The organism is Mesorhizobium sp. M0663, assembly GCF_040320585.1.
Lineage (GTDB): Bacteria > Pseudomonadota > Alphaproteobacteria > Rhizobiales > Rhizobiaceae > Mesorhizobium.
This window is the reverse complement of the sequence record NZ_JAMYPX010000017.1, coordinates 57,190-114,860: the sequence shown is the minus strand read 5'-3', so window position 1 is coordinate 114,860 and position 57,671 is coordinate 57,190. Positions and strand designations below refer to the sequence as shown.

Annotated in this window: 48 protein-coding genes and 6 pseudogenes (2 of these 54 only partly in view); 24 read left to right on the top strand and 30 right to left on the bottom strand. The window is 59.9% G+C overall.

Going from position 1 to position 57,671, the window contains the following annotated elements; genetic code table 11:
* Positions 1-2, top strand: a 2-nt sliver of a protein-coding gene (locus NKI54_RS24700) for an IS91 family transposase (RefSeq protein ID WP_502897066.1). The gene continues 1,192 nt to the left of window position 1, outside the view; just 2 of its 1,194 coding nucleotides fall inside the window; its start codon lies off the left edge, out of view; only part of the stop codon is in view: it crosses the left edge, with 2 bases visible at positions 1-2.
* A 298-nt stretch (positions 3-300) separates the two neighbouring features.
* Here NKI54_RS24700 and NKI54_RS24695 read toward each other — a convergent pair.
* Positions 301-489 (bottom strand): annotated as a pseudogene (locus NKI54_RS24695) (twin-arginine translocation signal domain-containing protein); the annotation flags it as partial.
* 864 nt (positions 490-1,353) lie between these two features.
* Between NKI54_RS24695 and NKI54_RS24690 the strand changes: the two are divergent.
* Positions 1,354-1,638 (top strand): type II toxin-antitoxin system TacA family antitoxin, encoded by a 285-nt coding sequence (locus NKI54_RS24690; RefSeq protein WP_031255614.1) that lies wholly within the window; start codon positions 1,354-1,356, stop codon positions 1,636-1,638.
* Positions 1,639-2,148: a GNAT family N-acetyltransferase gene (locus tag NKI54_RS24685; RefSeq protein WP_352692593.1), complete on the top strand. Its 510-nt coding sequence runs from the start codon at positions 1,639-1,641 to the stop codon at positions 2,146-2,148.
* A 999-nt stretch (positions 2,149-3,147) separates the two neighbouring features.
* Here NKI54_RS24685 and NKI54_RS24680 read toward each other — a convergent pair.
* Complete coding sequence (locus tag NKI54_RS24680; RefSeq protein ID WP_352643346.1) at positions 3,148-3,786, bottom strand: FMN-binding negative transcriptional regulator; 639 nt, start codon at positions 3,784-3,786, stop codon at positions 3,148-3,150.
* A gap of 31 nt (positions 3,787-3,817) precedes the next feature.
* A complete protein-coding gene (locus tag NKI54_RS24675) occupies positions 3,818-4,480 on the bottom strand; it encodes a helix-turn-helix domain-containing protein (protein ID WP_352625521.1) in 663 nt (220 codons plus the stop codon).
* Between the two features lie 92 nt (positions 4,481-4,572).
* Here NKI54_RS24675 and NKI54_RS24670 point away from each other — a divergent pair, with 92 nt between their 5' ends.
* Positions 4,573-5,718 carry a trans-sulfuration enzyme family protein gene (locus NKI54_RS24670; protein WP_352692592.1) on the top strand — a complete coding sequence of 382 codons (1,146 nt, stop codon included), beginning with the start codon at positions 4,573-4,575 and terminating at the stop codon, positions 5,716-5,718.
* 99 nt (positions 5,719-5,817) lie between these two features.
* Complete coding sequence (locus NKI54_RS24665; protein ID WP_352692606.1) at positions 5,818-5,985, top strand: hypothetical protein; 168 nt, start codon at positions 5,818-5,820, stop codon at positions 5,983-5,985.
* Here the strand turns inward: NKI54_RS24665 and NKI54_RS24660 are convergent.
* Positions 5,908-6,933, bottom strand: a pseudogene (locus NKI54_RS24660) (class I tRNA ligase family protein); the annotation flags it as partial. The gene NKI54_RS24665 and the pseudogene NKI54_RS24660 overlap by 78 nt on opposite strands.
* Before the next feature lie 483 nt (positions 6,934-7,416).
* Here NKI54_RS24660 and NKI54_RS24655 point away from each other — a divergent pair.
* Positions 7,417-9,063: an MFS transporter gene (locus tag NKI54_RS24655; RefSeq protein ID WP_031194952.1), complete on the top strand. Its 1,647-nt coding sequence runs from the start codon at positions 7,417-7,419 to the stop codon at positions 9,061-9,063.
* Between the two features lie 703 nt (positions 9,064-9,766).
* A pseudogene (locus tag NKI54_RS24650) lies at positions 9,767-10,277 on the top strand (IS5 family transposase); the annotation flags it as partial.
* Here NKI54_RS24650 and NKI54_RS24645 read toward each other — a convergent pair.
* The 17 genes and pseudogenes from NKI54_RS24645 to NKI54_RS24565 all read right to left on the bottom strand — a co-directional run bounded on the left by NKI54_RS24645 (position 10,265) and on the right by NKI54_RS24565 (position 25,163).
* Positions 10,265-11,263: an NAD(P)H-dependent flavin oxidoreductase gene (locus NKI54_RS24645; RefSeq protein ID WP_352643492.1), complete on the bottom strand. Its 999-nt coding sequence runs from the start codon at positions 11,261-11,263 to the stop codon at positions 10,265-10,267. The pseudogene NKI54_RS24650 and the gene NKI54_RS24645 sit on opposite strands and share 13 nt — an antisense overlap.
* A 304-nt stretch (positions 11,264-11,567) precedes the next feature.
* Positions 11,568-12,467 (bottom strand): annotated as a pseudogene (locus tag NKI54_RS24640) (IS701 family transposase); the annotation flags it as partial.
* 236 nt (positions 12,468-12,703) lie between these two features.
* On the bottom strand, positions 12,704-13,252 hold the full coding sequence (locus NKI54_RS24635) for a ubiquitination-like system serine protease family protein (RefSeq protein WP_352692590.1): 549 nt from the start codon (positions 13,250-13,252) through the stop codon (positions 12,704-12,706).
* A gap of 17 nt (positions 13,253-13,269) precedes the next feature.
* Positions 13,270-13,731 (bottom strand): hypothetical protein, encoded by a 462-nt coding sequence (locus tag NKI54_RS24630; protein ID WP_352692589.1) that lies wholly within the window; start codon positions 13,729-13,731, stop codon positions 13,270-13,272.
* Positions 13,732-13,741: 10 nt separating this feature from the next.
* Positions 13,742-14,770, bottom strand: coding sequence for a hypothetical protein (locus NKI54_RS24625; protein WP_352692588.1), 1,029 nt, complete (start codon positions 14,768-14,770; stop codon positions 13,742-13,744).
* Positions 14,760-16,115: a HesA/MoeB/ThiF family protein gene (locus tag NKI54_RS24620; RefSeq protein WP_352692587.1), complete on the bottom strand. Its 1,356-nt coding sequence runs from the start codon at positions 16,113-16,115 to the stop codon at positions 14,760-14,762. Before NKI54_RS24620 ends, NKI54_RS24625 begins: the two co-directional genes overlap by 11 nt.
* Positions 16,112-16,489, bottom strand: coding sequence for an E2/UBC family protein (locus NKI54_RS24615; RefSeq protein ID WP_352692586.1), 378 nt, complete (start codon positions 16,487-16,489; stop codon positions 16,112-16,114). Before NKI54_RS24615 ends, NKI54_RS24620 begins: the two co-directional genes overlap by 4 nt.
* Positions 16,489-16,725, bottom strand: a complete 237-nt coding sequence (locus tag NKI54_RS24610) for a multiubiquitin domain-containing protein (RefSeq protein WP_023800975.1) — start codon at positions 16,723-16,725, stop codon at positions 16,489-16,491. Before NKI54_RS24610 ends, NKI54_RS24615 begins: the two co-directional genes overlap by 1 nt.
* Before the next feature lie 375 nt (positions 16,726-17,100).
* Positions 17,101-19,071: a relaxase/mobilization nuclease RlxS gene (gene rlxS, locus NKI54_RS24605; protein WP_352692585.1), complete on the bottom strand. Its 1,971-nt coding sequence runs from the start codon at positions 19,069-19,071 to the stop codon at positions 17,101-17,103.
* Positions 19,072-19,257: 186 nt separating this feature from the next.
* On the bottom strand, positions 19,258-19,914 hold the full coding sequence (locus NKI54_RS24600) for a lytic transglycosylase domain-containing protein (protein ID WP_502898246.1): 657 nt from the start codon (positions 19,912-19,914) through the stop codon (positions 19,258-19,260).
* Positions 19,915-19,931: 17 nt separating this feature from the next.
* Entirely contained in the window at positions 19,932-20,480 is a 549-nt protein-coding gene (lepB, locus tag NKI54_RS24595) for a signal peptidase I (RefSeq protein WP_352624432.1), read from the bottom strand.
* A complete protein-coding gene (locus NKI54_RS24590; RefSeq protein ID WP_023800971.1) occupies positions 20,477-20,746 on the bottom strand; it encodes a helix-turn-helix transcriptional regulator in 270 nt (89 codons plus the stop codon). The genes lepB and NKI54_RS24590 overlap by 4 nt, the downstream gene beginning before the upstream one ends.
* 150 nt (positions 20,747-20,896) lie before the next feature.
* Entirely contained in the window at positions 20,897-21,220 is a 324-nt protein-coding gene (locus tag NKI54_RS24585; RefSeq protein ID WP_023672372.1) for a DUF736 domain-containing protein, read from the bottom strand.
* A 545-nt stretch (positions 21,221-21,765) separates the two neighbouring features.
* Positions 21,766-23,487, bottom strand: a complete 1,722-nt coding sequence (locus NKI54_RS24580; RefSeq protein WP_352692584.1) for a ParB/RepB/Spo0J family partition protein — start codon at positions 23,485-23,487, stop codon at positions 21,766-21,768.
* 79 nt (positions 23,488-23,566) lie between these two features.
* Entirely contained in the window at positions 23,567-23,986 is a 420-nt protein-coding gene (locus NKI54_RS24575) for a DUF2958 domain-containing protein (RefSeq protein WP_352692583.1), read from the bottom strand.
* Positions 23,987-24,000: 14 nt separating this feature from the next.
* Positions 24,001-24,204, bottom strand: coding sequence for a hypothetical protein (locus tag NKI54_RS24570; protein ID WP_352549568.1), 204 nt, complete (start codon positions 24,202-24,204; stop codon positions 24,001-24,003).
* On the bottom strand, positions 24,201-25,163 hold the full coding sequence (locus NKI54_RS24565) for an ArdC family protein (protein ID WP_352692582.1): 963 nt from the start codon (positions 25,161-25,163) through the stop codon (positions 24,201-24,203). The genes NKI54_RS24570 and NKI54_RS24565 overlap by 4 nt, the downstream gene beginning before the upstream one ends.
* Positions 25,164-25,507: 344 nt before the next feature.
* Between NKI54_RS24565 and NKI54_RS24560 the strand changes: the two genes are divergently transcribed.
* Complete coding sequence (locus NKI54_RS24560; protein WP_352692580.1) at positions 25,508-25,690, top strand: hypothetical protein; 183 nt, start codon at positions 25,508-25,510, stop codon at positions 25,688-25,690.
* Between the two features lie 41 nt (positions 25,691-25,731).
* Here the strand turns inward: NKI54_RS24560 and NKI54_RS24555 are convergent, their stop codons facing one another.
* Together NKI54_RS24555 and NKI54_RS24550 are read right to left on the bottom strand one after the other, a co-directional pair.
* Positions 25,732-26,109: a hypothetical protein gene (locus NKI54_RS24555; protein ID WP_352692579.1), complete on the bottom strand. Its 378-nt coding sequence runs from the start codon at positions 26,107-26,109 to the stop codon at positions 25,732-25,734.
* A 154-nt stretch (positions 26,110-26,263) separates the two neighbouring features.
* The gene (locus tag NKI54_RS24550; RefSeq protein ID WP_023679646.1) at positions 26,264-26,497 is read right to left on the bottom strand and encodes a helix-turn-helix domain-containing protein; all 234 of its coding nucleotides are present in this window, start codon (positions 26,495-26,497) and stop codon (positions 26,264-26,266) included.
* A gap of 117 nt (positions 26,498-26,614) precedes the next feature.
* Here NKI54_RS24550 and NKI54_RS24545 point away from each other — a divergent pair, with 117 nt between their 5' ends.
* A complete protein-coding gene (locus tag NKI54_RS24545) occupies positions 26,615-26,884 on the top strand; it encodes a DNA -binding domain-containing protein (protein ID WP_352692578.1) in 270 nt (89 codons plus the stop codon).
* Between the two features lie 95 nt (positions 26,885-26,979).
* On the opposite strand, the gene NKI54_RS24540 is transcribed toward NKI54_RS24545, so the two are convergent.
* Together NKI54_RS24540 and ubiM are read right to left on the bottom strand one after the other, a co-directional pair.
* Positions 26,980-28,887 (bottom strand): putative bifunctional diguanylate cyclase/phosphodiesterase, encoded by a 1,908-nt coding sequence (locus NKI54_RS24540; protein ID WP_352692577.1) that lies wholly within the window; start codon positions 28,885-28,887, stop codon positions 26,980-26,982.
* A 302-nt stretch (positions 28,888-29,189) separates the two neighbouring features.
* Positions 29,190-30,371, bottom strand: coding sequence for a 5-demethoxyubiquinol-8 5-hydroxylase UbiM (gene ubiM, locus NKI54_RS24535; protein WP_352692604.1), 1,182 nt, complete (start codon positions 30,369-30,371; stop codon positions 29,190-29,192).
* Positions 30,372-30,785: 414 nt separating this feature from the next.
* On the opposite strand from ubiM, the gene NKI54_RS24530 reads away from it, so the two are divergent.
* The 9 genes from NKI54_RS24530 (at position 30,786) to NKI54_RS24490 (ending at position 39,306) form a co-directional block, all read left to right on the top strand.
* Positions 30,786-31,439 (top strand): site-specific integrase, encoded by a 654-nt coding sequence (locus NKI54_RS24530; protein ID WP_352692576.1) that lies wholly within the window; start codon positions 30,786-30,788, stop codon positions 31,437-31,439.
* A gap of 6 nt (positions 31,440-31,445) precedes the next feature.
* A complete protein-coding gene (locus tag NKI54_RS24525) occupies positions 31,446-31,847 on the top strand; it encodes a tyrosine-type recombinase/integrase (protein WP_352692575.1) in 402 nt (133 codons plus the stop codon).
* A 315-nt stretch (positions 31,848-32,162) separates the two neighbouring features.
* Complete coding sequence (locus NKI54_RS24520; protein WP_352692574.1) at positions 32,163-32,297, top strand: YHYH domain-containing protein; 135 nt, start codon at positions 32,163-32,165, stop codon at positions 32,295-32,297.
* 323 nt (positions 32,298-32,620) lie between these two features.
* Positions 32,621-33,343: a helix-turn-helix transcriptional regulator gene (locus NKI54_RS24515; RefSeq protein WP_352692573.1), complete on the top strand. Its 723-nt coding sequence runs from the start codon at positions 32,621-32,623 to the stop codon at positions 33,341-33,343.
* Between the two features lie 83 nt (positions 33,344-33,426).
* Positions 33,427-34,053 (top strand): hypothetical protein, encoded by a 627-nt coding sequence (locus tag NKI54_RS24510; protein WP_352692572.1) that lies wholly within the window; start codon positions 33,427-33,429, stop codon positions 34,051-34,053.
* 55 nt (positions 34,054-34,108) lie between these two features.
* Positions 34,109-35,578 carry a tyrosinase family protein gene (locus NKI54_RS24505; RefSeq protein WP_352692571.1) on the top strand — a complete coding sequence of 490 codons (1,470 nt, stop codon included), beginning with the start codon at positions 34,109-34,111 and terminating at the stop codon, positions 35,576-35,578.
* Positions 35,579-35,672: 94 nt separating this feature from the next.
* Entirely contained in the window at positions 35,673-36,170 is a 498-nt protein-coding gene (locus tag NKI54_RS24500) for a hypothetical protein (RefSeq protein ID WP_352692570.1), read from the top strand.
* 239 nt (positions 36,171-36,409) lie between these two features.
* Complete coding sequence (locus tag NKI54_RS24495) at positions 36,410-37,072, top strand: acyl-homoserine-lactone synthase (RefSeq protein WP_352692569.1); 663 nt, start codon at positions 36,410-36,412, stop codon at positions 37,070-37,072.
* A gap of 695 nt (positions 37,073-37,767) precedes the next feature.
* Positions 37,768-39,306 (top strand): WD40/YVTN/BNR-like repeat-containing protein, encoded by a 1,539-nt coding sequence (locus tag NKI54_RS24490; protein ID WP_352692568.1) that lies wholly within the window; start codon positions 37,768-37,770, stop codon positions 39,304-39,306.
* Positions 39,307-39,540: 234 nt separating this feature from the next.
* Here NKI54_RS24490 and NKI54_RS24485 read toward each other — a convergent pair whose 3' ends face one another.
* The 4 genes and pseudogenes from NKI54_RS24485 to NKI54_RS24470 all read right to left on the bottom strand — a co-directional run bounded on the left by NKI54_RS24485 (position 39,541) and on the right by NKI54_RS24470 (position 43,037).
* A complete protein-coding gene (locus NKI54_RS24485; RefSeq protein WP_352692567.1) occupies positions 39,541-41,268 on the bottom strand; it encodes a hypothetical protein in 1,728 nt (575 codons plus the stop codon).
* Positions 41,269-41,397: 129 nt separating this feature from the next.
* Positions 41,398-41,853, bottom strand: coding sequence for a hypothetical protein (locus NKI54_RS24480; protein ID WP_352692566.1), 456 nt, complete (start codon positions 41,851-41,853; stop codon positions 41,398-41,400).
* A 225-nt stretch (positions 41,854-42,078) separates the two neighbouring features.
* Positions 42,079-42,816, bottom strand: a pseudogene (locus NKI54_RS24475) (IS91 family transposase); the annotation flags it as partial.
* Positions 42,817-42,872: 56 nt separating this feature from the next.
* Positions 42,873-43,037, bottom strand: a complete 165-nt coding sequence (locus tag NKI54_RS24470) for a hypothetical protein (RefSeq protein ID WP_352692565.1) — start codon at positions 43,035-43,037, stop codon at positions 42,873-42,875.
* A gap of 351 nt (positions 43,038-43,388) precedes the next feature.
* Here NKI54_RS24470 and NKI54_RS24465 point away from each other — a divergent pair, with 351 nt between their 5' ends.
* Together NKI54_RS24465 and NKI54_RS24460 are read left to right on the top strand one after the other, a co-directional pair.
* Entirely contained in the window at positions 43,389-44,324 is a 936-nt protein-coding gene (locus NKI54_RS24465) for an ATP-binding protein (RefSeq protein ID WP_352692564.1), read from the top strand.
* Between the two features lie 38 nt (positions 44,325-44,362).
* The gene (locus NKI54_RS24460; RefSeq protein ID WP_352692563.1) at positions 44,363-45,085 is read left to right on the top strand and encodes a hypothetical protein; all 723 of its coding nucleotides are present in this window, start codon (positions 44,363-44,365) and stop codon (positions 45,083-45,085) included.
* A 1,726-nt stretch (positions 45,086-46,811) separates the two neighbouring features.
* On the opposite strand, the pseudogene NKI54_RS24455 reads toward NKI54_RS24460, so the two are convergent.
* A pseudogene (locus NKI54_RS24455) lies at positions 46,812-47,712 on the bottom strand (transposase).
* Between the two features lie 311 nt (positions 47,713-48,023).
* Here NKI54_RS24455 and NKI54_RS24450 point away from each other — a divergent pair.
* The 4 genes from NKI54_RS24450 to NKI54_RS24435 all read left to right on the top strand — a co-directional run.
* Positions 48,024-52,475: an NACHT domain-containing protein gene (locus NKI54_RS24450; RefSeq protein WP_352692562.1), complete on the top strand. Its 4,452-nt coding sequence runs from the start codon at positions 48,024-48,026 to the stop codon at positions 52,473-52,475.
* A 533-nt stretch (positions 52,476-53,008) separates the two neighbouring features.
* Complete coding sequence (locus NKI54_RS24445) at positions 53,009-54,136, top strand: ATP-binding protein (protein WP_352692561.1); 1,128 nt, start codon at positions 53,009-53,011, stop codon at positions 54,134-54,136.
* The gene (locus NKI54_RS24440) at positions 54,129-57,194 is read left to right on the top strand and encodes a hypothetical protein (protein WP_352692560.1); all 3,066 of its coding nucleotides are present in this window, start codon (positions 54,129-54,131) and stop codon (positions 57,192-57,194) included. The genes NKI54_RS24445 and NKI54_RS24440 overlap by 8 nt, the downstream gene beginning before the upstream one ends.
* Positions 57,182-57,671, top strand: the start of a protein-coding gene (locus tag NKI54_RS24435) for a hypothetical protein (RefSeq protein ID WP_352692559.1). Its footprint extends 980 nt past the window's final position; only the first 490 of its 1,470 coding nucleotides appear in the window; the start codon lies at positions 57,182-57,184; its stop codon lies off the right edge, out of view. Before NKI54_RS24440 ends, NKI54_RS24435 begins: the two co-directional genes overlap by 13 nt.

Sequence of the window (57,671 nt, the reverse complement as noted above, 5' to 3'; positions counted from 1 at the left end):
GACCCGGCATGACCAAGTTGCTCGTACGACCGCGCCACGCCGGCGCCGGTCAACAGGATCTTATGTGCACGTTGCCGTGGCGCTGGTCGTCACGCACACCAATCCCGTCGGAATCAACGCAACAGCCTCTGCGACCTGGCCCGGAAGCCGCTTCCACGACATGCCCGGCGCATCTTATGCAGAAGTTCGCGACAGCCGCTGGCGCACCCCGAGGCACAAATCCCCATAGGCAATCGCCTGCGGCCCGCGGGTTCCTGCATCAGAGACTTTCGTACGCCTGACGGCACCCGAAACCCTTCAGCAGCAAGTGCATTCAAGCCCGTGCAGCCACAGCACCGGAATGCGCGGCTTGGACTCCATCGCGTAAGCTATTTTCGGCGCAAAGGCCGGTCCAAGGCCGAGGGAAGCCGCCGTCAGGCTGCAGAATTTCAGGAAACTTCGGCGGGTGATCCCCTGTCGGCGCATGACCTCGTAGAATGTTTGTTGCATCAGGCCTTCCTCCACAGGCGGCGGCGTCTCCTGGTGCCGCGGACATGCGAAGGCGAAGCAAGTCCGATGCCAGAGTTAAAAAGCCGAATAAATTCAAAACTCAGATGCTCTTCGAGGCGTTGACTTGTTCCGGTCGCCGGCAAAGGAGTGGAAACCGGGCTGGCAGATTTCGAACAAAGTTTCCGCGATGCGGCGAGACGAGCGAAGAGGCCTGGCGACGGGTGCCGACGGGATTTCGGCGGGCCTCGACCGACCTCGCCCAGAGGCCACGCGCAGCTTGTCAGGACGGCCGAGCAGATCGCGCTTGGCCTGCGCGGCTACAGCAGACTGGGAATCGCGGGATTTGCACCATCTACTCGTCGCCGCTTGCGTTGAAACCGCTGTTGTCGGGTTTGTCGCATCCGCGACACGGTGATGTTCGGCCGCGCGCCGCCGCACTCGCAGCTAAGCCATTGAATAAAATGCAGACTGGTTTCTGAGGCTGCACGTGCCGCGGTCGTGACCGGTCTTTCATTGCGTGAGGCCGAACGTGCGATTGCAGCTCCTGCCGCCGCGCAAAGAGAGGTTCAAGATTTGTGCCAACTGCGCTTGGCCGGCAGGTGGCATAGAGCGGCGCCTGAGAATGAAAGTGCCGGCCGCCCAGCCTTCATAGCCGTTCCTCCTTTGTGGCGTGACGGCCCGAAAGTCGCCATCGCGTCAGATGTTCATCAGGGTTCGGCATAGCCGGGGCTCGTCCGGCGACAGTCATGGCAGCGACTTGGCTTCTGGAGCCGCTCATCCGGCCGATAAGAACATATGCGCGTCCTGAAGTATTGCGTTCCGCGTTACACTACCGTATATACGTCCGCAGCACAGGAGCGCGCCATGGCCACCACAGCCACCAGGAAGGAAACACCCGTCTCGATGCGGTTTCGCGACGATGATCTCACCATCATCGACCGCGGCGCGGAGCTGCTCGGCCTGTCGCGCACGGAGTTCATGCGGCGCGCCGCGCTGCACGAGGCGCAGGCGGCCATCCTCAACGAAACCGTCATCCGCGTGTCCCCGGAAGCTTATGACGCCTTCATGCAGGCGATCTCAGCCCCCGCCGCTGCGCCCCCGCCGAAGGCGGCCGAGCGGCTGCGTCGGTCCCCGCCCTGGGACCGTTAGGTGGCGCTTTCAGGCATCGAACTCCTCGACGACGCGCACCGCCTCGACAGCTTCGATTGCGGCAAGCCGGCGCTCAATGCTTGGCTGGCCGGCTTCGCGCGAACGAACCAGGTCCGCGGCTTTACCCGCGTCCTGGTCGTTCACGATGAGGGAACAGTCGTCGGCTATTACGGCCTCGCGCCGGGCGTGATCCAGCCAAACAGCGCACGGCGCGCCATCCGCACCGGACGGCCGCCCGATCCGATCCCCTGCCTGTTGATTGCACAACTCGCCGTCGACCATCGCTATGCCGGACAAGGCATCGGCAGCGGCCTGGTCAAGGACGCGCTGCATCGCTGCGTCGCCGGCGCCGACATCGTCGGCGGCCGCGCAGTGGTGGTGCGGGCGATCGACGCCGAGGCCGAGCGCTACTGGCAGAGCTGGGGCTTCATTCCCGCGCGGGACAATCCGTCGGTGCTCATGCGCTCGATCCAGGACGTGGGCCTCTGGCTGGCCGACAAAGGCCACTAGCTCCACGCGCGTAGCGCCTCCGTAGCGGCAGCGTCCGGGCGCGCCGGCCTGCAGCCGGATGACGATCCCTCACGCAGGGCCAGAGGGAGACGGCGGTCAGAGCGAGGAAGCTAGCAATAATCTGGGCGACTGGGCTGCCTACCAGGTCCCGTCTCGTGAAGGCGCTAGAGGATACTGGATCCAGCCGCCAAAGACCGGGAGATGGCGCGGCGCGCGGACTTTGGGATGATAGTCTGGGACGGCGCATCGCCCGGCACGGCCGTCAACGTGCTTCAGCTCGCCAATCGCGAACAAGCCGTGCGTCATTTGCGATCTGGCCAGGGGCAGCATGGCGACTACGTACAATGTGGGAGACTGGTGCGCCATGCTCCGCGATGCCGGTCCAGACATTCGGCGGGCCAAGCGAAGCCCGCATGGCGCCGGACGAGCGCCTGGCGTTGCTGGGATGATGTACGCGCGGTCCCGGCGGGTTTGACCCGATAGGCTTGATCCGGCCCCGCCCCCAACTCCACTTGTATGAACGGCCGGGGCCGGCCCTTTTCGAAACCGGCCCACCGCCGCGTGACGTTGTGCAGGATGATCGTCTTGACCCGTCTCGCATCTGAAGCGGGTGCAAGCCTGCCGAACATCCCGGCTGCTTGGTCATTCAACCTGGCTGCGAGGCATCGCCACCGTGGGGGTGGCGTTCGCTGCCAGTCGGCTCCGATCTCGAAACCGCTGTGCCGCCATACCGAACACGCAACTCGGTTTAAGCGCCAGGCTGCTGTTCGAGGTATTGACGACGCAGGCGACATGACCGGAAAGGCTGGCGGGGTAAGCAGCTTCCATCGATCCGGCGGCATTGCGGATGTGGCTGGCGATGGCGGCCTGAGTTCTTGTCCATCTGCCGCATAGCGGGTGGTCAGGTGCTGGTCGCGTTTCCGGCGAGCCGAAGCATTTGTCTCTCAAGGTCACCCCTTGGAAATCCAGCACCAGCGGCTTGTCGGGACAAGATAGATGCTATTGGGATTTGGCCGCCGCAGCCGCGAGCATCGCTTCTCCCATCCCATTGACGCCTCGGGCATTCAGCATTTCACCAGCGTTCTGAATGTCGCGCACCTCTTTGTTCTGGCTGAGTTTTGATTTACCAACCAGGCCGGTGATCTCGATTTCCAGGGCGACGATCGCCTTAACCATCGTGTCAATGAAGTCCTTCGGCGCGTCGCCCATCTTCCACGGGGCAGGCTGCGAGGCTTCATGCATGTGAGTGAGCTTCGCCACGTTACGGCGCACATAGCGCTCATCATCCCGGACAGTGATGCGTCCGTGGGCGTGGACGACGAGATAGTTCCACGTCGGCACCTGCTTATGGAATTCATGCTTGCTTGGATACCAGTTCGGCGAGATGTAAGCGTCGGCCGCACGGAAGATAACGAGGACTTCATCGCCATTGGCAACTTCCTCCCAGACTCGATTTTTGCGTGCAACATGGCAATTGAGGAGGCCTTTGTCTCCCTTCGAGCGGTCAAGCTCGAAGGGAATGTGGTTCGCGTCGAGTGTGCCTTTGCTGTGGGTGACCAGGATACCGAGCGGATGTCTCTCGATTAGGTCAAACAGGGTGTTCTGATCGGGGACGGCAAAATGGGGCGGAACGTACAACGGTGGATCTCCTGTCGCGAATGGGCGGTCGTTAGCGAGCGGCGGTGTCTTGCGGAACGGGCCCGGGCATCTTTGTTGCCGGCGAAGAGGGCCCCGGATCTCGCTGTCCACCACGCTCAAGAACTGCCATCGAGAAGTGGGCAGGCAGATCAGATGCCGCCGCGTATGAGTGCGGTTGGTCAGTGACAAGCCGCACACTCTCGCCTTGGCTCAAAATTACTGCGTGGGTACCCACCACGACACTTAGGGACCCCTGAGTCACCGAGATCAGCTCGCGCGTATCCGGACTATGAGCATCTGAGGAAAACACGTCGCCCGGCATAATGGCCCAGCTCCACAGTTCGAACATCGTTCGTCCCGAGATCGATGAATGAAGTTGTGCAAAGCTTCCTTTAGCGCTTGTCCAAAGCGTCCTCGTCTCTGTCCGCTCAATAGGAAGGCGAACTGTGGAAGGATGGTCATTCAACAAATCGGCCACCGAAAGCGAAAACGCCGCCGCCAGTCGGCAAAGTATGCCGATGCTGGGGTTCGCCTTGCCTTGCTCCAGCGTGACGACGGTTCCCTTGGATAAGCCGCTCAGTTTTGCCAGTCGATCCAGGGTCAGGTTTTGGTCGCGCCTCAATTGTCGGATCCGAACCGCTATCGCTTGGCCAAGCACCCGCTCGGGGTCCAACGCTGTCGTAACATCGGTCATTATATTGACTTAGTGCCTCGGCTCACTTATTACGGTCAATATAATGACCGGCCTGAAATTGTGCAACTGCCCCGTTAGCGAGGAAATGACCGATGCGTTTTGAAACGAAGGCGATCCATTGCGGCCGAGCTGTCGACGCTTCCACGGGAGCGGTGTCCCTGCCGCTGCACACCAGCACGACGTTCCAACGTAGCGTCGACGGCTCGTTTCCTTCCGGATTCGAATACACCCGGGATGGAAATCCGACACGCAACGCGTTCGAAATGGCCATGGCCGCGCTCGAGGGCGGAGAAGATGGCATTGCCTTCGCGTCGGGCATGGCTGCAATCGCTGCAGTCTTTGAGAGCCATCCGTCGACGGGTCGGATCGTTCTGCCGGATCACATGTATTTCGGCATTCGTTCGCTGATTGACGAGACCGACATTGGGTCTCGCTTCGACTTTGCGGCCGTCGACATGCGCGATCTGGATGCCGTGCGCGCCGCGGTCACGTCGAAGCGGACTGGCCTCGTCTGGGTCGAGACGCCGTCAAACCCGATGATCCGCGTTGTCGACATTTCGGCCATCTGCAAAATCGCGCACGAGGCTGGCGCCTTGGCCGTAGTGGACAACACGTGGGCAACTCCAGTGCTTCAACGGCCCCTCGAAGTTGGGGCGGACGCGGTCATGCACTCGGCGACAAAGTACATCGGCGGCCACTCGGACTTGATGGCGGGCGTCGTCATTGTCCCGCACTCGTCACCCCTCGGTCGCCCACTGCGGATGGTCCAGAGACACAAGGGCAGCGTCGCAGCGCCATTCGACTGTTGGCTGGCATTGCGGGGCCTGCAGACATTGTCGGTACGCATGCGCGCGCATTGCGAAGGCGCCCAGAAGGTTGCTGAGGCTTTGGCGTCTCATCCGCGTGTCGAAAAAGTACTTTTTCCTGGCCTGCAAACTGATCCGGGACACGATCTCGCTAAGCGGCAAATGAGCCATTACGGAGCGATGCTATCCTTTATCGTCAAAGGCGGAGCCGATGCTGCGATGGCCGTGGCCGGCCGCCTCGAGGTTATTGCCAGGGCGACAAGCCTTGGCGGGACGCACTCTCTGATTGAGCATCGCGCATCCGTCGAGGGTGCCAAGTCCAAGGCGCCAGGCGGATTACTGCGAATGTCAGTGGGACTTGAGCATCCTCAGGACATTATCGATGATCTGATGCAGGCCCTAGGCGGAACCTTCAAAGCGGCAGCCGAATGACGCGGGTGCAAGAACTCTGGCAGCGCTTTACGTGGCGGCTGGCGCAGCAATGCGGCCTGCTACGGTTGGGCGCCTAGATCAGGCAAAGCATCTTCGACGATGCTTAGATTTCGATCGAAAATCTCGGTGTCGGATGCGTTGGCGCGGAGAGACCGCACCTTGTTCAGGATCGCCGCAACCGCCGCTTCAGGCCTGGCGATGCGGCCCGACCTTTTCGAGGAAACCGCCGGTCTGCATCAGCTCGGCGATCTTCTTGTGCGCGACTAAACGGTCGAGACCGTCGAGCTCGCCCCAGACCGCCTAGCGCTCCGGCGTCACCTCCAGCCCGGCGAGAAAGTCGTCATTGTCCGTGAGGGTGACCGCCGCATTGACAGTGAGGATGTTGACCGCCGCCAGCCGGTGGCGCTTGCCGACCTCGAAGTCGTTGAAGTCATGCGCCGGCGTGATCTTGACCGCACCACTGCCTTTTTCGGGATCGGAATACTCGTCCGCCACCACCGGGATCCTGCGGCCGACGATCGGCAGGATGAGGTTCTTGCCGACAAGATGCCGGAAACGTTCATCGTCGGGGTGGACTGCGACGGCCGTATCGCCCAGCATCGTCTCCGGGCGGGTCGTCGCAACGGTGATGAAGGTCTTCGGATTTTCCGGATCGAATGTCATGCCTTCGACCGGATAGCGGAAGTGCCAGAGATTGCCGTTGACCTCCTGCTGCTCGACCTCGAGATCCGAGATGGCGGTCAACAGCTTCGGGTCCCAGTTCACAAGGCGCTTGTCCTTGTAGATCAGCCCTTCCTTGTAGAGCGTCACGAACACTTCGAGCACGGCCTTGGACAGGCCTTCGTCCATGGTGAAGCGCTCCCGGCTCCAGTCGGCCGAGGCCCCGAGCCGCTTCAGCTGGTTGAGGATGGCGCCGCCGGACTCCGCCTTCCATTCCCACACCTTGTCGATGAACTCATCGCGGGTCAGGTCGCGGCGGTGGATCTGCTTCTCCATCAGCTGGCGCTCGACCACCATCTGCGTGGCGATGCCGGCATGGTCCATGCCCGGCTGCCACAGCACGTTCTTGCCGCGCATGCGCTCGAAGCGCACCAGAATGTCCTGAAGCGTGTTGTTGAGCGCATGACCCATATGCAGCGAGCCGGTGACATTCGGCGGCGGGATGACGATGGTGAAGGCTTCAGCCCCCTCCTCGGCCCCGGCACCGGCCCGAAACGTCTTTTCAAGCGTATTATGTTTTTTTGTGCATAGACCAACGAGTTGAACGGCGGCCCCATAAATCGCCGATGTGTAGGTCGGGCAAAGGCGTCCACCAGCTCGTACTTGTCAGACGATGCCACCCTTGATCTTGCACCCGCCTCCGATACCAGCGATGCGCTGCGTCGTATGCTCATGCCTGTCAGGATGGGATGGGCGCTGCTAGCACCGTGGCAGTTTGACAACCCGGCCATCGGGGCGGTAGCACCGTACAAGGCCAAGAGTCGCAGGGCAGACCGCACCCCATCGGGCTGCGCGACCCAGACCAGCTGACGCCCAACTGGCACACTCATCGCGCATCAGCACCGTGGATGCGACATCTACTTTGTTTACTTTGTTGCGAGCGCGATATCGGAACTTGGTTGTGACGCAGCTGTGCGTAAGCGCACCGCTGTCAGCAAGTGAGTGAGCGAAAGAACTACGTGGTGGAGGTGAGAAGTCATGCGGCGTCAAGATTCCCCGCCCTTTGCAGCAAACACACTGATTCCTCTTCAGAATCCGGTCTTTCGTTCGATCTGGACAGCCACGCAGATATCCAGCCTTGGCTGGCTGGTGCAGAGCGTGGCTATAAGCTGGCTTATGGCAACGATTTCAGCCTCCGATCTGATGGTTGCGCTCGTGCAGGCTGCATCGACACTGCCCGCCTTCTTCTTGTCGATCCTTGCTGGAGCGATTGCAGACAGCTTCAGCCGCCGCGGCGTGATGCTTGCCGGACATTGCCTGATCGCACTGGCATCCACGGCGCTGGCTCTCTCTGTTGGACTGGGCTTTGTCAGTCCATGGCTGATCTTGGGACTGAGTTTCTTGGCGGGATGCGGCTTTGCCTTGAATGATCCAGCCTGGCACGCCTCGGTCGGCGACATCCTCGAAAAGCGCGACATACCCGCTGCAGTGACGCTGATGTCGGTGGGGTACAACGTGGTTCGGAGCATAGGACCGGCGCTGGGCGGTGTAATTTTGGCTTTGCTGGGCCCCCTTACGGCTTTCGCCTTCGCTGCGCTGACCGACCTGGTCCCATTGAGCGCTGTCCTGCGCTCCAAGTGGCAAGTTCGTTCTTCGCCTCTTCCGCGCGAGCGGATGACGACGGCCATTCATGATGGCATGCGCTTCACGGCAATCTCCTCGGAGATCAGAGTGGCGATCGTGCGTGCAACCCTGTTCGGGCTGTCAAGCATCTCGATCCTTGCTCTGCTCCCCCTCCTAGTTCGCGACCAACTGGCGGGGGGGCCAATTGTTTACGGCGTCCTGTTGGCCGGCTTCGGCACAGGCGCCTTCATCGCGGGCATTGGCAATAGCTACTTGAGACGCATCACGTCCCAAAATCGATTGATCACGCTCGCGTCCGTTGCTTGCGCAACGTGTTGCCTTTTACTGGCTCTCACATCATCGGTGGCTGTAGCAGCGATCGCGCTTGCAATCGCTGGCGCAGGCTGGGTTGTCACCTGGACCGGAACCGACGTGTGTGTGCAGTTGGCAAGCCCAAGATGGGTCGTTGGTCGCACCCTGTCGATCTATTACGCCCTGACCTACGGCGGCATGGCAGCGGGCAGCTGGATCTGGGGTGCTGTCGCGCAGTACTATTCCCTGACGTGGGCTTTGGAAGGTGCTGCAGCGGCGCTGTTGCTGGTTGCAGCTGTGGGAAAGCTATTGCCGGTACGGCTATGGGAGGAATCGGATCAAGGGGCCTTCGACTTCAGGCCACCAGAACTGGCCCTCGATTTGAAGCCCAGGAGCGGCCCGATCGTGATCAAGGTGGAGTACTCGATCCCCGAGGAGAATATCGAGGAATTTCTGAGCTGCATGCGCGAAAGGCGGCGCGTTCAGAGCCGTGCCGGTGCGCGGGACTGGACCCTCCAGCGCGATCTTCAGAACTCGACTCTTTGGACCGAGACATTCCGCACGCCGACATGGACGGACTATCTTCGTCTAAACCATCGGCTAACGGTGACTGACAGGGAGGTAGGCGAGCGCCTTGCCGCTCTGCAGGTCGGTGATTCTCCTCCTCGTCTCTCACTTTCGATCGAGCGGTCGACAAGCCCCGCCCCCGGCAGCCAAGTCCAGCCTGTGCCCTTTGTATCGCGCCCGTAAGGAAACCAGTAACTTTTCTGGGCTCGGACACGGGAATGGCCGAGACCTACTCCTTCTTTCGTCGGGTCAGCCCGGATTGCCATACCTTGCGGCCGGTTAGGCGAGCATGAGGATTTGTGTGGCACGTATGTCCACCACGGGCCCATGTCCAGCCCCACCGCCTCTGCCATCAGATCGGCTTGGGCACGGGTTCAGGTCGCCTGTCCCCCTGCATCGCGGCGAGCAGCGGGGAGCAAGGGGGGCGGAGGGGTCTCCCCGGTCTGCACGGAGCGAAGCGGGCAGACGGAGGAATCCGCCAGCGGCGGCGCGACAATGAAGCTGCGAGCGTTGCGTCAATCAAGATGAGAATGCTGGCGGGTTGGAACGCAGGGAGGGCGTAGCCCGACTGGAGTTTCAACCCGCCAGCGCCGCGGCCTTTTCGGGCTTCAGCGCGCGAGTGGATTTTCTGCATTTAGCTGCAGCGAAGGTCCCGGTGGTGCGGTGGAAGCGCACCCGGGGCATCTTGGACTTATTATCCAGGACTGCTGCATTGCCGCAGCAATGGTCACAACCTGCTAGGGTCCGGACCCATAAAGGGTTCCACTGACGGTGGTTTTATGATTCACGGTCTCCAAAGGGAGGCCACCGATGAATCGCGATTATTTCTGGCTGACCGAGGAGCAGTTTTCGCGGCTGCAGGCGCTGCTGCCAACCGACACGCGCGGCAAGCGCTGGCGGTCCTCCGGCTGAGGTCCTGATCGACTCTTCGGCCGTGAAGGCGCATCGCTGCGCTTCTGCCGGCAAAGGGGGGAGCAAAATCAGGCGATTGGCCGGTCGCGCGGTGGGCGAACCACGAAGATCCACGCCCTGACCGATGGCCTGTGCCGCCCGATCGCTTTCCTCTTGACCGGTGGCCAGGTCGCCGATTGCAGCGCCGGAGATTTGCTTCTGGAGCAGATGCCCGAGAGCCCGATCCTGCACGCCGACAAGGGCTATGACACCAATGCCATTCGCCACAAGGTCGAGGCTAAAGGGGCGATGCCGAACATTCCGTCGAAAGCCAACCGGCGCTGGAAGAACTGCTTCTCCCCGTTCCTCTACCGTGATCGCAACGCCATGAGCGCATGTTTGGACGGCTCAAGGATTTCCGCCGCATTGCCACCAGATACGATCGATCGGTCACTAACTTCCTCGCTGCCGTCTGCCTCGCCGCTACGGTCGGTTACTGGCTGTGACAGTTGTCCTCGACAAACAGAAGCGAACTTGCGCCCTGAAGCAGGGTGATCGCTTCAGAAACGGTGCGAAGGAGTATGTCACTCGCCGGCTCGATGTCGTGGATGAGGCCGGCGGCCTCACCAATCATGATCGCGGCTATCGTGGGATCGCCGCTTGCCCACGCTTCGCGGTAGGCAGCGGACTGCGCGTCAATGTCGGCGAGGAGATGGGCCTCATTGCCGTGCCAGGCTTCCGTAAAAGCATTCTTCCGAACGCGCAGTGAAAACCGCGATGGCCAATCCAGGCGGCGCGCTAGGTCCATCACCGAGGTTCGAACCGTGTCGTCTCCGGTCGCCGCAAGGGCAGCCTGGTGCAGATTTGGATGAACGAGAGCCTCCAACGAGGCCCAGAAACGTGATCCCATCACGACGCCATCAGCGCCAAGCATCAGCGCCGCTGCAAGCCCACGACCATCGGCGATGCCACCGGCCGCGCAGATGAGCGTGTCCGGCGCCCGTCGCCGTACCAAGTTCGCGACCTCCGGAACAAATGTGAATGTCGCTCGCTTCTCACCGTGACCGCCGGCTTCCGCGCCTTGGGCGACGACGATGTCGGCTCCGACATCAAGAGCGCGGCGCGCGTCGTCGAGGCTCTGGACCTGGCAGATCAAGGGGACCCCGGCGGCCCGTATCGCCGGCGAAAAAGGCGCCGGGTCGCCAAAGGATAGGAAAATCGCACTTGGTCGCCGCTCCAGGGCCTTATCGAGTAGGCGCGGGTTCCTGGCGAGTGACCATGTTATGAAGCCGCAGCCGACAGGTCGGTTGCCAGATCGCTCGAACTCTCGCGTCAGCCAATCAGCGTCGCCATAGCCGCCGCCGATAAGCCCAAGCCCTCCGGCTGAACTGACCGCACCTGCGAGTTCCCCGCCCGATGCGAATGCCATCGGCGCGCTGATGATCGGATGCTGCAGTTCAAGCCGATCAGTGAGACGGGTTACGATGCGCATCATCACTCCAACAGATTGCCTTGAGTATCGCAGGTTCGGTTGATTCTATCGAGCCCCGCTCAGCGCCCCGCGATTAACGGCAACCAGAGCCCCCAGTCGACCGACGGTTATGAGTCCGGACCTTAGTACTACAGTTGCGAATGCCGATGCCGTTTGTAGTGACAGATGGTGGCCGCAGCCTGATGTCGTCGTCGCCATAGCGACCAGGCGATGATGAAGGGCTTTTGTGTCGGTGGGAAGATGAGGATCCGGGCGAGGAGATAGCGGATCTCGGGGACGCTCGGGACGAGCGCAGCCATCCGGATCAGGCGGCGATTGGCTCCTTTGGACTCGTTTCGTTCGGTTTGCTCCATGCGCTGCGGCGAAGATCAGCCGATAGCTTCGAGAGGAATGCCAGGGCGGCCATGCACAGGCTCATGTGGCGATGCCATCCGTGCCAGGACCGAGCCTCGCAATGATCAAGTCCGAGATCATCCTTGGCGCGCTCAAAGCACTCCTCGATCGCCCAGCGCAGGCCGGCCACTGCCGCCAATTCGGCCAAGGAGGAACCGGGCGGGGCGAAGACCAGGTAGTAGGCTTTTTCTCCGGATGTCGATCGCTTGCGGCGGACGAGAAGCCAATGCTCGAAGCCGCCTTTTGACGTCCAAGGGCGGCGGATGCGTGCCCAGTCGTAGAGCCGAGGGCCTTTGGCGCCTTCACCTGCCGCATGACAGGCCCAGTCGTCGGGCTCGAACTCGCTGGCCAGTTCCTCGGGCGAGGTTTCCTCAAACAGACGATCCCCTCCCCGGCGCATGAAGTGAGCGCCTCGAACCGCCAAGACATAGGGCTGCTCGCGAGCTTCCAGCATCCGGCGAAGGCTGCTGTCCGCCCCGTAGACAGCGTCGCCCAGAACGTAAGCGCACGGGACGCCGGCATCGAGCGCCGCCTCGACCATGGCGCGCGCCATCTTTGGCTTGGTCGCAAACTCGACCATCTCCGGGATCGACGCTCTGGCACATCGCGCCCGATCCCTTGTCCAGCTCTCCGGCAGATAAAGGCGACGATCGACCAGCGCTTGGCCGTAGCGGCTCGCGTAAGCCAAGAACACGCCGACCTGGCTGTTCTCGATCCGCCCCGCCGTTCCCGAGTACTGACGCGCGACACCGGCGGAACGATCGCCCTTCTTCACAAATCCCGTCTCGTCGACGATCAGGACACCATCCTCATGGACCATCGGCCGGCAGAGAAGCGGACCAAGCATTTCGTGGATACCCTCTCACTGCACAACGCCCGGGACTTGCTTGCACATGGTGGCTATCAAGCGCCGCCGCGAGCTGATCTACCTCCAGCGGTCCTGAAGATAACTTGCAGACGATCACAGGTTCAGCCTTGGCAAGCTGACGATCGAGGGTTCGCCACGCTGCTGAGATGCTCGCTCTAGGCCGCCGGTCGCGCGGCTGATTACCAATGCCTTTTCCTGGCCCGTGAGGTTTGGACGCTATCACTCGCCAGGCGGAAGCTGGACCGCTCGGCGCCGGTTCCTTCGACAGCGATCCCCGACTTGACCAATGACCGGCATGCGTCGAGAACCGACCAAGGCACTTCATCCACCGCTGCCGCAATATCAACGAAGCTCGCCAGCTCGTCACTGAGTCGACCTTCGACAGCACGTTCGAGTGATGAATTGGGCCGCAGGATCCAGGCATCGTTGGCCCAATGGATGACGTTGTCCCAGACGATGAAGTGTGCCCCGCATCCAGTGTCTCGCCACACAGAAGGGAAAAGGGTCAACCCGCCCTCGCGTTGATAAAGGCGCCAGGCCGGCCCGGCACGACGGTCGAGGTTAACCGTCAGTATGTCTCCGCATCCATCGGGGCATCTCATGACAAGGGACCGCGGAGCTCCGCGCTCCACAAGTGAAACGTCTCCCGGGTTATCCACCTGCTCGATGGCTTCGGACTGACGTTCAACCCTGCCCTTGAACTGTACCGCGTGCGTTTTCTTGAGCACCCAACCGAACTCCCGACCTACCAAAGCGAAGGATTTGTCACGCGATCCAGAAGGTCCACCGCGCACTTGTAAGCAATGGCCGCATCCGGGCTTTTGCCTTTGGCATAATAGAGCAGCCCGACGCAGATCGCGATTGTATACTCGCGCCTCAGATCGAACGAATGGGACTGACCTTCCTCGAGGATGGTCGTACGCAACGCCACGATCGCGTTGAGCCGATACTGGGCCTTTTTGCCTTGCAGGAGATGTTTAAGCGACATAGCGAAGAGATCTCTGGAGTAAAAATCTTCGAGCACTTGTTCGGGCAGCGGTTGATCAGCCTGCAACTCCGCGTCGAACGCAAGCCCGATTTCCAACCGGGCGACGTCGTGGGACAAAGGACGTCGAGCTGCCCGCGTGAAGTCGATCAGAACCGCTTCCGCATCGCCGCCGCAGACGAACACGTTGCGCAAATTGAGGTCGTCGTGAGCTCGACACACCGGATGCTCCTCAGCCTGCAGTCCAGCGAGACGAACAAAAAAGCTTCGTGGAAGCGCCAGCGTAGCTGTCCTTGGTCAATTTGTCGTAGGTGCGCTCAAGGCCTTTTAGATATGCGTCATGCCGTGCCGCAGGTAGAAACTCCTGCAGAAGGTCTAGTCTCTTTCTTTCGGGGTCTTTTCGCCAACGACCCAACACAGTTCGATAGATCGCCTGGATGACCTCTTTCACATCGCGGTTGATCACAACCTTGTCCAGGCGGACGGCATTCTCGACGAAGCGGGAGACCGCAAGCTGGTGCTCAGATCCCACAACGCAACGATCCAGGCACAAAGGGGCGCATCCGCGATATGGCACGCGGTCAGCGACCACGTCCCTGTACGTGTTAATGTGTTCTTCCATCACCGCCGCGGGGCCTGACTTGACGATGAAAGGTGTGTGCTGCTCCAGGCCTTCCGTCTCGACCTTCCAGACGGACGAAGAAGATTTGCCACCATTCTCCTCGGAAATAAGGATGCCCGAGTAGTCGTGAAACGCGCGACGGAACAGAAGCTTCAGTTCGGGTAGCAGAGGCGTCGGCAGCTCATTCCCATTTTTGTCGCGGATCGCCAGGCTGCTGTTCAGGGAAGGGCCGCACCGGCATCGTGCGCAGGTCTCGGCAATGTTATCCCAGTCAGAGTCTGGAAGCACTGCGAGCTGCCGCAGCACGACACCAGTATGCTCTTGCCACTGCGCCAACACGCCTGCGCCTGAACGCGCCACCGCCTGTCCAATCGCTTCCTCGCCCCGTTTCGTAACGACAATGACGAGTATGCCGCGCTGTGCGGACGAAGCGGCGAGGCGTCGAAGACGCTTGACCAAATCCAATCGGCCCTCGTCCGACGGAAGGGCACCGGCCAGCACGATCAACGCCCGGGCGCCTCCGTCATCAAGATCAGAAAGCGACACGAGCGGCTTCACGGCAAGTTGGCGGGCGGAGAAAGGCGTCGGGTTCACGGTACCTCCGTCAACCAAAACGGTCGTGCGCTCTTCAGCTTTCATGTTGGCGCCAAATCATGGGCCAACTGTCTCCTTTGGCCAGGGCATTGTCCTGAGCACATACAACGCAGGTCGGATCTGACCTTGAACTGACAGGCCGCACCGATCCTTCAATGGGCCGCCCAATAAGATGCCGCGCCTCCCCAGGGAACCCGGTCACTGCCGAAAGGAACATCGAGACGGCCATGGAAGAGGTTGCTGCGTTAAGGGAGATCACGGCCGGCTGCGGCTCGAAATGGCCGACGAAATACGGATCGGAGCGTGAATCGGCGAGAAGATCGCGTCTCACTGCGGCGGGATCGAGAAGGGAATGGCAGTTAAGGCAGGCCAGCGACTCGGCAAGCATTTGGACCCTAGTCGACATCGCGGCGACGACACCCTCCCGGGCGTCGATGCGCACTCCAACGTCGATCATTGGCAAACGATACTGATAGGCGATCTGATTGAGGACGGCGCGGCTGCCGTGCGAATCCGTGCAACACATGACAAAATCGCCGTCGAGCAACGTCCTGGCCACGGGCTCGTCAATAACGGATTCCGGTAAGGTCATAACCTCAATGTCGCGTTTCGCGCGTTGCGACGCTTCGGAGGCCACTGCGACCTTTGGTCGGTCAACGTCCTTCTGCTCGGCCCCCATCAATCGGTTGAGGTTGGTTCGCTCGACCTGTTCAGGATCAATCAAGTGCAGCCGACCAACGCCCAGCCGGGCGAGTTCCTCGACGACCACTGAACCGGTGCCGCCTACGCCGACGACCGCCACGGTGAGATCGTTGAGGATTCGCTGCCCTGCGGCGCCGAATGCTCGCACATTGCGGTCGAACACTTCCGGCAATGGGGCCGGATCTTCCGCGTCAGTCTCAGTTGGGTAAGATCGAACACTGCGCCCGATTTCCTGAATCCGATCGATGGTGAATGTGGTCTCGCCTTTGATATCGAAGAGGCGGCCACGAAATCCCGTCGGCCCGGCGATCAGGAATCCATGCGGCCCTTGCGGGCACCGAAAATGCAGCACCGGAGCCAAGAGTTGCTGCGCTGCGTCGTCGACCGATGAGAACGCCAGTCTGCGTTGCACAGGATGCGAATGCGCAAGAATTACGCCCGCTCGCTCCAGACGCGCGCGTTTGCGCACGCGCGACAGGAACATGGGAGTCAATGAGACTTCTATCGGGCTGCGGGCGATATAGTCGTCCGGAGCCGGGCGAATGATCTCTCTAACGATCAACCTCATCCCGCCTTCGAAACGACCACCGCCAACGATCAACGCAGCAGCAGATTCAAGGGGGGCAGGCGCGATAAGGTCATCTCGAAGAGCCGTCCATTCTCCACCCCGGAACATCAGACGGTTCATCGCGCCTCGCCCAGCCGCCGCCGGATCACATTCAAATAGGTAAGCAGATTGTCGCTGTTGGGCTTCCAGGTAGACGAATGCCAGGAAAACCACAGCCACTCCGAGGGAACTCCCGGGGTGGCCTGTTGCCCTGTGTTTTGTGGGGTTCCACCGTGTTCGAGGGCGAGCGCCGGCTCGGCCCAGAAGCAATCGGGCGCAGCCTGCGGATAGCCCGCAGGCACCACGAACTTTATGCCAACCTCGGCGCGGTTCCAGCCCTTTGGAAGTTGCACAGCCGGCATGCTGACCACTGCCGTACCTCCGGACTGGAGCTCAAGGGTCGCGTTAGGGTGCTTTTTGCTGATATCCTGGAAGTGACGTTCGAGGATCGACATTAGCCAAACGTCGCCGGAGGAACAGTGTAGAAGTGCATTCCGTTCTTGAGCGTAACAGCCTCATTGTCCCCAATCTGCCGATCGGCATCATGGCCGTGCCCCTCGAGGAACAACTGATATTGCTGGTCCTTGGCGGCGAGCTGCTTCAGCTCCGCACCGGTCATGCTTTCGCTTGTCGCTTCGATATGGACCCCATCAATATTGATGGAAAATTTCGGATGATCTTCTTTGGCCATTGTTCCCTCTGCAAAAGGAACCCGAAAGAGCAGCCTCGGCATTCAAAGAGAATCAGAGCCGCTGCCTCGCTTTTATCGTGAAAGGAGTGATCGCAGAAGGCGGAATCAAGATCCCCCACCGCCGACGAGCACCCCGCATCGACACCTGCTATGTAGGAACAGCGCCACATTTTTTCACCCTCATTTCGTTGAGAATGATGCTGCCACGGCATTCAAATCCGGTCCGGCATTCGCACGCCTGCGAGGCTTCCTTGCGCCCGGCCCTCTCGAGTTCAACAAGGGACCGCGATCGTATCACACGCGATGGGCGATCGTGCGTCTGCGGGCGGTCGCCTTAGTTATGTTTGACCAGCGTATTTGGTGCCGCTGCGGCCTTCACGAAACGCCAGGCCCGCTCCTTTCCCGTCCGATCGTCCATGAAATCCCCTCTGCACGCACGACGCCGGAAACCTCCTTGCCGATATGATGCTCAAGCACCGGCCGCCATGGCACCAGCGTGAACTCGCGCGATTTCTCGATGACAGCGTATTTTCCGCCGGCGAGCTCGACGGAGCGGCGGAGCGTGCCTTCTATTCGATCTCCACTCTGGGCTTCAGAATAGGGCAGACCGAGTTCGTTCGACAACTGGCCGGCCACGCGGTTCAACTCGCGTTGGCGCAGCATCGAAAGCATGTTCGCGCGATAGATGACCCGATCCTGCTCTTCCCGAGCAAGACCTTGCGCAATCAGCCACTGCCGTCGGCGGCCTTGCGCCTCTCGGACATCGCGGCCGAAACCAGAGCTGTGCAAGGCCTCCGGTGTGTCGGAAACCAGCTCTCGATCGAGCCAGGTGGCGCCGTCGAAGCTGACTTGGCTCTCCAGCAGCATTGATGAGAGCTTGTCGACGACAACCGGCTCGGCCCTCGCTCGCTGACGCTCGTAGCCCGCGACGCGGTCGAGATGGTCCGGCGCGATAGTCCATGTACCGTCCGGCTCGCGCTTGACACCACCGGTCGCCCGGCGGATCGCCTCCAGTCGCCGCACGTGCGTTTCGGCAAAGCGTTCGGTGGCCGACGGGTCATGCTTGAGATGGATATCGATGCTGTAGCGCCCGTCATGGGCCGTGGCGATCTCGGCAATTGTGCGGTCGACTTGCCTTGGCCCGGCGTCCCTCGGCGTGACCCGCACTATGCAGCCCTCTGGCGCCGGTTGGGTGGCCTCGCCTTTGCCGATATCGACATAGTGGCTTTTGCCGTCCACGCCGTCGACGACGAGGTAATGGCGGTCATTGATTTCGTCGGCCAGGCCGCGCGCAACGATGCGGCCGACGACAGGCTGCATCTGCTCTGCAGATCGATCATGGACAACATAGTCGGCGGCACTGCGGGCGAGCCCCTTGCCGGTCAGTTCGCGGTGCATGGTCTTGATGATGTCGCCCCGCTCGCCGATGCGGCGCAGCGTCGCTTCAAGCTCGCCATCAAGGCGCCAGCGGCCCGAGCCGACTTCCTCAGCCAGACCCATCCGCTCGAGCTTGCGCAGGCGGCCCTGGTGCAGCGTCTGGCGAAACGTGTCTCGGCTGGCCGATGAGACATGCCCCTCATGGTCGCGCATGCGGAGCAGCTGCCGATCGATGCTGGTGAAGCGTTCCCGCTCCATTTCCTGGCGCAGGCGTTGCTCGATCTCGCGGTCCGTTCTCGGGCCAAGGTCGAGGCTGACCAGCTCGGCCGCCCGTTCACGGATTCCAGACGAGATGTAGTCCCGCGCGATGACGAGGTTTTCGCCGCGGTCGTCCCTGCCGCGGACGATAATATGGGTATGCGGATGACCAGTGTTGAAATGATCGACGGCCACCCAGTCGAGCCTGGTGCCGAGGTCTTCTTCCATCTGCGCCATGAGACGCCGCGTGAGCGGCTTCAGGTCATCATACTCGATGCCGTCTTCAGGGGCGACGATGAAGCGGAACTGATGCCGGTCGCCATCGGCACGATCGATAAAGGCCTTGCCATCGACGCGGTCGCTGTCGGCGCTATAGAGCTCGCCATGCTCCCCTTCCCGGGTGACGCCGTCGCGCTGGAGGTAGCGAAGGTGTGCACGTGCCCCGTCAACACCCTTGCCGGCCAGCTTGACGATACGCGCCTTGACGACGGCGCGCCGCTGCCGAAACGCCGCGTGGCGGTCGCGCGCTCTGAGAACGGCGGCAGCAGCCCCGCCGCGCCCCGCCCGGCTTCCGATGAAGCGGCCACGGCGACCGCTGCCGCCGCCGGCTCGGTTGATCGCGGCGCGGATCTGGCCGGCGAAACGCTTGCCTGCCTTCGAGCCGCGCGATCCGATTTTGCCCAGGCTCGGCTTGAACTCTTCATCCTGCATTGAGCCTCCTAGTAATCTTAAGCAAAATCAGAGGTTTGTCGGCAGCAGCTCTCCTGACGCTGAAGGCAGCCTCCGTGAAAAACGATGTGCAGACAAAGACTTCGCCGCCTCCAGGAGGCGATGCTTTTATCTTGCCTTCCGCGGACCTGCATCCCTGCCCCGCCCGACCCACGGTACCCCCTGCCCTCACCTGCGATCCGGCCGGCCTGACCTTGCTCGCTCCGATCCGAGCGGCACCACAATTTGGCCATTCGGATCGGTCGCGGAAACACCGTTTCGCAGGAAAAACAGCGACTGCCCGGACGGGATTTCCGGCGCTTTTCCGGAACGGGATTTGCCGGTGAACGCGTCCATGTCGGCGGCCGAAATCCCCGCAGCCTTGAGCTCTTCCAGATACGAAACCGTCTCGCTGGGCAGCGGTCGCCCACGCTGCAAATGCTGTTCGTAGCGGTCCGGCCCAGCGTTATAGGCGGCAAACAGGCCGGGAAAGCCGAAGCGGTCATACATGGCGCGCAGATAGGCAGTGCCTGCCAGAATGTTGTCGCGAGGGTCGTGCGGATCGGCCCCCAGGCCAAGCTCTGCGCGCATCTCCTCGTAGGTGCCGGGCATCACCTGCATGAGGCCAATGGCGCCGGCGTGTGAGGCGATCGGCCGTCCGTCCAGCATTGTCTGCCCCCGGCTTTCGGCATCCATGACGGCATAAATCCAGGGCTGTGGAATGCTGAAACGCCGGCTTGCTTCGGCTACCAAGGGCTGCCATCTTGCCAGCTGCGGACCACGGGAGATGGCGGCCGGCTGAGCGTCGGTCGCGGCGGAACATGCGCATGGCGCTATCGCGACCATGCCCAGCATCAGGAGGGTTACTCGGTCCATAGCGGCACCAGCCTCCCGACAATATTTTCGGCCGGCACCGGCCCGAAATAGCGGCTGTCGAAGGAGCGGTTTCTATCGTTGCCGAGCAGGAAAACCTCGGCGGCGGCGAGCTTGCGGCAGGCATTCCACCAAGGCAGCGGACGGTGCTGCGTGTCGGTTGCCAGCCGGCGCGCGACAATTTCGCCGCCGATGATGATGGCGTCGCCGAAGGCGCAGACATGCTCGCCAGGCAGCGCGGCAAGGCGCTTGACCAGCGGCACGTTGCTGGGCAGATAGAAGCGTTCGGCGGCGAGATCGGCGACCGGTTTTGGCGGGCGGACGAGCACGAGGTCGCCCCGAGCCGGTGATCCGGACGCGACGCGATAAAGGCCGACCGGCGCACTGGCCGAGGCGTTCCAGACCAGCCAGGGCGATGGGTTGTCGAAAGCGGCGAAGCCGATCAGGCTGAGGCCTATACTGGCCACGGCGATCGTCTTGCGCGCCCGAATGCGTTGCAGATGGCTGCCGATCAAACGGATAGTGGGACGCCGGCTCATGAGCGGCCTCCCTCACCGGCCGAGCCGGAATCGTGCCCGCCATCCTCGGGCCTGGTCTCCTGCGCGCGCCCCTTCGACCAGTCGTCGAGCTCGTCGATGTGATACCGAACATAGCGGCCGTGCTTGCGGAATTGCGGGCCACCGCCTTTGAGCCGCATCTTCTCCAGCGTGCGCTGGGACAGCCCGATATAGAAGGCGGCCTGCGCGGTGTTGAGAAACGGACTGCCCTTCTTCGCGCGGGCCGCGCGTTCGTTTTCGTCGTCCATGATGGTCCTCGTTTCGTTACGGACAAGCGAAGGCGAGGATCGGCGAGCGAGATCGTTTCGGGGACGGGCGAAGAGTGGGGGGCGAGTTTTCGCCGCCCCCTCCCGAAAGAGCCCCGCGCCGGTTGCGGCGCGGGGCTCGAGGCTGGCGGTTCAGTCGACCGGGTTCCAGATGATGGCGTATGTGTCGTCGTCATCCTGGCCGGCGGCGCGGCCGAGATTGGCGTAGAGCTTGCGCGGACCGAACTCCGGGGCGGCAATCGACAGGCTCACATAGTCCTTGCCGGAGGTCTCGCCGGTGCGGATCCAGCCGGCCCCTACTTCGACCCCTTGCGTCAGCACCCGAAAGTCGGGATGGGTGTCGGCGCTCTTTGCCTGATTGGGCACGATGTCGATGTCGGCGCGGACGCTGAGCGTCTTGAGCTGGCCCTTGTAGCCGCCGTTTTCCTGTTTGGTGACGTATCCGATCGCGGTCATTTTTAGTCTCCTTTTGGTGCTCGTAGGGGACCATTCCCCTGCGATGGCGGACCGTGATGGGCGCGTCCGGACCGCCGGAACCGGGACGGCCGCAGCGATAGCGGAGGACCCGAGCGGGCAGCTTTTTTGAAGTGAAGCGGCGCGAGGAAGCCGCCGCAGGCGGCGGGGAAAAAAGCTGCTGGCGAGGGTTTCGGGCGGGCCGGATCCGCCCATAGGTCGTCAAGCCAGCCGCAGGGGAATGGTCCCTGAGACACATGGAGACAGGTGGCGCGATCGGCGGCACAACGAGCAGGCGGCATTACAGGGCGCCGGCTGCGCGGGCTCTGTCGGCAACCCGATCGGACAATTGGACCCATGCGCCTGGCGCCTCGGCAAGCAACCCGGCGTGGTGCAGGGCTGCCGAAACGGGGGCGAATTGGCGTCGGGATTTCTCGCGCGCGGCACTGACTCGACAAGACGAGCAATCGGCAGCCGGCGCGGCCCGGAGCGGCGCGCGCGACCTGAGCTGCGGCACTCGAGAGAACCGCCGCTCGGGCCCTGATCGACTATTCGCGCGCGAACAGCGGCTGCACTTGTGCCCACTGATCGGCGGTGCGGAAACCGCCGCGACTGGTGTAGCTTTCGGCGGGGAATTTCATCCAGCGCGGCAGCCAGGTCTCGACCCTGAGGCGGCCATTCTCGCCCGCCAGGAAGTCGCGGATGATCTTCTTTTGCGTCTTGACCTTCTCGGCGACATTGCCGTCCGCGACCAGCTTGCCGCCGACCTCGGCCAGCATCGAATTGGCGATTTCCTTGTCGCGCAAGAGGTCGAAGAAGGCATCGTCCGGTTGCCACCATGTGCCCATATCGACGTTCAGATGGTTGCCGAGCGCCTCGATGACGGTGCTGCCGGCTGCAGACGTCTCGGCCATGACAAGGGTGAGAACGCGCATGACATCGTCGTCGCACAGCGCCAAGAGGCGCGCGAACACGCCGGCGATAGCAAAGGCGTCGCCATTGCCGCCGGCGACCACGCCATCCTCAGCCGGTGATCCGAGCAGGGCCAACACTTCGCGCCGCTTTTTGCCGAATGCAGCCTCAGCCTTGCAGCCGGCAAGGCTGGCAGTCACCGTCTCGTTGGCTGCGCGCTGTGGCTCACGGCGCACCTGCCACAAGCCGGAACCGGTGATGGCGTGCGCCACCACGAGGCGCAGCGCCACGGCGGGATGGTCGAGCATGGCCGCACGCACGGCGGCATGGCGATGCAGATCGACATAGTTCTGCATCGGGCCGGTGAGTTCGGGGCGCGGCGGCTTGGCGGCTGTTTCTTCTTGCTCACCGCCCTCGCGGGCGCGGCGGACTTGCTTGTGTGACAGCCAGCCCTCGTGACACTCGACCTCGCCGCGATACGTGACCGCGATGAAGACCTTGCCGCCCTTCTTCTTCGGGGTCTTCTCGTGGTCCCATGGGTGGAAATACCGGCCCGGTTCCAGCAGCACCACCTCGCCCCAGCCGTCGTTGAGATAGGTGGCGCGTCTGGCGGCAATCGCTTCGTTCTGCTTTTGCCAGAACAGGTCGGCATCGGCGAAATAGCTGTCCTCGCCGAACAGGTCCGAGGTGATCAGGCCGGGATATTCGTCGATGGCAAACAGCGCCACCTTGGTGGGAATCGACTGGCCGCCGAACAGCCATTGCTTCAATTGAAAGCCACGCGGCGCGTATTGATCGGGATCGGCACAGAGTGCCAGCCAGTCCTTCTGCTGCGCCTTGGACGCCATGGTGAGATGGCGCACCGTCTCGGCGTCGATCTCCTCGCGCCGATAGGCTTCGCGGATTTTGGGCAAGAGGTAGCCAAGCGCCAGAATGCGTTTGACCTTCAGGTCAGTGATGCCGAAGGTCGCAGCGATGTCCGGAACGGTGCGGCCTTGCCTGACGAGCCGCGAAAACGTCTCCCATTGCGATACTTCGTCAGGATCGAGGCGGGCGAGGTTTTCGATCAGCGAGGCTTCCAGCGCATCGGCGTCGTCACCGTCCTCCATGATGGCGCAGGGCAAGGGATCGCCTTCGCCGCGCTCGTCGGCAAGCGATTTGGCGGCGAAATAGCGCCGCCTGCCGGCGACGATCTCGAAGGTTTCCGGCTGGCCATTGGGCCGCACAAGGAGAGGCACCAGCACGCCGCGCGCACGCACGGAGGGCAGGATGTCGGATATGTCGGGCGCGCGTTTTCCATGGCGCATGTTGAGCGCGGAAATGTTGAGTTGATCCAAGGGGATGTGGGCAAGCTGCATGACTACTCTCCTTCGCTTTGGTTAAGGTTGCCCCCGCCGCAGAGGCCGAAGGCCGGCGCGGCGGGACCGGTTTTTGCGCCTATCGGCGCTGCTGTTCCGCCGTGTCGGACGGAAGCTCGGAATGGGGCTTTGAAAGGGCGTCTGCTGCCTGCCGCAGAAGTCGCTCGGCCTCGGTGATGTGGCGGCAAATACGGGCGGCTTCGGCATAGACGGAGAGCGGAAAGCGCGCCTGGAAATGCAGGTCGCGCTCTATGCCGAGGCCAAGCGGACCTTTTACGGATGCAAGCTCGGCCAGACTGACGCTGCCGAGTTCGGGGAAGCCGAAGCCGAGATCGCAAAGGCCGAACAGCGTGTCGCCATCGGCGTCGAGTTCGCTCAGAAGCCACGTCGCGGCACCTGTCGGATTAAACAGTTTCACAACGGGAAAATGGTCGATGTCGGCGTCGGCGGCGCTATTGGCGAGCAGTCGTGCGCGCAGTGGATCGGTGATCAGGATCATGGAAAGACTCCTTGTCAGAACAGGTCGAGTTGATTTCTGCTGGCTTCATCGAAGAGGCCGATATCGAGCGGCTTTTGCGCCGCGCGCGGACACATCGGCGCGTCCATGAGGAGGGTGAGCCGATCGCGCGTGGTGATCGGCCGGACACCGGGAATGAGCATCTGCTCGCCTTGCGGCGTCGGCTCGCTCGCGGTCAGTTGAGGATCGCGCATCGTCATGCCGCAATCCCTTCCTGCGCCTCGCCTTCGGCATCGGCCTGAAGGCCAAACAGGAGATCGGCGGCCTTGGAGGCAAGACTGGCGGCACGGAAGATCGCGCGGTTGTCCTCGCGCAGCACCTTTAGCCATGAGCCGATGTAGTCGGCATGACGCACGGTCGGCTCGATACCGAGCTCGCTGCAGACGAAGGCGGCAGTGATTTCGGCGACCAATTCTTCACGCGCGTAAGCCTTGGAGCCGAACGAGCCGGAGAGGTCGCGAGCAAGCCGCGTCCGGTGGCCGGTCCAGTGGCCAAGCTCGTGAAAGCAGGTCCGGTAATAGTCGATCTGGTGATGGAACGCCGGCTGCGGCGGCACCTGAATGTGGTCGCTGCCCGGCATGTAGAAAGCGCGATCGCCGCCGACCCTGAAATCCGCACCGCTGGCGCGAATGAGCGTCTCGGCCTGCGGCACGATCTCGCACTGAGGCAGCGGCTCGGCGGCGGCATAGAGGTCTTCCGGAAGATTATCACACTGCGCGACATTGAAGACGGTGAAGCGCTTCAAAAAAGGCACGGCCTGTGGTTCATCGCCCTCCTGGCGTGCGCGCTCCTTCTCGTCCTTGGGGACAAAGCGGTCGGCATGCACGATGGTCGTGCCGCGCTCGCCCTTCCTGACATTGCCGCCAAGGACGAGCGCCTGCCGGAAGGTGAGCCAGTTCTGGCTGGGATAGCTGCGCTCGATGACCGCGCCCCACAGGATGAGGATATTGATTCCGGAATAGGTGCGCCCAGAGGATGCATTCCTCGGCAGGCCAAGGCCTGCCTTTGCGGTGCCCCATGGCTTGACCCATGGCACGGTGCCGCGCTCCAGCTCGGCAATGATACGGTCGGTGATCTCCTGATAAAGGCTGGCGCCGGGGCGCCCGCCCTTACCTGCGCCAGCCTCTGTGCTGGCACAACGCTTGCTGTTTGCATGCATCGTCTCATCCTCAGCTCGCCAATCGCCGCGCCTTTCCCCGGAAGCGGGGTGGGCGGCGAGTCGCGACCGGAAAGGCCCGCCGTGGTAGGCGGACCGCATCCGAAGGACCGGAACGAAGAGGAGGACCCTGAGCGGCACGCGAAGGGTTGCGGGCTGCCGCGGCGGGCCTAGAAGGGAGTGCCGCCCACCCCGCGCCACCGGGAAAGGCCAACAGACAAACCGCGCCGCCCGCAAGGGCGGCGGCCGTCTCAGCCCGAAGGGCTGCCCGCGCCAAGGGGCGAAGCCGAATGGCCGAGACCGCCTGAGCTTGCCGAAGAAAAGCGGGCTCGGTTCACGAGCACCTGGTGCGCGTCGTCAGGCGCGCGGGCGCCCGCCCGGACGGCAGGCTGGACAGATTTTTCGCACGGATCATCGTCAAGCGCCGCAATTACGTCGAGAAACTCGACGACATCGCCGCCGTGCGCGCGGCTTCCTCCGAACACAACCAGCGCTCGCCTTTCAACAGGTTGAGGCGCGTGTCCCAGTAATATTCCTGGATCATAATAGACGCGCTCGCCCGTTTTGTAGCTTATATTGGCTTCGATGTTGCAGCCGACAGCGGCAGGGTCAATTCGAGGCAAGAAAGCCAGCCAGGAGTTGTCTTGATAGCGACGGTTGCCCACGCCCCGTCCCTCCGAAGAGAGAATGCGACGTTTGCAGCCTGGAGTCTACAAGTCGGGTCTAATTCACCGGTCCTGTTCCGAACCATTGAATGAACGGCATCCTTACCCGTGATATCCTTCACCGTCTTTAACAGCGCTTCATGGGTGCGTTGGAGAGCCAGGTAATGGTTGCTGGTAGGTGATAGAAGCGGCTGGACGATGCTCTTGTGCAGCCGTTCCGCCTCCGCCAGAAAGCGCTCGATTTCAGCCTGTGAAAGCTGCTTGGAAAGTTTGGTCCTAGCCATTGCGATCTCCGTTGAGGAATCGCCCCACCTAGGATTATCATCCTATATCGGCATGACATGGTAAAGACCCACCCGCAGCGGAATGGCAGCTTGCCGAAGAAAAGCGCGCTCGGTTCACGGCACCGGCGCGAGCCGTTAGGCGCGCGGGCGCCCGCTAGGACCGCAGGCTGGACAGAATCTCGCACGGATCAGCGTCAAGCGCCGCAGTTAAGTCGAGAAACTCGATGACGTCGAGACGCCGCTCTCCACCCTCGTACTTGGCCACGAAGGATTGGGGACGATCAAGCTTCTCGGCCACCTGCGCCTGAGTCAGGCCTTTGGCCTTGCGCAGGGAAACCAGCTGGGCCAGAAACCGCTGGTGGCGGGGCGATCGAAGAGACTTGGGCATGTAGGCGAACCGGTCGGGTAAAGACCGGATCAGCGACTAATCCCGGTTTCGGATTATCCCATTTTGGGATATGCTGCGGGCGCTCAACAGGCGAGGTTCGCACGCATGAATCGATCAATGGGAACAGATGAGACTCGAAGCTCAACTCTGTGTGACGAAGTCCCCTGGTCGGAGAACCTCACGAGCTACGACAGGGAGCATTTCACGATCTACCTGCGGATCCTGGATGCCTGCGCCGACAACGCCAGCGAAGAGGAGATGGCCGATCTCATTCTCGGCATCGACCCGTCCCTTGAACCGGTCCGCGCCCGCAAGGCTCTTCGCAGCCATATCGACCGGGCGAACTGGATGGTGACGACTGGCTACAAGGAACTGTTCGCCGGCTGACGCACAGCACGGATAGTCATGCTCTTCAAATAAGGAAGTTCAGATACCCGCCATTCATGAGCGCACGGCCGCGAGAGACGGCGCGGCGGGAGCGGTCACAACTGGTTCGCGTGCTGTTTGACTGCCATTTCTAGTGCTTGGCTCAGAGGCACAGCCTTGGAGAACAGGAAGCCTTGAGCGGTTCGGCAGCCAAGCTTGTGCAGGGTTTGCCGATCCGCCTCTGTTTCGACGCCCTCGGCCATGACCTCGATCCCGAGCATGTTACCGAGATCGATGACCGATTTGACAAGCAGTCGGTCCTCTCGGGACCTGGCCAAGCCGCGAATGAAGCCCTGGTCTATTTTCACCTTGCGTATCCGACTGTCCTTGAGCGATGCCAACGTGGAAAAGCCGGTGCCGAAGTCATCGAGCGCGATGGAAATGCCGGCATGTGAAAGCCGTCCGAGCTTTTCATCCACTCTGTCCGGGTCCACCGGGGATTCTTCGGTAATCTCGATTTCGAACATCGTTGCAGGGAGGCCTTTTGCCGCCAGACCATCCAAAACCATGTCGTCGATATCGCCGGCTTCCAGTTCGCGCGGCGAAACATTCATCGCCACACGGAGATCACGACAGTCAGCTTTCACCAAACCGTCGATAAAAGCACAACAGTCGGCGAATACGGTTTGCGTCAGCAGCTGAAGCATTCCGGTTTCGCGTGCAGCTGTGATGATTTCGGGTGGAGAGATGGCACCATGAGTCGGATGGGACCACCTCAGCAAGGCTTCAAAACCGACCACGGCCTCGGTGTCGAGTTTCACGATCGGCTGGAACCAAGGTTGCAAGCTTCTCGTCTTTATCGCCGAATGAAGGTCCCGTTCGACAGACTGGCGGCGTTGCAGTTCCCTGTCGAGTTCGGCATCGAACAGGCAAAATTCGTTCCTGCCACGACGCTTGGCCGTATAAAGGGCGATATCCGCCCGCAACAACATTTCCGTCAGGCCCGGCGTCTGCGCCAAGTATATTCCTATCGATGCCCCGACACGGACGGACGCGACCTCGATATAGGGTCGGGCAATTTTGGCTATGATATTGGAGGCGAGATCACTGGCAGAAAGCGAAACCCTCGTTGAGGGAAAAAACAGCACGAATTCATCGCCGCCGATACGAGCGAGCGTTGAGCCTTCCGGTGCTTCCTCCTCTATGCGGCGGGCGATCCTCACAAGCAGTTCATCACCGGTCCTGTGACCGTAGGTATCGTTGACGGATTTGAACCCGTCCAGATCAATCAGCATTGCCACGAAGGGGCTATCCGCGGTCTCGAACCGTCCGATAGCGTGTTCGAGGCCACGCCTGTTGAGAAGGGCCGTCAGGTGGTCCTGCCTGGAACTGGCCTTCATCTCCGCCGCAAGCCGCTCGGCCTCATGCCTCAGGCGGCTCGCTTCGCGGAACCGTGCTTGCCCAACAAACGAAGCTCGAACCAAGCCGCCCATGAAGAGCAGAACGGTAAAAGCCAGAATGTAGTCTTCAAAATTGCCTTTCGCCAAAAGGCATCCCACCGCGATGAGGAGCGGAGGTGTTATGAAGTTGATCGCCGCCGCGGCATACGAACTGCCGTATGTAACCGCACCAGCTGAAATGCCCGCCAGAATGACCAGATGCAGCGGTGCTTGAGGTGTCGTGTATCCAACAGTCAGGACGGCCAGGAAGGACCAGGCAAACCCTGCCAGAAGGGCAAGGATGCCAAACCAGCGAAGCCGCGGCAAAACCCCCACTAAACCGTCATGGCGCCCCGTTTCCTTTAGCTGATAACGCGCGAGTGCAACGCGGGCGGCATTTATCGCATTGACGACCAGGAACCAGATTGCAGCGACAAAGCCGCTGCCAGAAAGGGCGTGCACCGTCAAAATCAGGCCTGACACGATAGCGCTTATCGGCATCGACACGAAGAGGCCGGTCCTCAGGTCAGCAAGCTGATCCTGACGGATTTTGGCCTCCAGCGTGTCTTCATTCTTCGGGGCCATGGACGGACCGGCTTGCTCCCATCGTTGTTCGCGACGACAAGCTTACGCAAGCCCACTGAAGGACGGGTTAACTATCCAGCCGGGGTAACCAGTGCGCTCACCATGGCTCCGGGTCGCACGTCTGCTGTTAGGATTGCCGGCTGACCATAGAGATCTTGACCGTGCTATGCCTTGATCCGAACCATCCCAGGATCGGCAACGTCACCATGGAAGCAGCCTTACGAACGGCATCAAACGCGCCCGGCGAGACAAAAGGAAGCCGGGCCGAGATAGCGTTCCAGAGCGGCAGCGCTGCCTGCGATTCACCGCCTGAGCATGGCCGAAATGCCATGGCGGATAAAGGGAAGATATTGGGCAAAGCGAAGCCCCGCATGTCTTGCAAGCCGTGCCGCCGGGTGCTCGCCTGAGTAGAGAGCGACAAGTACATTCGTAGCATGATAGAGCGGTGCCGCCGACAGACGCAGCCGGCTTTCGTATCTGCCGAGCATGTCGGGATCAGCAATGTCGCGGCGCTCGCGACATGCCGCCAGGATTCCATCGGCGAGTTGCTTCTGGCCACTGAGGCCGATGTTGAAGCCATGCGCGGTCACCGGGTGCATGCCGAGGGCAGCATCGCCGATCAGTGCCGCACTCGGAGCCCAGAACTTGTGCGCCCAGGTCGTGACCAGCGGATAGGCATGGCGGGTGCTTGCCAAGGTCATCTCTCCGAGGCGTCCTCGACACCGGCTCGTCAATTCCATGAGGAACAAATCGTCGTCGAGAGCAAGCAGTCTGTCGGCCTCGCTTGAGCGCAAAGTGAGAAGCAGCGACGACACGCCTTCCATGAGCGGCAACATCGCTATCGTCTGATGGTGATCGAACCATTCGACCGCGATCTGGTGATGGGCGCGCTCGTGCCTCACCCGGCAAATCAGCATGGAGTTGCCAAGCCGATTGATCGCGGCGCCAATGCCGAGGAGGTCGCGCGTCGCGGACAAACGCGAATCCGCTGCAACGAGCAGCCGAGCGGCCAATTGCCTGCCATCACAGAGCGTTATGACTGCTTCTTTGTGGCTGGTTCTTGCATTGACGACCGAGCGGCCGCACAGCAGCTGGGCATGATCCTGGAAGTGGACAAGCTTGAACAGGGCGTCGCGGATCCGACAATTTGGGACCAGAATTCCGAGTGGTTCCCCAGATCCGCTGGGAGAATCGAAGCACAGGGCGAAAGGGCTCGATCCGTTGAGCACGCGCGCGCCTTGTAGCGGTGATTTGTCCGAAGCGGGGATGATATCCCAGGCGCCGAGCTCTCGAAGAATTCCAACCGATGCGTGGGTCAGCGCGATCTCGCGACCGTCGAAAGCCGGATTCGCCAGGGTTTCGAGCGACTGCCGTTCAACCACTGCCACCTTGAGTCGGCTCTGGGCAAGCGACGCGGCGAAGGAAAGTCCGACCGGCCCGGCTCCGACGACAATGATGTCGAATGTATCGACAGAGCCGGCCATCAGCGTGCCGCCATTGCCTCGGCTATCTGCGATACGAAGGGCTCTGGAACGCATCGCAATCGATCCACGGTTTGCGGCCATCTCCCCCAGCGTCTCACGCGACCTGTCCGTTAGACATGCGTTTGCCTTTGAAAGATTGGTCGATGAAACCATGCCAATGAAGAGATAACCCTGATGTGGATCAACCAGGCTCAACAAAGGCGGCAAGGCGGGTTCACGGTCGACTGCTCGATCGCCACGCCATGGTCTGGTCAGGACATCATGGGTGCCACGGCTAGTCTATGATCTTGATTTTTCAGCATTTTTTCTTAACATCAAATCGTTAGACCCTGCCGAGGGCACACGAATTTACGACAGAATACGACCCTTTTCGCCACCTTTCGATCCCTCAGTGCACACGGAGCGCACACGAAATTGGCCACCTATACGAAACTCTCGTCCGGCTCCTGGCGTGTCCAAATCCGTCGCAAGGGTCGATACGTCAGCGAGACCTTCCTGCGTCGGGACGATGCACGGCGGTGGGCAACCGATGCCGAGCGCCAAATCGATCGTGGTGAGGCACCGAGCAAGTCCCGTGTAGCGCGACTAAAAACTTTCTGCCAACTCATCGACCTTCATATCGACGACATGTGCGATGTAGGCAAGTCCCCTCTCCGCTCCAAGGCTGCAGCCCTCGATATGCTGCGAAGGCATCTTGGGAAGTGCAGCATCGCGGCCCTCGATCGAGAACGGCTCATTCGCTTTGGTCGTGATCGAGCCGCCCAAGGTGCCGGACCGATGACTCTCGGTATCGACATCGGCTTTGTAAAGCTCATTCTGGCTCATGCCGCTGCGGTGCACGGTCTGCCAGTCAAGGTCGAACCGGTTGATCTCGCGCGTATTGCCCTAAAGAGGCTTGGTCTCGTTGGGAAAGGTCATCAGCGCGACAGGCGGCCAACCCAAGATGAACTCGACAGGCTTATCGCTTACTTCGATGCAAACCCTCGTCAGATCGCACCGGTTAGCCAGATCATACGTTTCGCAGTCGCAACTGCGATGAGTCAAGAGGAGATCTGTAAGGCGCGGTAGTCCGACATGGTCACTCGCACGCGGATGCTTCTAATCCGTGACCGGAAAGACCCGCGAAACAAAAACGGGAACAATCAGCGCATACCCCTATTCGCGGCAACTGGATACGACGCCTGGGCCATCGTCGAGGATCAGCTGGCCAAGCGAAGCAATGACGATGATCGAATTTTCCCATTCAATCATAGGTCAGTCGGCACCGCATTCCGTCGAGGGTGCGCTGACCTGGACATACGCGACCTTCATTTTCACGATTTGCGGCACGAAGGAACGAGCCGCCTTTTCGAAGCTGGGTTCACAATTGAACAGGTAGCGCTGGTCACAGGGCACAAGGATTGGAAGATGTTGCGGCGCTATACGCACCTCAAGCCGGAAATGCTTCGCGCTATCCAAGCGGCGAAGGCTACATAGTTGACTGAGGGCGGTATCAGTCCGCAATCGCGTACGATCGACTGAACGCATTGGCTAAAAACGGCAAAATACACACGCCAACGCATGAAGATATCCCCCGACACCTAACCAGATCATGCACCCTTTGAATTTTGTTGTCGAATTTGCCCGCGAACGGGCTTGCACGCAATCTTCCCCGGATGCTGGCCAGTTTTTGCTCACAGACACGGAAAACAATTCGGACCCCCTGATCTGCTTGCGTTCCATTTCCAAAACATACAGTTGTGCCGGCGCGGCAATAGTGGTTTTTTGTCAAAATTACTTGGGGAAAGCATAATGAAAATAGCGATTTGGGCTGCGTTCGGGGCTTTTACATTGACTTTTGCAACCAACGGCCTTGCACACGGCGGTGGCACTGATGCCAACGGGTGCCATACAAACCACAAGACTGGCGAGTATCACTGCCACTAGTTTCCGGCCGACTGTGTGATTCACACGGGCGGGGCGTGTGTGCGCACGCGCGCGGCGATCTGCAATGGTTGTCGCCTTCCTGAGGGGATTGCAGATGCGAATTCGAAAAGGCTCGTCACGATCTCGCCCGTGACATCGGTGCACGCGCTGCCAAACGGCGCGATTGACAAAGGTACCCGCTACCAGCTGGCGAACCACTTGGAAATAACACAGTCGCTACTGTTAAACGATTAAATAGTTGCTAGAGAAACGCCCGTCACTAATAGTATGTTTGCGTCAGCTAAATTAGCTTGGCTGCGTCGCAGAGCAGGCGGGTGGCGTCGATGATCGACTCGGATGTGTTCGAATTCGTTGAGCGTTGCAGAACGCACACCGCGCCTGGCCCCCTTCTGACTGACTTGCTCCAAACAGTGCGAAATCTCGGATTCGAGCACCTCATCCTGAGCGGCGTTCCGCTTGGTGGGCAGAAACTTGCCCCCATGGTTGAGCTCAATGGGTGGCCCAAGGGCTGGTTTGAGCGGTACGTAGAAGCTGAATACGCGGCAGTTGATGGAGTTTGCATCTATTCCGCAAAGACCTTGAAGCCATTTCTTTGGGCCGACGTCCCAGCGAAGTGGTCCGAGTCAAAGGCGTCGCGGCATGTTGCGGGTGAGGCCACTGAGTTTGGCATTTCGAGTGGTTTTGCCGTGCCGATGCTAAGTGTCCACCATTGGCAATCAGTGCTGTCGTTTGCCTCTTCAGCGAAGGTCTGCTCTCTCTCGCCGCGGGAGGAGGTACAGCTGGTCACCATGGCGGTCTACGCCGGTATGACAATCCAAGCAATATCGAATGTTGACGAGGTCGATGAAGGGCTCCTGACCGAGCGCGAGAAGGAGGTGCTATTATGGGCCGCCGCCGGCAAAACCTCATCCGAAACATCCCAAATTCTTGGTCTGGCAGAGCGAACTGTCAAATGGCACGCCACAAGAGCTCGCGAGGCTTTCGGTGTCGCCACGACTACGCAAGCAATCGTTGAGGCGGTGCGCAGGCGCATGATTCATCCCTAATTTGAGTCAACTGTCCGATCGGACAGGTGACGGACTTGAGGCCGGCTGCGAATGATTGGTAAAGACCAGCCGGGGGACGCGCTATGATTGCCGCTCACGTCGTCAACAGTCGCGAAGACCATCTCTCCAAAAACATCGTGCAACGACGAGGCGACTATCGCGTGCGTCGCAAACGCTGGCTTTCTTGTGCGCGGCGCGCCACCTCAGAGCGCGTTCGATTTTGGCGCTTCGTGTTGGCGCTTTTGATGAGCGTGGGCATCGGAATTGGCGGACTGGCCGCAGCGCCGAATTCGCCTCAGGACATCACAGGAAAATGGACATACCGCAGCTTCCACAACAACAAGAATCTCGTAACCGACAATGACCAGACGGCTCTTGGCCTCTTTTTCGCGGAGGCTACTTTTACGTTTGACGTTGCCGCTGACAACACACTCAGGGGAACAATCGACTGGAGCGGCGGTGGCCTGGATCTCCATGGAAGCGTCCAACCAGCTGCATCCGGCGCGCCCCTGACGGTTCAAATCGTCGGAATGGGGCGGGCCGGCACAGCCACCCAAGATTGGGAATATGATTACTTCGGATACTTGGCGCATACCTGGCCGCAAGGGGTGGGACAGGTTCCCGCTCTGGTCGGGAGCGTCATAAGAGCCAAGCCGCACAATGGTGCGCCTGCGGGCTATGTAGCGTCGTTCATAGCAGTCCAACAGTGACGACCAATCGACATGAATTCGCTACATCCGCAGCAATCAAGGGAAGGGGTCACAAATGCTCACTCGTCGCAGTTTCCTGGCGGCCGCGGCAGTTGGTGTAGCGGCGCCGGCAATTCTCCGCTATCGACCAGCTTGGTCAGCAGCGGCTCGCGTCCGCCGCAATGCCTCTACCATGGCGCCTACCGATCCCTTCTTTTCTGACTATGCGCAAGCCATCGAGGCGATGCACCAATTGCCCGTGAGCGACCAACGCAACTGGCGAAATCAGGCGCTGATCCACATACGCCACTGCACGCATGGCGTTACTGATTTTACGCACTGGCATCGATGGTATCTTTCGTTCTTTGAGCACATTTGTGCAAAGCTGATTGGCAAGCCGGATTTTGCGCTGGCGTATTGGGATTGGGAGGAGAGCAATAGCAAAGTTCCAGATACCTTCTTCGACATTTCGCAACTCAATGTGGTCCACTGGAGCGATCAATCGAACGAGCAATCCGACAATTGGGGACCAGGCAAAGTAACCACTGTCGGCGCACGCGGGATCGCCAGGGGGCAGACCATGACGTCGATCCCTCAGTTTGCTAATTCGTTCCTGAAATCCACTTTGGACGGTATTCGCGGTCAGCCCGACTTCGAGATATTCACCGGCCTGCTCGAGGGGCAACCGCACAACAACACTCATGTGGCTGTGGGATCTCTCCACGGTGCAAAGGGCCACATGGGGAACGGAATGTCTCCCCTTGACCCCATATTTTGGCTCCACCATTGCAATATCGATCGCATTTGGGCCGAATGGCAGGCTGTTGGAAATACTTCTGGGGATCCGAACAACACATATCCCGACAGCTTTTATGACGCAGATGGCAAGCCAGTCAGCGATACGACATCGAAGGGCGCGCTGTCGCTTGGATCGTTTGACTACATTTACGATACGATAGAGCCGGCGGTGATCGAACAAATTTCTGCGAAGCTCGATCTACAGAAGTTCGATGCGGGCGGAGACGCGTTGCTCTCGAAGCTCAATCTGACCATTCCCATGTCCATAGGGTCGGGTGCCTCTTCAGGTCCCGCGCTGCCAAACATCGAAAGAGCAGTCGATGTGAAGGTAAACGATTTGGTCAAAGTTCTATCAGATGTGCGAGTCTTCTACGCACCCGAAACGTCCCTTAAAGCAATCGAGCCGAGCCGCATCATTGCACGCATAGAAGGCGTTGAGGTTCCTCAAAACACCGATATGACCGTAGGGGTGTTCGTGAATTGTCCCTATCTCTCACCTGAAACGCCAACTGACGACAAGCTTTGCGCAGGTGTCTTCAGCTTTTTCGGGCCCGGCGGCGCGCACGCGCATCACGGCGGCGGAAGAAATGTCTACATCGACTTGACTGAAGCCCTGCGGAGTGTCGGATCGCAAGGCCGTCTGGCCGAGAACGGCTTCAAAGTCCAATTGATGGCTGTTCCTATTGCTGAGGGTGTTCCCGCGGACGTCCGTATCCCGTTCAAGGGTGTTACGATCCTATCGGCCTGATTTCAGCCCAAATTATAGGGCGTAAAGAGCTATGGAGCTGCGGTCGAAATGCCAAGATGCCTTGAGTTCTTGGATCAATGGTCGAGCCATTGGAATGATGGCGTTGATATCGTCTGCAGCCGTCCTTTTGGGGGCTCCGACAAACTTGGCCGCTTGCCAGCAGGTCTCCGAGTCAACTGTGGATGGCGTTGATTTCTTGGGACCGAACATCGCAACCGATCGGCGTGCAGTTGTAGTTCCTTTGAGGGGGGTTGAGGCAAAAGTCCTGACGTCGGGGGTAATCACGATAAAGGTCAGCTTCCGGCCACTTAGGGTCGATCCAGAAGAGCAGTTGCTGCTCCAGGTGCAACTAACAGACAAGCCGGTTTCTGATGTTCGCATTACAACGGATGCGGTCTCGCCGAATGCATCTGGGTCGGCGTTCTATAAACCGCTGATCGTGGGCGAAACGCAGGAAGTGTTTCTCTCTTTGCCAGCTTGGAAATTTCCTAATCCGCCGAACGCTGCCATCGTCGCGATGGTCTTGTCAGATGACAGATCCGCCCCAATCAATTCGGCAATAGAGATCCTTTCCGTTGACGTTCTGACCTGAGACGCACAGCGCCGTGATTGCATGAAATATCGAGCTGGCTGCCTTCCGGGTGACAGCTCTCGAGTCACGGGATCCAAGGCGCTACCTGCCCAATTCTTGTGCCTGCGGTGACGTGAGAGGCGAGGACTCGCCCTGCGCCCGGCTGTAACGCGTACCGATTGAGTCAACTGTCCGATCGGACAGGTGACGTATTTTAGGCGCGCTGCAACTATCCCCAGACAACGATCGGGGGATTGCGCATGATTGCCGCTCATGTCGTCAACGCGCAGAACAGACATCTTTACGAAAACGAATTCGACGAGTTTTTGCGCCGGCGCCATGATTTTTTTGTGCACCAGAAACATTGGCGCCCTCCGAGCCCAGATGGTCGCGAGCTAGATCAATTCGATACGGATGCAGCGACATATTTGCTGGGGATCGAGGATGACCGCGTGGTGACCTCGGCTCGGCTGATCCCAACAAGCGAGCCGCACATGGTATCGGAGGTTTTTTCCGATATGTGCGAAATAGGAGGCGTTCCCAGGCGCACGGATTGGGCCGAATGGACACGGACCTTTGTGGTTCCAGACAAGCGCACCGGTGGGCTACGAGGCACGCTCACACAGCTTTGCTGCGCCGTTATGGAATATGCGCTCGACGAAGGGCTCGCTGCTGTGGGCGGCGTCCAAGAAACGTATTTCATGCCGCATCACGGGGCACTCAAATGGCGTGTAACCCCGATGGGAATGGCCAGGGAGCAAAACGGCGAATTCTACATCGTCGCGTACATTGAAGTTAACGAAACTGCTTTGAGAAATGTGCGGAACATCCTCCGTATCGACAGATCCCTGCTTGTCCGGCGGGGTCCACAATTGCCGTTCGCGATCAGGGACAAGACCCTTCAGCGGATGTCGGCCTCGTAACCTTTGAATTGGGAGGACAAGATGAAAACCATTCTATTCGTTCTGAGCACGACAGTGTTGGTTGGCCTTGCGTTTAGCGCCGAGGCCCAGCAGGTAACTGCCTCTGGCTGCGCAGGGGCCGGCCCCAAAACCGGCAGTGGGGACCTATGGCACCGTAACCGGTAGCGTGAGTGGCGATGCAGATACGTGCCAACAGGGAACTCTGCTCAAAGCGGCGGAATGGAAGCCTGACCAGAGCAAGGTGGTGTGGAAACACCCAGTAGGACGACGCGATGTCCATCCGGCGGAAACACGTTGCATCCGGCAGAGGATAAAATGCCAAACCTCTACCGACCTGCACAAGGCGCCACTGCTTGGCTTCGCGTCGATCGCCGATGGTCCCGGGGTGGCGTCGAGCATTGCATCGCTGAACGACGGTATGCCGCTACCCTAGCCATTTCCTTCGTAGGGGAAAGGCTGCAGTCAAAAATGCGGTCGAAATCGAGGACGCTGCATTTTACACGACAACGAGCAAAACAAACAACGTCCTCCCAGCTTCGGCGGTGGAAGCTTCGCGGACCGACACTGCCACGGTGACGCTACAGTAAATGCTCACCGGGCTCCTCTCCTGCGGCGCAGAGCTGGCAAGCCTTGCGCAGCAAACTTTCAGTTTCTGCATCCGCCATTTTGCGATTTTTCAACCCGGAGGATGATCGATGGCCTTTAATTGGCGTCCAACGAACGCTCCGCTCCAGACACGCTACGATGATATTTGGTTTCTAGGGCCCGAGACCGGCTGGGCGGTGAACAGTGCGGGTCAAATCGTGCATACCGAAGATGCAGGTGCGACTTGGACGGTTCAACATACCGTCGACGCCGACACGTGGCTTCGTTGCATGAGCTTCACCAGCGCGACCGATGGTTGGGTGGGCTCAATCACGCGCCGGCAGCGCCTGTGGAAGACCGAGGATGGCAAGACCTGGAACGATATGACCGATCCGCTGCCGCCGCTGCCTAGCGCGATATGTGGGATATCCTCGCCGGCTAAGGGCGTGGTCTTTGCCTCCGGTACGCAATATCCAAATCGTGAGGCAGCGGTCATGCATACGACCGATGGCGGCCAGACGTGGAATTCGATCTCGATGGCGGCGCACGCCAACCTGCTGATCGATACCTATTTTGTCGACGATCTGCATGGCTGGGTGGTCGGTGGAAACGGGGGGACGACTTACGACCAATTGAAGCCAGTGGTCATGTTCACCTCCGACGGTGGCAAGACGTGGGAAAACAAACTCCTGAATTCTGGGATCGACTTCCCGACGGGCGAATGGGGTTGGAAGATCCAATTCCTCAATACGCAAGTCGGATTCGTGTCCCTCGAAAACGACACCGCCGCGGCCATTTTGAAGACCACGGACGGTGGACAGACTTGGAAGCGCATCCCGATCAACGATCCGCAGCGGAATGTTGAACTGGAGGGTATTGGCTTTCTTAACGACCAGGTGGGGTGGGTCGGCGGCTGGGGGCACGGGTTCATGTCGGGTAGTCCTGACGGGACGACTAGCGGAACGACCGATGGCGGCGCCACGTGGTTCGATGCCGACGGCGTGGGTCGGTTTATCAACCGCTTTCGTTTCACCAAGACTGAACCGATCGTCGCATACGCGTCCGGAGGGACGATCTATCGATGTATGTTAGACATGGATGCCGCGGCCTTGGCTGCCGCGCCGGTGGTCGTGGAACCGCCCATAGCACTGGCCTGGGACAGCCTCGATATTGCTGCCCAAATCCCTGAAGGTGCGAAGCAGCTCACTGTTACTGTCTTCGATCCGCGCCAGACATTGGTGAAGGTTGTGGCCAACGAGCAGTCACCAAAGCCAGGCTCACGAACGATCGCTTGGAATTTCAAGACAGACGACGGTGTGGATGCCGGAACAGGTCATTTTATATACCGCATTTTCATCGATGGCCAAGCCACGACCGGCATGGCGGTGCGACCGGCACGTGCAACCCCCGACGACCTGGGTAATCAGGTTCAGGATCTAATTAGGCGTCTCGCGTCTCGCGCCAAACGCGCGCATGAGGACCTTGTGCTTCCCAACGAAAGCGGCGAACCCGTGAAGCTGAAGACGCTGTTTGACTCCCCGTTGGATCTGATGGCGGCACTTGTCCGTGGGGCTGGATCATTCCGGGCGAGCCGGATAGAAGCATGTTTTTGGTCGCCATCATTGGAACCGGGCCCATGCAGGGCGTGATCGGGCAGGCGGACGTCCAGCTGTTGTCAGATTGGATTGCGGCTGGAGCGCACGTTCCGCTGGCGACAAGCTAACGCTGTGCCACATGCGCAGCCTTCTTTGCACGAGGTAGCGACAGCGGCGAACTGCACAGCATTCGGGCAGACAGTTGGCATATCCGGCGGTGGCCACCTGGCAAGCGTGCCCGCCCACATCTAAACGTTCACAGGGGTCGAGCGGCGGCTCGGTCTTGTGTCAGAATAAGGGATTCAACACCTTGTACACGTGGCTTACGCCGGTCTGGTTGCTCCTGTGGCACAAGAAGCAGTTCGATCCCTTATCTCCAGCTTGCGTTCCCTGTTGGTAGGTTTCCATCGTGCTGTTGGCCAACATGCTCGTACCCACCTGGTTCGAGGCGGTCGGAGAAGCGCCGCCGATCGTCCAGGTCGCGCCAACGAAGACGTAGTTGGCGCGCACATCGCCAGCAGCCAATTGGCTCCGCACGCTATTGTTGATGGCGATGATCTCGGTGTTTGAGGCGGTGTCGGACCCGTCGATCGGGTTCGGAGACACGCCAGACACCGCCCCCCAAGTCTTCCAGCGGATGGTGTTGCTCGGCGCAATGCCTGACGGGTCATCTCCTGGAATGATATCTCCGGAATCAAATCGCGCCTTCAGGGCGTTGAAAACGCCGGCTGGATTGTCGGCACTGAACAGCCATGTTCCTGAGCTCGGCTGAGCGACGGTCTTTGTATTGCCGGCTGTGTCGAGATACGTGTAGGCACCGGTTGGCACATCGTCGACATGCTGAAAAGTCGCCCAGATCATCTCGGGATGGCCCTTTGCGCTGCCGACAACGTGCATTCCGACCATGGCAAGCGACACGGTTTTTTGACCATTCGGTTTCCACTTCTTGGGATCGGACATGTCAAAAGTTGGCACTGTCGCATCCATGGTAATGTATTTGCTTGCGTCAGCGACTGAACTCGCGTCGACCCATGACGTCTTAAGTTCGATGGCCAACGTCTCCGGAGCGGCAATGATTTTCTGATTTGCTGTGGCGAATGCCGCGATCTTGTCCAGATCACTCGGCGTCACAGGAAATTGCGTCGGTGCGGGACTGATTCCGCCGTTGGCGGCCCCCGTCACCATGTAGGCGAAGACGTCGTTGACTGTGGTGACATAGTAGACCAGCGAATTGTTTTGCGAGATTAGGACCCCGTCGCTGTTGGCCTGGCCCACTTCCGTCTGGATCACATCGCCTGCACCGTCAACCAACAGGTCTTTTCCGCCGACGCTCAGTTTTCGCGCAATGCTGATCTGCGCTCCGCCCACAGCACTTCCTGCAGCGGCGGCGGGGAGATCGGGAAACGCCTCGATTTTCGTGCCGTCTGTGCCGAACAGGTTGGGCTTGGTCTGTCCGCTACCGACTTCCATACGCGCCAACTCGATCACTTTACCGCTCAAATCTTGGACCAAAGGTCCACCTTTTGGTCCAGCGGGTGGTGTGACGACCTCAAACAGTTGACCGGTGTTGGACATAACCACCGGCAGATCGTTCGGGCCATTTTGCGGAGTTCTGATGCTCGCAATGCTCAATGGCGTCGAGGAATGCGGAATGAACTTTCGGTGGTTGCTCTCATCGAGGGGGGTAACGTCGAAGAACGCGGGGGACTCGAAGACCTTTCCGCTGCCGCCGAAGCGGGACGTGGCCGGCGAGGCGAGCCACAAAAACATTCGCTCCGACCATTGGTAAAAGCTGCAGTTTGGTGTGTCCGGGAAGTTGATGCTGTCCGCGGGCCCAATTGTACCGTTGAGGCTTACAGAGCCTGAGTCGAACCATGATTTGAACATCGGTGGATCGACCACGCATGTGGGCTTCGCATCCGTCGGCAGGGCCTGCCCCCGGACTTCAGCCAACGGCGAGAGCGCCCCAACACACAGGCAAAGGATAGCCGGCACGAAATGTAAGGTATGTCGCATGAGAAAACTCCTCCAGTCAGGTGCACCATGCCGGGCTTATGTCGGCCGCCCGCGTTCAAATATTCTGACGAGTCCACGCCAGTGACCCATCGAATTCCGGCTGTTTGGAATGAGTGCCTCGACTTTGAATTAGGCGGGCGCTCCGTTCGTTATCCACGTCGCTACGGTCGTGAGTTGTTGTTTATTCGCCAGCGTTGCCAGCGGATCGGAATCAACATCGGGCATTTGGCTCAGGGATGAACCGTCAAACGGCGGCTGCCCAGCTAGAGCCAGGTACAAATTCGAGGTTTCGGGATGCCCCGGAGTGACAAGCCGGCCATCCTGCCCCCAATTCGATGTGTCAAAATTGACAAAGCCATCGCGCGTGTCGGTCGGAGGCTTCCGCCAAAATCGCATGTGCGGCGCGCCATTGATGTTTGCATCAGTGGGAGGCACGAGAGTGTCCAGCAGGTTCTGAATATCCTCAAAGCTTGGCTGCAGCGTTCCGGCCAAAGGCAGCACTTTGATCTTCGGCGAGGTCACCCCCTTGATTGGCTTCGGGCCTTCCTTACCCGACTTGGTAGCTGAGCGTGGCTTCTTGGTCATCGTTTGCTTCCTTGCCATAGCGCAGTTCTGGTCCCCCGATCATCTGTCAGCAGGTAGAATGCTCTCGAGAAGGCGTTGATAATCTCGGAATGAGAGCGAACTCGCCGCGATACCCAGCAACACAGTCAATACAGAGGACCTGCCAGAATTTCTCGCGTGGCATCAATGTCCTGGTCAACTGTCCGATCGGACAGGTGACGCATTTTCTCGTGGCTGCGACTGTCCTTCAGGGAAGGACAGGGGTTGCGCTGTGGTAAGCACCCATGTCGCCAATGCGCGCAGGAAGGCCCGACGGTCGGCCAGGTGCGCGGTCGATCCGAAGAAGGCGAGCCGACCGGCGTCGTGCAGCGCGACCAGCCGGGTCAGGAACAGACGGCGGAACAGCTTGCCCAATACTCTGACTGGGAGAAGGAAGGCCGGCCGCGACGATATCCAGCGTGACCCGTCCGGCGCGATGCCGCCGCCCGGCACGATCATGTGCACGTGCGGATGGTGCGTCATCGCCGAGCCCCAGGTATGGAGCACTGCGGTGATGCCGATGCGCGCGCCGAGATGCTTCGGATCCGCCGCGATCGTCAGCATCGTCTCCGATGCCGCCTTGAACAGCAGGTCGTAGACGAGCGCCTTGTTCTGGAAGGCTATGTCGGCGACCTCGGCGGGCAGCGTGAACACGACGTGGAAGTAGCCGACCGGCAGCAGGTCGCCCTCGCGCTCGGCCAGCCAAGTCCGTGCCACCGCGCCCTGGCACTTCGGGCAGTGCCGGTTGCGGCAGGAATTATAGGCGATCGGCCATTGGCCGCAGTCTTCGCAGGCCTCGACGTGACCGCCGAGCGCCGCGGTGCGGCAATGCTCGATCGCCGACATCACCTTGAGCTGGATGAGGCTCAGGTGACCTGCATGGGCGGCCCGATAGGCGGGGCCGGCAGCACGGAAGATGTCGGCGACCTCAACAGAGGTGTGCACGGCTCAGCCGGGCGGCGTCGCTCTCATGCTGATGCAGCTGGAATCGACGGATGTCCTCAGCCCGTCGCAGTGTCGGGCGAGCGGCCAAGGAACACAGCGAAGCGCCGGACGTGACGAACGTAGTCCTGCTGGGTATGGGAGCCCAGGCCACGCATGAGCATGTCGTGCTGCATGCGCTGGCGAAGCGGAGAGATTGGTGCATCGGTCGACAGGGTAGCCATGGCGAGTTCCTCTCGTTGAAGGGAACTCCATGGTCAGATCGACGCCTCTACCCGCTCAAGTCAAAATGGCAGTCGCGCCATCTCAGGCCGAGGTGCCCCTCCCGCGAAGCGGGTTCGTGCTTGCGGCGGATAGCGGGGCGGCAGCATTTGGGGCCGGCAGCGGACTGACGGCTTCAACACATCGTGCAAATCAGCGTTGGCGGCCTTGGTTTTATCACGGATCCATGGCAGGGTTTTTCCGGTTAAAGAGACGTCTTCCTAAGCTAGAACTGTATTGAAGTGGTGATAGCATTGCGCCTTTTCGAGCCAGGCGGAGCGCTAGCGGACCAAGTTGCAGATAGGCCGGATGCAATGAATCAAATCACAGCCCTGCAGCCAGGAATGCTTCGAACCAACCTCAGGGGGCAGATCCGGCAGACACAGCTTCCGAAATGGAAGGCGCTCCTTCCGCTGTTCGAGGCGGTAATGAACTCTTTTCAAGCAATTCAGGACGCGAAGTCCGCAAGGCGGCATCGTGTCACGATCGTCGTGGAGCGCGACGAATATCTGCTTGGCGAGGACATCGCCGCTATCGTCGGCTTCGAGATCCGCGATACTGGCATCGGCTTTACCGACGAGAACTTCGACTCCTTCAACACTGCGTATTCGGAACATAAGTACGAACGAGGCGGGAAAGGCCTCGGCCGGTTCATGTGGCTCAAGGCCTTCCAGACGGTTCGCGTTAGGACGACTTTCCAAGCTCAGGACGGCGATGACGAGCCAAGTCAATGGCTGCGGGATTTCGAGTTCGGCCTCGACTACGACCCCGACGCGGCCAGCGCGACCCAGATCGATAGCGGGACATCAGGAACTACGGTCAAACTCGGGGGCTTCCTTTCGCCTTATCGCGAGGAATGCCCGGCCGACATCGAAATACTGGCGCAACGACTGGCCGAGCATTTCATTCTCGTGTTGATGCAGCCGGAATGTCCCGAGATCGAGATTCATGACGGCGGCATCAAACTGTCCCTCAACAGAGTGTTCGACGAGAACTTCCAGCGAGGCGGGCACAGCGAGAAATTCGAGATAGCCGGACAAAGTTTTCGCATCGTGACAACGTCGGCGCGCACCTCAACTCAAAGAGGGAAGGTGTTTCGCGGCTTCGGCGGTTTTGAATCAAGCTACAAAGTGCAATGCCCCTACTGTCAGAAGGTTTTTACGCGAAAAACCCAGACTCTCACCCTGAATGAACACAAGTCCCCGGACGGCTATCGCTGCGGTGGCCGCACCGGCTACCGCGTATTTTGAGCCCGGCACGCAAAATCCCTTCCGGCTTAAGTGTCTTCGTGGATGAAAGCATCCATGATCGTGGGGACTTCATAGTTGTGGCTGCCGTGTGCTGTGAAGCTGACGTTCAGGAACAAGTCGTTGAAGGCCTGTTGGACTGCGGTTTCGATCCCGCTCGTGACGAGTTCAAGAGCAGCATGGCGATGCGGGGTAACCCGGCGGCACAGGAATTGCGACACCGCCTCCAGTCCATCCTACGCGACTGCAAGATAGGATTGGCCGTTTGCCCGATCTCGGAGCGAGCGATACTCGCTACGCATATTTCCACGCTGCTATCCAGCGTCGATGTTACCCCCGAAACTCCTATCGCGGCGATCTATCTGGACGAGGGAATGAAGCGAACAAACGCCAAGATGCCTCGTAGCGCTACAGTTACCTATGGCTGCGATTCAAAGTTGGTCGCAGGAATCCAGCTAGCGGATTGTGCCGCGCATTTAGTTTCGACGATGCTTCTTGATGAGCTGGGCATCATTTCAAAGACAGTGCCCGCGAGCAGCGTTTACGACGGCCAGGAGGGCGAGATTGAACTGGCATGGACACTTTGGGCGAGCATCCGCTACGCGCTCTCGGGCAGAAAGCCTGTCGGAGAAATCGACGAGTATGGATTGCCGGAACCGCTGATGAATCCGTTCGGCCTAGTCGTGTCTGACCGCTGCTCCGACGCCGTAAAAGCGGCAGCTGAAAAGCGACTCGGAACGGTTTGGATCGGTTGCATTCACTAGGTGCCGAAGGTCAACTAGACCAGATCAGGTATTAGTGCGACCCGCCACTGCATGGTGTCCGCATTATCATATTCTTTAAGCCGTGCGCGACGGCTCTGAGGGCATCATCTCTCCGGGGGGCGCTGCAACCTCCTCGTTTCTTCCCACGACGCGGTATTCTGACGTCATTGCGAACTGTAGGCGCCAGATAGTTAGGGAGGACCTCCGGCATCGGTTCAAAACTGCCGATCGCGGCCATGTCGATCCGCATTTGAGTGTCTGGAATAAGGCGCATACCAGGCATTCAGTAGCTGACCGAAACCGCGCCTCGGTCGCCTCATCCCCTCCACATTGTAGAGTGGGGAACGGCCTGCATATGCTCTGCCAGGTCGAGCTCACCGCGCGCCTCGGTCTCTAATAGATACCGAGCCTTGGCTAGGCGGTCCGCTTCCCCACCGCAGGGTAGTCGCAGATGGCGAGCAGCGCCCTCTCCTCCTCCCGGCTGGCTATGTCGGATTCGCTGCTGCCACCGCCCATGTCATGCAGGGCTTCACCGAACGCAGCATAACCTACCTTGTGCGCCTCAATCAGCGCTCGCAAACTATCGGACGGTCCTTGGTCTCCACCTGCCGGCCCAGCACCGAGCGCCGTTGCCGCAACTGTCGAGGCGACGACTGCGCTGCCAGAGTGGAGGAGCAAGGCGCGGCGGTTGATCCTAGACGTGGCGAACTCTCCCATTTGCTTTGATGGCGATCAGGCCAGTGGCCTAAAACCATCAGACCGTAACACGACACTTTGCGCATTCGTGTCAGCATGGAGCGCCCCCTGGCGGCGGCAGCTAGCACGGCTGGGCGGTGCGCAGCGCCGGCGGATGCCGGGCCCGACCAGCCCTCCGGTGGAAGCTTGGATTTGTTGGCGGACGTGTCGCTACCGGCGCGCTTTCCATCGGGACCGTGAAGCCTATGCATCAGCAGTGCGGAGGATGGCGCCAGCCGACAAGCCTGGGCTCGGCCGCCATCCTACGGCCGACGCTGGCGACGTCGGCACTCGGCGCAGCGGCGAAAGATCGCTGCGGCAGCCGTGCCGACCGCCCACGCGCGTCACCGCAAGGCAGGTCGACGAGGTGCTGACGTCGACCATCCACCAGTTCGTTATCTCCCGACGAGAAGCTATCTCAGCGGGTCGTCTCTGACCACGGCCCCCTTCCCGCCCCCACCCTCCTCAAGCGCTGGCCGAGCCCTCGCACATTGCACTAAGCCACAAAAACAGCTGAGAATTCGCGATTCTTGCAATGTGCAGTAAACGTGCACACATTGCGAAATCACCGTCTAACCCATTGAAAAACAAAAGCCCCAACCGCAGCGCAATGTGCCCCCTTTTATCCCGCCATCTTAATCAGTTGTGCTTTGCGAGACTTTGTCTCCATCGTCGTTCCTCCTCCTATTCTCTGTACTGCGATTCCGCCTTTGGCCGTCGAGTTCCGATGCGCCGTGCAATCTTCCGCGCTCTGCGACGGCGTGTTTCGGCTGCACGAAAGCAGCACTCGAACCGTCGTGGCGCACTTTTCCATCGGTCGGACGGAGCATCGTCACAGGCAATCGGACGCGGTCCGGCCGTCTGTCGATCGGCGCGGCCGCAGCCAAGATAACGTGCGTTCCGTCGTTCCTGGTGTGCATCGGTCCTCATCCGCCGGGGGCGGATCTCCTCGTCTCAGATGGCGTCCGTGACACTGCGGACGCCATGCGTTTCAACTGATGATCTTCTGCTCATCGATGCGCTCCCAAAAGCTTGCGGGCCTTGTCACGCTCGCGCCGGCCGGCGTCGCTTGGCTTGCCGCCGGATCGCCGACATAGAACGTGCCGTCGCTCCAGATCGCATGCATGGTCACCGCCAGCCTGCGCGCCACCGCGACACAGGCCTTGCGATGGCAGGAGCGCTTGGCGATCGCCTGGCCCCAGCTCTTGACCTTGTCCTTGCCTTTGAAGCGCGTCATCAACCGGACGCCGCCTCATAGAGCGCTCGCCGCACGTCGGCTCGGCGGCCTTCGAGATGCGTCCCTGGACGTCGATCGTGGAGCCGGATTGCCAGCGTCGCGACATCAGCCCGAAGTAGGCGGCGACGTCACGCGAGCGGCGGAAGCGCGACGGATCGTCGATCGCGATCATGAACGAAAGCGTCGTCACCGGGCCGACGCCGGGGATGACCATGAAGCGCCGAAGTCTCGTTGCGCGCGACGATCCTCACGACGACATCGTGCAGCCGGCAGTACCGCTTCCACAGCGCCGCGGTAGCAGCTTTGCGACTTGATAATGAGCCTATCGAAACCAGCCGGTGCGCATGATATGCGCGATGCAGAGCGATGCCTTATCGGTTTTGTTGCGCTACGCCGACATCGCGGCGCACACGTGCTGCGTCTCCAGGCGGACGGCCGGCAGGCCGAGTTTCTTAAGTTTGGGATGCAGCTGGGGCGACAACGCGACGGCCTCGTGGCCCAGACGCCGCAGGCGCGGCAGAAACGACTTCAACGCGGCAAAAAGCGCGTCAGGGCCAGTCACAACTGTTGTCTCAAGATGTACCGTGCCAAGAAAATCGACTACGCACACCCCCGTCTCATCCATCGCGACGTCCAGCCCACAAAAGAATTCTATCAGACGCTTCTGCGTTGCGCTGCCAAGGGGCAGCCGGTGCTCGCTCGACTGCGCACCGCTAGAGGGCTCTCCGCTAGAGCGGCTTTGATGTAGCCACCAGTTTCGCAGGAAGACGGCTTTGTAGCGTAGCTTCAAAACGCCGGTTGGATCGAAATCGGATGAGGTTGGGCGTAGTCAGGCGGTGGATCACGGCCGCTTCTGGCGATATCAACGCCTGAATTAAACATGAGGGAATAAACCGTCAATTGTAGATCGCTAAGCATGTAGTGTAACCGCCGGAAATCTAAACCAACCGATTCCAAGAGTACTTGATGCCGCACGACTCCCCATCGATCGATTTCCACGAAGTACGAGCCCTCAATGGGCGCCGCTCGGAGGGGTTCGAGGAACTGGTTTGCCAACTCGCCGGCATTGAGGAGCGAGCAGCCGGCAGCGAATTTATTCGCAAAGGCAAAGGCCGCGACGGCGGGCTCGAGTGCTTCGTCCGGCTCGCCGATGGCAGCGAAATCGGCTGGCAAGTCAAGTATTCGTGGTCCTTTGACGCAAATCTGATTGGCAGCCTCGACAAGTCCCTCGCCGCTGCTCTGGCGAAGCATCCGAAGCTAACTGTCTTAACGGTATGCCTGCCCTTCGACCTTTCTGATGCCCGTGGCAAGGCTGTGACCCAACGGGCGGCATATGAAACCTGGCGAGCCAATCGACTCGCAGAGGCCGCCACGAACGGCAGGTCCTTGGAAATCAAGCTATGGGACGCACATGCCGTTGGAGAGCGACTCACCTCCGATGATCCGAGGCTCTCTGGTCGCCGTTTATATTGGTTTGGAACGCAGCATCTGACGGCCGACTGGTTCGCCGAGCAATTCGGGCGCGTAAGGTCTAACCTGGGGCGCCGGTATACCGCGGAAACCAATGTCGCCTTGCCTGTTCGGCGCGCTCTGGTTGGTTTGGCACGCAATGCTGAGCTTCTGCAGGAACTTGCAGACCATCGTAGTAAGTTGCTGGAGGCAACAGATGGGCTCAAGCGCACCGGCATCATGACGGCCGAGCAGGCGGAAACTATTGAGGCCGCGGCTCGCTCGCTGGATGCCATCGAGGATCTCAGCGCTGACCAGTGGCCAATAAGTACTTGGCAAGGGAAGGCGCATACGGCCCTTGAGGTTGCTCGTTCGCTCTACCACGCGGAGTTAGAACGCCAACACCGGACGGCTGCAGATTCAGGGCGACCCGAACGATCGCACTACTCGACATTCCGGCAAGCCCTAGAGGCTTTCAACGCTCTTGTTGACACGCTAGAGGATCAGCCTTGGCTGGTGGCCGTTGGTGCGGCTGTCCTGGTGACTGGCGAGGCGGGTGCAGGCAAGTCACACCTACTCGCAGACGCCTGTGCCTACCAGCTGCAGAAATCCCGCCCCGCACTGCTGTTCTTAGGGAGCAGTCTTGTCGACACGGACGTCTGGTCCCAGCTCATCCAACAATTGGGCCTGCCATCTCACTACACGCGCGATACATTCCTTGGGGCACTCGACGCCGCCGGTGAAGCTGCTGGTTGCCGAAGCCTGCTTATGATCGATGCCATAAACGAGCGGCATGGACGACAAATATGGCCGGATCGTCTCGGCGGCTTTCTCTTCGACGCTGCCAAGTACGCACACGTCGCGGTCGTTTTCTCCTGTCGGTCAACCTACGTCTCACAAACCTTGCCATCAGACCTTGGTGCGCGATCCCCCTTGGAGCTTGAGCACACAGGCTTCTCAACTTTCGATGCGCGCGCTTTTTTGGCTTTGCGAGGCATCATGTTGACTGAGCATCCATTTCTCGATGTCGAACTCCGAAATCCACTGTTCCTCAAGACGTGCTGCGACGCGCTAGAGCGGGAAGGCAAGACTCGCTTCCCGAAAGGTCTTCGCGGCGTCACGGCCGTCTTCTCAATGTACCGAGAGGCTGTATCTGACGCCATTCAGCGACGAATGAATCTGAATAGTCGGCGACGGATAACCGAGCGCGCCATAGACGCCTTGGCCCACGAGATTGAATCCACCCAAGATCCGTATATTCCCGTCGACCGAGCGTTCGAGATTATTGACGAGATCCACGAGGGGAAGGGCGACCAAGACAGCGACCTTTTGCATCAATTAGAAACAGAGGGCGTAATCTCGATCGAACCCGTCCCCGCTGATGAGACTTCAGATTCCGATCTCCATGACCACGTCAGGTTCACGTTCGAGCGTTTCGCCGATCACACTGTCGCACGTTCAATACTCGACGAAACTCTGGTCGAAGCACAGCTACCGTCTCCGCTATCGCCAGACAGCCCGCTAGCGCGCGCTTGTGTGCGAGGTGGTCTTCCTTGGGGGGTGCGCGAAGCGCTGGCAGTTCAGCTTCCTGAGCGCACTGGCGTGGAGCTCCCCGACGCGTTGGCAAACATTCCCGGCGTAATGACCAGGAGCCTCATAACACCGGAAACGGTGCGATTGCGGGCACCTTCGAGCATCACCGAACGTACTCTGGAACTACTTGAGGACTCTCACGGCGTAGATGCCCGTTGGGATGCACTCGTGCGGCTAACCATCGATTCTGAAAGTGCGTTCGATGCGTACTGGCTACACGAACTTCTGAAGGTCATGAAAATTCCCGAACGCGATGCCGATTGGTCGATCTTTGTCGCAAACTACGGCGATGACAGCTCAAACCCCGACAACTCGGCTGCTGCGGACCTCATTGCATGGGCAAGAGACAGGCAAGCTGGAGAAGCTGATCCGAGCATTGTGCAGCGCGCGGCGATAGCGCTTACTTGGTTTCTTTCGACCTCAAGCCGGCGCGCGCGAGATACGGCGACAATGGGTCTCGTGAACCTCTTGACCAGGTTCCCCACCATGGCAGACGAGTTGTTAGAGCTTTTCGATGGCGTCAACGATCCCTACGTTGGAGAACGTCTCAGTGCATCGCTCTATGGGGCTGCTCTCCAGGGCCGCTGGAGTGCTGACGCCCTAGGCGTCATCGCCAAAAGAGTGGCGATGCAGTTCTTCCAGCGTGGCCCGGTACCCTTAGACCTTGTGTGGCGCGACCATCTTTCCTCCCTCTTGAGGTACGCAGAGAGCAGAGGATGCACCGATTTTATTCCCGGCGGCGTCAACACCCATCCGCCCTTTTCTAGCAATTGGCCGCTTGAACCGGTACCGGACGCCCAGATCGATAGGTATACCCGTACGTACCGAGACGGCGTGATACTGAGCGATGAGATCGTGTCCTCTACGGGTCATCACGGGGACTTCGGATCTTACGTCATCAAGTATGCCGTAGGGGGCTGGAGCCCAGCCGGCCGTGAGGAGACGAGCCCTCCATCTTCCGCGGATCTATACTCACTATGGCGCGCTGAATTTGATTCTTATTCGACACCCGAAATGGAGCACTTGTTCGAAGGAATGGATGCGCTCCGGGCCAAGGGTCCGGAATGGGCCTATGCCAGCGGCGATAGCGCAAAGGAGCATCAGAGGATCGAGGAAAAGTTTCGCGATACGCTCGGGACTGAGCGGTTTGAGCGATACCGCGTGATGGCGCGTCACTGGCGACCTTCGGCTGGTTGGGGTGAAAATCCTGCCGAGTTCAATGTTGCCTGGGCGCAGCGTTGGGTCTGTATGCGCGCCCATGATCTCGGTTGGAGCGAAGGGCTCCATGGCCAGTATGACCGCTCGTGTGGCCATGGACGGACCGGTCACAAGAGCGAACGCATAGGCAAGAAGTACCAGTGGATCGCACTGCACGAGCTGATGTCGAGGATTTCCGACAACTGCGCTGCATCAAAAGGGGATTGGACCGCGCAGCATCGCGAAACAGTACGGCGGCTTCGCAAAATTGATCCATCCCGGCTGATGGAAGAGAGCCACGACTGGGGCTGGGCGTCGTTCAATGAGCCCACGTTCTGGATGCCAGTGATTCCGAGGAAGGCAGCGATGGATCGTGATGCTGCCTGGGAGTGGCTGGATGCCGACCGCGAGCTGCTCGACGGCGCCTGCTTTGTCGACCTTAAATCGGATCACAACGGTCAGAAGTGGCTGCCGTTGGGGGGCTTTCAACATTTTCGGTTGCGGGGCACAACCCAGGAAACCGAGCGAATCCTGCGTGAAACATGGCTGCGGCTCGAGTGTCTTATAGTGCATATCGGTGATGAATCTGCTGGTCTTGACCAGCTTAAAGATGCGCTCTTTTTGGGAAATCACGATCTCGGACTAAACCAGGATGGCCAGGACGATTGGTATTTGGGCGAGTACGACTGGCGCAATGACCGCGATCCGCAGTGGTCACGCTGGTGGGGGAATCGCCAACACCGACGAGCTGGCGTCGAGTCGGCCGCAACAACGGTTCAGTTTCTTCAAGAAGCGGGGAGTTATGACCATAGTCTGAAACAAAACTTCTCGGTGCGGTTGCCCGCCCCGTGGGTGATCAAGGCGCTCGGACTGCGACTCGCCGACGGCCGCACGGTTCGATACGTAGACTCACAGGGCACGACGCGGGCGTTCGATCCGTCAGCAGAGCAAGCGGGGCCGAGCACGGTACTCGTGGCCCACACGGAGTTTTTGCAGATGTGTCAGGCTAACGGCTTTCGTCCGATCTGGGTGCTGGCCGGAGCCAAAGAGGTCTACGACAAACAAGACTCGGATCTGTTCGGTCGCCGAAATTTTACGAACGTCTACACGGTTGATGGTGACAGAGTTGTTTGTCGACTGAAAAAGGCTGAGTCCGAAGGAGACTCGCCTTCGCGATAGGATCGCAAGGCCGGCTGCCCCGGCGCCGAGGTAGAGAGAGTCGTCATGTGGCGCTGACGGCAAGCCCGCAGCAGCCGCTTAAGCGAAAGAGACGTTGCGAAGACTCCGGGCTGGGTGCGCTTGATGCTGCGCGGCGAACCCTGGTGAGGGTCACGGCGGTGGATCAGGCTGATCACAAGAAAAGAGACTCATCATTGAAAAGCTGTTGGAATGATGTCGAGGGGCCTAGTATTATCGCCCTGATTGTATTTGGATAATTTGTACCGGCCTAAAAACACACGGCTGGATGGGGGCCGGCGCCGGTAAGCTCGATGCGGAAACGCGCCGCCTAGCGTTGCCATAGAGATCCTGGCGGAGAAGACGGCGGCCTTGGCGAACACGACGATCAAGCCAACAACGATCACCCGCGTGGGCTTGAGTATCAAGACCTCGTAGGGATCGAGGCGCTAATTCGCTTCTATCGGGACCCCAAGTCTTACAGTTGGGTTGAGCTTGAGGCTGACAAGACAGACAGCTCGCTGGACGATGTCGTCGTGGCTCGTAGCGATGGATCGCTGGAATACTACCAAGTTAAGTTTACGGTGGACCAGATCGACTATCCACTCACCTTGGATTGGTTACTCGAGAAGAAACCCAGAGGGACCTCCCTTCTCGGCAAGTGGGCCAACTCTATGAAGAAGGTGGCCAAGCAAGGTTCTATCCATTCCGCAAGTCTTAGAACTAACCGCATCCCTGACGCTGATGTTGCCGTGAGCCTGAAAGGTACTTTGCTATCGCTCGACCTTGTTCCCAGGGACACAAGGCTACGGCTCGAGAAGGAGTGTGGTGGTCGAGAAGCGGCACTGGCGTTTTTCGGGAAGTTCGAGTTTGTCCACAGCGCACGGAATTTCGACGCCTATGAAAGCCACCTTCGTGACCAGCTCGTGCCGACCGACATGGAAGCGAGCGGTTGGCTCTATCTTCGGGAACGTGTCAGGCGATGGACAACGCGGCGTAAGGAGCCGAAGCCAGCGGGCCGAATCCTTTACGAGCACCTCACTCAAGTCATTTCGCGGGGACGCCCCGAGCCCATTCGACAGGACTTCCGCGTCCCCGTGGGCTATTCTGTTCCCTCGACCACCTTCCATACCGAATTTTCACGGCGGATCAGCGATCCGAAAACGCCAGTCTCAATCGTGTGGGGTACGCCGGGCCGTGGGAAAAGCACCTACCTGAGCTACCTAACTGACGTACTTCGCAAATCGGGGGTACCGGTCATTCGGCACCACTACTTTCTAGCGGATGACGATCCTACAACCGATCGAATGTCCTTCGTCGCTATCGCGGGTTCGCTCATCAACCAGCTCTTCGTTCTCTACTCGGAGGCGACCAGAGGAAGCGGTGACGAGTACGATAAGCTTCAACACATCGTTTCGGCGGCCGCCCAACATCTTAAGGCCCAGTCGAAGCGATTGTACATCGTCATGGACGGATTGGACCATGTCTGGCGCGACACCGCCAAGACCGACCAGTTGAACCATATCTTCAACGCTCTCTTGCCGCTCGCGGACAACGTTAGCTTGATAGTCGGGACCCAACGAGTACCCCGACAATCAGCTTCCCAACAGGCTCGTTCGCAAGGCGAAGCTATCGGACTGGATCGAGATCCCAGCCATGGATGAGGTCGCCGTCCACACCTGGGTAAAGGCTCAGGATGCCGCTGGTAGGGTCATCCTCAAGGGGCACAAGCGGGGAGATCGGCGCGACGAGCAAGTGTCTGAGATCGTTTCCAGTTTCTATTCGATATCACAGGGCCACCCGCTGCACCTAATCTACGCGTTCGAGAGCGTTACCCGAAACGGAGCGCCCATTTCCCGTGACGACGTTGACCGGATACCGCCGTGCCCCGATGGTGACATCCGGAGCTACTATGGAAGCTTGTGGACCGGGCTCACGCCCGCGGCGCGAGATACGCTTCACATGCTAGCCGGCTCCCAATTCCACTGGCCCAGCTCGGGAATTCGTCAATGCGCCGGTGGCTACGAGGAAATCGACTTTCTGCTTGAGCCGAGAGAGTCTGGCATGGTGCCGTTCCACTCGAGCATCTTCGCGTACGTCCGCGAGAGATCAGATCATGCTGATGCATATCAGGCCCTGTTGCCGCGAGTTACAAGTTGGCTCGAAACTGCAGCGCCGGCGTTCTGGCGGTGGGGTTGGCTCTGGCTCAGCAAGGCAAGACAGGGACAGTACGAAGACCTTATGCGAGAAGCAACCCGCGCCTGGGTTATCGAGTCGCTCGCAGAAGGATGGCCTGACCACCAAATTGCTGCGATCTTGGGTGTGGCGGAACGCAGGGCCTTTGATGACGGTGATCTGCCGAAGACCGTTGAACTGAGGTTGCTCAAGATCCGCGTTTTAAACGGCGCCGAATTTCAGGTCTCGGACAGCGCATCATTTGTTGCGGCAGCCATTCAGGCTTCCTCGAACTGGCAGCAACTGCGCAACCTCGCGGACAACATACAGAATCTCCCTCGCAACGAGGTTTCGCTTCTCCCCACGATAGCGCCGCCCGACCTCAGGGAGGAGCTAGGTACTGCTGCATTGCAGGAGTTGGCCAGGCGCATCAACGTATGGATCGAGCTGCGGCACAAATCTGAACAGGACTTCATCGCGCTGGCACGGCTCTTCGTCAAGGCTGCGGCATATGTCGGTGGAGACTCGGTCGGACGAGCATTGAGGTTCGTTCTGGGATTTCGAGAACCCGAAGAATTGGTCCGGTTTTTTGTTCAATGGCTTGGGAACGCGGACAACCTCGACGGACTGATCTTTGTTCACGGCAAGCTTCAGGCCAAGAAGTGGCAGGACGTTCGCCGCGCAATATACGATGAGGTCGTGCGAACCTGCTGCGTCATCGGGGCGGACTTGACCACCCGTTTGCTTGCGCCGGACGAAGCAATAGCGCCACTCTCTGCCTGTTGGTTTCGCCTGCACCGGCCGACCGTTTCTCACGAGATGCTTCTTCCAGTTGCTGCACCGAACCTTTTTCGCGACGACCATCGATTTGGACGAGACCCCGGATTGGAGGCCTTCTTCGTAAATGTGTTCTTCTCCGCCCTTGCGACTTCGCTAGTAGCAGAAGGCGATCATTCGTACGTGTACCCTGGCGTGCCCCGCGCCGACATCGGATGGATGCGTCTCGCGATCAACACGCTCGAAACGATTGCAAGGCAGGTCTCGCGTGGGGAACTCGGCGGCTTTTCTGCACCATGGCTCGGCGCGGCGGACGTGGCCGAGCTCAAGCACGGGCCGAACACTGAGAACGAATATTTACTCTACGCGAGTTTCAGGCGAGCGCTTCTCAAGATTGCGCTCGACCTTCACCTTATCTCAGCAGACGGCGCGACCTCCAACGTCAGTAGCGGAGCGCTCGAGATTGCGCGCGCGTCGGTCCACTGGTCGGACGAAATATGGCTAGCGGAGAACGTAGAAAACCAAAAGGCGATTCTTGACGCCACTGGTGCGGCTACTCTTGTGAAGGAGGCTGCGGAGAAAGAGGCCGCTACAGTTACCCAGTTCCACGAACGATGTGATCGATGGGTCGAGCTGGCCCGGTTCTGCGACCTTTACGAGTTGGATGGCAGCCGCCAATTCATGGTGCGGGCATCAGAATGCCTGATGGGATACGGATACCACAAGGACCTATGGGCGATCGACGTTCTCGATGCCGTGAGGGAAGTCCATCAGGCCGGCGCCCGTCCAGCTCTCCCGTTCCTCAAAGACCTCGTACCGATTATCGACGAGATTACCGAGTTCACCGATGGCGATGAAACGGGCTACGCCCGCTCGGCAATGATAGAGGTTGTGGCGCAAACCTACCCCGATCGACTCCCTCAGTTCTTTCGTCACTATCTCGACAATGACGAGCGGCGATACGCCGATGAGAACTTGCAGCAATTCACGCACGTGCAGGGATTTGAGTCGGAGTTTGAGCGCGCGCTGCCTGAGACGTATCTCGATCATCACACACTATCCCAACTCGAGAAGGAGGCTCAGAGAAGTTCAGTGGCAACATCGATTCATGCCGCTCAAATAGCATTTCTCGGTGGCAAGCCAGAGGACCGGCACGAACGGCGAGGAACAGCCAGGAAAAAGCCGCGCAAGCCGCGCCGGGATCCAACCAGACTGGGATCATCCGATTTTTCGGGGTTGGTAAAAGTCGTATCGGGCAATTTTCCCTACGAGCACCGCAAGGAGTTTATGGGCGACTGGCTTCGGCATTGGACGGATGCCGGCGAAGGCAAGCAGGCACTCGCATCTATCGAGGCCTATTTCGAAGACGGCGGGTCTACATTTCATGCGGACGACATCCTGGATGATGCCTTCCTGGCAAGTCTGCGCATCGAGGGGAAGGCTAAGGCCTATCGCTGGCTCGTAAAAGGCCACACCTGCCGAAGCGGTTGGGCAAGCTACTACCACTCGGAAGAGGAGGTCATGAACCGACTGAAGCTGGCGGCAAAGCACTATGGCGCTAAGTGGCTCGATTACATTCGCGATACCGCCGGACCGGCAAACTGGCGGAGGCGTCGCGAAAGCTTCTCAATCGGCCAGCGGCACTTGGTTCGATTCCTGATCCTCGTGGGTCAGGAGGAAGTAGCTGCCAATGTGACCGAGACGTTTGTTCGGGTCCTGAGGCAGGAGGTCAGTGATCTGCCCTCGTTGGAGGCGCCATGGTTCCAGTGACAACCGACACTTCCGAATCTGCGCTATCGTTGCTTATGGATCGGCTTAGCTGGCCAGTGAAGATGGTTAGGTGGCGGACGGCAAAGGCGATCAGGAGACTTCTGGAACAGGAATCCACGCGGGAGAAGGCGACGCGAGCGCTTCTTGATTGGATGGCTACGCGCGATCTTGAATCGGAAGTTTGCTCAGCGCTCTCGTTGCTGACCGTCGTGAATGAGACCGCAAGACCCAATCTCCGCGACGTTGCTGCCTGTGTGAAACGGCCATCTATCCTGTCGGACATTCTGCTTGAAGTGGCCTATGGCTGGAGCCTGGGAGGATGGGATGAGGGCCTACGCCCCGATGTGCCTGAATATTTCGAGCCGAGCGAATATTTTGAACAGCACAAGACGGCGCATGTGCCGCCAATTCTGCTGAACAGCCTCTCAAAGCTCGAGGCCAAGTCAGGTAAGCCGTTCAAGCGGCAGTGGGCATACG

Excerpts from the sequence above, each read along its gene's own strand:
- NKI54_RS24690 (WP_031255614.1), top strand. The coding sequence starts at position 1,354 with ATGGCCACCACAGCCACCAGGAAGGAAACACCCGTCTCGATGCGGTTT.
- NKI54_RS24675 (WP_352625521.1), bottom strand. The coding sequence starts at position 4,480 with ATGACCGATGTTACGACAGCGTTGGACCCCGAGCGGGTGCTTGGCCAA.
- NKI54_RS24670 (WP_352692592.1), top strand. The coding sequence starts at position 4,573 with ATGCGTTTTGAAACGAAGGCGATCCATTGCGGCCGAGCTGTCGACGCT.
- NKI54_RS24665 (WP_352692606.1), top strand. The coding sequence starts at position 5,818 with ATGCTTAGATTTCGATCGAAAATCTCGGTGTCGGATGCGTTGGCGCGG.
- NKI54_RS24655 (WP_031194952.1), top strand. The coding sequence starts at position 7,417 with ATGCGGCGTCAAGATTCCCCGCCCTTTGCAGCAAACACACTGATTCCT.
- NKI54_RS24645 (WP_352643492.1), bottom strand. The coding sequence starts at position 11,263 with ATGCGCATCGTAACCCGTCTCACTGATCGGCTTGAACTGCAGCATCCG.
- NKI54_RS24625 (WP_352692588.1), bottom strand. The coding sequence starts at position 14,770 with ATGAAAGCTGAAGAGCGCACGACCGTTTTGGTTGACGGAGGTACCGTG.
- NKI54_RS24620 (WP_352692587.1), bottom strand. The coding sequence starts at position 16,115 with ATGAACCGTCTGATGTTCCGGGGTGGAGAATGGACGGCTCTTCGAGAT.
- NKI54_RS24615 (WP_352692586.1), bottom strand. The coding sequence starts at position 16,489 with ATGTCGATCCTCGAACGTCACTTCCAGGATATCAGCAAAAAGCACCCT.
- NKI54_RS24610 (WP_023800975.1), bottom strand. The coding sequence starts at position 16,725 with ATGGCCAAAGAAGATCATCCGAAATTTTCCATCAATATTGATGGGGTC.
- rlxS (WP_352692585.1), bottom strand. The coding sequence starts at position 19,071 with ATGCAGGATGAAGAGTTCAAGCCGAGCCTGGGCAAAATCGGATCGCGC.
- NKI54_RS24600 (WP_502898246.1), bottom strand. The coding sequence starts at position 19,914 with ATGGTCGCGATAGCGCCATGCGCATGTTCCGCCGCGACCGACGCTCAG.
- lepB (WP_352624432.1), bottom strand. The coding sequence starts at position 20,480 with ATGAGCCGGCGTCCCACTATCCGTTTGATCGGCAGCCATCTGCAACGC.
- NKI54_RS24590 (WP_023800971.1), bottom strand. The coding sequence starts at position 20,746 with ATGGACGACGAAAACGAACGCGCGGCCCGCGCGAAGAAGGGCAGTCCG.
- NKI54_RS24585 (WP_023672372.1), bottom strand. The coding sequence starts at position 21,220 with ATGACCGCGATCGGATACGTCACCAAACAGGAAAACGGCGGCTACAAG.
- NKI54_RS24580 (WP_352692584.1), bottom strand. The coding sequence starts at position 23,487 with ATGCAGCTTGCCCACATCCCCTTGGATCAACTCAACATTTCCGCGCTC.
- NKI54_RS24575 (WP_352692583.1), bottom strand. The coding sequence starts at position 23,986 with ATGATCCTGATCACCGATCCACTGCGCGCACGACTGCTCGCCAATAGC.
- NKI54_RS24570 (WP_352549568.1), bottom strand. The coding sequence starts at position 24,204 with ATGACGATGCGCGATCCTCAACTGACCGCGAGCGAGCCGACGCCGCAA.
- NKI54_RS24565 (WP_352692582.1), bottom strand. The coding sequence starts at position 25,163 with ATGCATGCAAACAGCAAGCGTTGTGCCAGCACAGAGGCTGGCGCAGGT.
- NKI54_RS24555 (WP_352692579.1), bottom strand. The coding sequence starts at position 26,109 with ATGGCTAGGACCAAACTTTCCAAGCAGCTTTCACAGGCTGAAATCGAG.
- NKI54_RS24550 (WP_023679646.1), bottom strand. The coding sequence starts at position 26,497 with ATGCCCAAGTCTCTTCGATCGCCCCGCCACCAGCGGTTTCTGGCCCAG.
- NKI54_RS24545 (WP_352692578.1), top strand. The coding sequence starts at position 26,615 with ATGGGAACAGATGAGACTCGAAGCTCAACTCTGTGTGACGAAGTCCCC.
- NKI54_RS24540 (WP_352692577.1), bottom strand. The coding sequence starts at position 28,887 with ATGGCCCCGAAGAATGAAGACACGCTGGAGGCCAAAATCCGTCAGGAT.
- ubiM (WP_352692604.1), bottom strand. The coding sequence starts at position 30,371 with ATGGCCGGCTCTGTCGATACATTCGACATCATTGTCGTCGGAGCCGGG.
- NKI54_RS24525 (WP_352692575.1), top strand. The coding sequence starts at position 31,446 with ATGGTCACTCGCACGCGGATGCTTCTAATCCGTGACCGGAAAGACCCG.
- NKI54_RS24520 (WP_352692574.1), top strand. The coding sequence starts at position 32,163 with ATGAAAATAGCGATTTGGGCTGCGTTCGGGGCTTTTACATTGACTTTT.
- NKI54_RS24515 (WP_352692573.1), top strand. The coding sequence starts at position 32,621 with ATGATCGACTCGGATGTGTTCGAATTCGTTGAGCGTTGCAGAACGCAC.
- NKI54_RS24510 (WP_352692572.1), top strand. The coding sequence starts at position 33,427 with ATGATTGCCGCTCACGTCGTCAACAGTCGCGAAGACCATCTCTCCAAA.
- NKI54_RS24505 (WP_352692571.1), top strand. The coding sequence starts at position 34,109 with ATGCTCACTCGTCGCAGTTTCCTGGCGGCCGCGGCAGTTGGTGTAGCG.
- NKI54_RS24500 (WP_352692570.1), top strand. The coding sequence starts at position 35,673 with ATGATGGCGTTGATATCGTCTGCAGCCGTCCTTTTGGGGGCTCCGACA.
- NKI54_RS24495 (WP_352692569.1), top strand. The coding sequence starts at position 36,410 with ATGATTGCCGCTCATGTCGTCAACGCGCAGAACAGACATCTTTACGAA.
- NKI54_RS24490 (WP_352692568.1), top strand. The coding sequence starts at position 37,768 with ATGGCCTTTAATTGGCGTCCAACGAACGCTCCGCTCCAGACACGCTAC.
- NKI54_RS24485 (WP_352692567.1), bottom strand. The coding sequence starts at position 41,268 with ATGCGACATACCTTACATTTCGTGCCGGCTATCCTTTGCCTGTGTGTT.
- NKI54_RS24480 (WP_352692566.1), bottom strand. The coding sequence starts at position 41,853 with ATGACCAAGAAGCCACGCTCAGCTACCAAGTCGGGTAAGGAAGGCCCG.
- NKI54_RS24470 (WP_352692565.1), bottom strand. The coding sequence starts at position 43,037 with ATGGCTACCCTGTCGACCGATGCACCAATCTCTCCGCTTCGCCAGCGC.
- NKI54_RS24465 (WP_352692564.1), top strand. The coding sequence starts at position 43,389 with ATGAATCAAATCACAGCCCTGCAGCCAGGAATGCTTCGAACCAACCTC.
- NKI54_RS24450 (WP_352692562.1), top strand. The coding sequence starts at position 48,024 with ATGCCGCACGACTCCCCATCGATCGATTTCCACGAAGTACGAGCCCTC.
- NKI54_RS24440 (WP_352692560.1), top strand. The coding sequence starts at position 54,129 with ATGGATGAGGTCGCCGTCCACACCTGGGTAAAGGCTCAGGATGCCGCT.